40 protein-coding genes, 1 tRNA gene, 1 other RNA gene and 2 pseudogenes are annotated in these 41,132 nt (G+C 40.5%); 29 read left to right on the top strand and 15 right to left on the bottom strand.

Annotation, left to right across the window (positions count from 1 at the left end; all coding sequences use genetic code 11):
- Window positions 1-2,084 precede the first annotated feature (2,084 nt).
- Window positions 2,085-2,654: a hypothetical protein gene (locus U736_RS0106590; protein ID WP_026500509.1), complete on the bottom strand. Its 570-nt coding sequence runs from the start codon at window positions 2,652-2,654 to the stop codon at window positions 2,085-2,087.
- Window positions 2,655-2,739: 85 nt separating this feature from the next.
- Between U736_RS0106590 and U736_RS0106585 the strand changes: the two genes are divergently transcribed.
- The 4 genes from U736_RS0106585 (at window position 2,740) to U736_RS12240 (ending at window position 4,888) form a co-directional block, all read left to right on the top strand.
- The gene (locus U736_RS0106585; protein WP_244596092.1) at window positions 2,740-3,246 is read left to right on the top strand and encodes a hypothetical protein; all 507 of its coding nucleotides are present in this window, start codon (window positions 2,740-2,742) and stop codon (window positions 3,244-3,246) included.
- 82 nt (window positions 3,247-3,328) lie between these two features.
- Window positions 3,329-3,556 carry a hypothetical protein gene (locus U736_RS0106580; RefSeq protein ID WP_147269644.1) on the top strand — a complete coding sequence of 76 codons (228 nt, stop codon included), beginning with the start codon at window positions 3,329-3,331 and terminating at the stop codon, window positions 3,554-3,556.
- A gap of 24 nt (window positions 3,557-3,580) precedes the next feature.
- On the top strand, window positions 3,581-4,264 hold the full coding sequence (locus U736_RS12400) for a hypothetical protein (RefSeq protein WP_015856876.1): 684 nt from the start codon (window positions 3,581-3,583) through the stop codon (window positions 4,262-4,264).
- A 240-nt stretch (window positions 4,265-4,504) separates the two neighbouring features.
- On the top strand, window positions 4,505-4,888 hold the full coding sequence (locus tag U736_RS12240) for a hypothetical protein (RefSeq protein ID WP_155914989.1): 384 nt from the start codon (window positions 4,505-4,507) through the stop codon (window positions 4,886-4,888).
- On the opposite strand, the gene U736_RS0106565 is transcribed toward U736_RS12240, so the two are convergent.
- From U736_RS0106565 to U736_RS0106550, 3 genes and pseudogenes are all read right to left on the bottom strand, one after another.
- The gene (locus tag U736_RS0106565; protein WP_026500505.1) at window positions 4,865-6,826 is read right to left on the bottom strand and encodes a bifunctional DNA primase/helicase; all 1,962 of its coding nucleotides are present in this window, start codon (window positions 6,824-6,826) and stop codon (window positions 4,865-4,867) included. The two genes, U736_RS12240 and U736_RS0106565, sit on opposite strands and share 24 nt — an antisense overlap.
- Window positions 6,827-6,985: 159 nt before the next feature.
- Window positions 6,986-7,114, bottom strand: a pseudogene (locus tag U736_RS13180) (YdaU family protein); the annotation flags it as partial.
- Window positions 7,115-7,531: 417 nt separating this feature from the next.
- Window positions 7,532-8,602, bottom strand: coding sequence for a YdaU family protein (locus U736_RS0106550; protein ID WP_015856873.1), 1,071 nt, complete (start codon window positions 8,600-8,602; stop codon window positions 7,532-7,534).
- Window positions 8,603-9,018: 416 nt separating this feature from the next.
- On the opposite strand from U736_RS0106550, the gene U736_RS0106540 reads away from it, so the two are divergent.
- The 6 genes from U736_RS0106540 to U736_RS11060 all read left to right on the top strand — a co-directional run bounded on the left by U736_RS0106540 (window position 9,019) and on the right by U736_RS11060 (window position 12,465).
- Window positions 9,019-9,336, top strand: a complete 318-nt coding sequence (locus tag U736_RS0106540) for a helix-turn-helix domain-containing protein (RefSeq protein WP_015857134.1) — start codon at window positions 9,019-9,021, stop codon at window positions 9,334-9,336.
- A gap of 312 nt (window positions 9,337-9,648) precedes the next feature.
- On the top strand, window positions 9,649-10,038 hold the full coding sequence (locus U736_RS0106535) for a hypothetical protein (RefSeq protein WP_015856872.1): 390 nt from the start codon (window positions 9,649-9,651) through the stop codon (window positions 10,036-10,038).
- 2 nt (window positions 10,039-10,040) lie between these two features.
- On the top strand, window positions 10,041-10,229 hold the full coding sequence (locus U736_RS0106530) for a hypothetical protein (protein WP_015856871.1): 189 nt from the start codon (window positions 10,041-10,043) through the stop codon (window positions 10,227-10,229).
- Window positions 10,230-10,286: 57 nt separating this feature from the next.
- Window positions 10,287-10,445, top strand: a complete 159-nt coding sequence (locus U736_RS12235; protein WP_155914987.1) for a hypothetical protein — start codon at window positions 10,287-10,289, stop codon at window positions 10,443-10,445.
- 508 nt (window positions 10,446-10,953) lie between these two features.
- Entirely contained in the window at window positions 10,954-11,697 is a 744-nt protein-coding gene (locus U736_RS0106515; protein ID WP_015856870.1) for a lambda exonuclease family protein, read from the top strand.
- 558 nt (window positions 11,698-12,255) lie between these two features.
- Entirely contained in the window at window positions 12,256-12,465 is a 210-nt protein-coding gene (locus U736_RS11060; protein WP_034451856.1) for a hypothetical protein, read from the top strand.
- A gap of 161 nt (window positions 12,466-12,626) precedes the next feature.
- Here U736_RS11060 and U736_RS0106490 read toward each other — a convergent pair.
- Window positions 12,627-12,701: transfer RNA gene (locus U736_RS0106490), tRNA-Thr, on the bottom strand.
- A gap of 177 nt (window positions 12,702-12,878) precedes the next feature.
- Here U736_RS0106490 and U736_RS12560 point away from each other — a divergent pair.
- From U736_RS12560 to U736_RS11040, 7 genes and pseudogenes are all read left to right on the top strand, one after another.
- On the top strand, window positions 12,879-13,031 hold the full coding sequence (locus U736_RS12560) for a hypothetical protein (protein WP_015856869.1): 153 nt from the start codon (window positions 12,879-12,881) through the stop codon (window positions 13,029-13,031).
- A 161-nt stretch (window positions 13,032-13,192) separates the two neighbouring features.
- Window positions 13,193-14,488: a UDP-N-acetylglucosamine 1-carboxyvinyltransferase gene (gene murA / locus U736_RS0106480; protein WP_015856868.1), complete on the top strand. Its 1,296-nt coding sequence runs from the start codon at window positions 13,193-13,195 to the stop codon at window positions 14,486-14,488.
- Between the two features lie 389 nt (window positions 14,489-14,877).
- Window positions 14,878-15,281, top strand: a pseudogene (locus U736_RS11055) (helix-turn-helix domain-containing protein).
- A 533-nt stretch (window positions 15,282-15,814) separates the two neighbouring features.
- Entirely contained in the window at window positions 15,815-17,725 is a 1,911-nt protein-coding gene (traG, locus tag U736_RS0106465; RefSeq protein ID WP_026500503.1) for a Ti-type conjugative transfer system protein TraG, read from the top strand.
- Window positions 17,726-18,547: 822 nt separating this feature from the next.
- Entirely contained in the window at window positions 18,548-18,940 is a 393-nt protein-coding gene (locus tag U736_RS11045; protein WP_015856866.1) for a helix-turn-helix domain-containing protein, read from the top strand.
- Window positions 18,941-19,035: 95 nt separating this feature from the next.
- Window positions 19,036-19,575 (top strand): helix-turn-helix domain-containing protein, encoded by a 540-nt coding sequence (locus tag U736_RS0106450; protein ID WP_245256882.1) that lies wholly within the window; start codon window positions 19,036-19,038, stop codon window positions 19,573-19,575.
- 95 nt (window positions 19,576-19,670) lie between these two features.
- Window positions 19,671-20,207, top strand: coding sequence for a helix-turn-helix domain-containing protein (locus tag U736_RS11040; protein ID WP_245256881.1), 537 nt, complete (start codon window positions 19,671-19,673; stop codon window positions 20,205-20,207).
- 358 nt (window positions 20,208-20,565) lie between these two features.
- Here U736_RS11040 and U736_RS0106440 read toward each other — a convergent pair whose 3' ends face one another.
- From U736_RS0106440 to ssrS, 3 genes are all read right to left on the bottom strand, one after another.
- Window positions 20,566-21,387, bottom strand: coding sequence for a TIGR00282 family metallophosphoesterase (locus tag U736_RS0106440; RefSeq protein ID WP_026500501.1), 822 nt, complete (start codon window positions 21,385-21,387; stop codon window positions 20,566-20,568).
- 18 nt (window positions 21,388-21,405) lie between these two features.
- The gene (locus tag U736_RS0106435; protein ID WP_026500500.1) at window positions 21,406-22,011 is read right to left on the bottom strand and encodes a 5-formyltetrahydrofolate cyclo-ligase; all 606 of its coding nucleotides are present in this window, start codon (window positions 22,009-22,011) and stop codon (window positions 21,406-21,408) included.
- A 511-nt stretch (window positions 22,012-22,522) separates the two neighbouring features.
- A non-coding RNA gene (gene ssrS, locus U736_RS11880) (6S RNA) lies at window positions 22,523-22,683 on the bottom strand.
- Between the two features lie 185 nt (window positions 22,684-22,868).
- Between ssrS and U736_RS0106415 the strand changes: the two genes are divergently transcribed.
- Window positions 22,869-23,114, top strand: coding sequence for a hypothetical protein (locus U736_RS0106415; protein WP_026500498.1), 246 nt, complete (start codon window positions 22,869-22,871; stop codon window positions 23,112-23,114).
- 386 nt (window positions 23,115-23,500) lie between these two features.
- Here U736_RS0106415 and U736_RS0106405 read toward each other — a convergent pair whose 3' ends face one another.
- Together U736_RS0106405 and ykgO are read right to left on the bottom strand one after the other, a co-directional pair.
- Window positions 23,501-24,286: a tetratricopeptide repeat protein gene (locus U736_RS0106405; protein ID WP_015856861.1), complete on the bottom strand. Its 786-nt coding sequence runs from the start codon at window positions 24,284-24,286 to the stop codon at window positions 23,501-23,503.
- A gap of 141 nt (window positions 24,287-24,427) precedes the next feature.
- Window positions 24,428-24,553, bottom strand: coding sequence for a type B 50S ribosomal protein L36 (ykgO, locus tag U736_RS11875; protein WP_013545486.1), 126 nt, complete (start codon window positions 24,551-24,553; stop codon window positions 24,428-24,430).
- 2,591 nt (window positions 24,554-27,144) lie between these two features.
- On the opposite strand from ykgO, the gene U736_RS12230 reads away from it, so the two are divergent.
- The gene (locus U736_RS12230) at window positions 27,145-27,312 is read left to right on the top strand and encodes a hypothetical protein (protein WP_172607509.1); all 168 of its coding nucleotides are present in this window, start codon (window positions 27,145-27,147) and stop codon (window positions 27,310-27,312) included.
- A gap of 182 nt (window positions 27,313-27,494) precedes the next feature.
- On the opposite strand, the gene U736_RS0106380 is transcribed toward U736_RS12230, so the two are convergent.
- Both U736_RS0106380 and purE read right to left on the bottom strand, forming a co-directional pair.
- A complete protein-coding gene (locus tag U736_RS0106380) occupies window positions 27,495-28,646 on the bottom strand; it encodes a 5-(carboxyamino)imidazole ribonucleotide synthase (RefSeq protein ID WP_026500495.1) in 1,152 nt (383 codons plus the stop codon).
- A gap of 1 nt (window position 28,647) precedes the next feature.
- Entirely contained in the window at window positions 28,648-29,145 is a 498-nt protein-coding gene (gene purE, locus U736_RS0106375; protein WP_026500494.1) for a 5-(carboxyamino)imidazole ribonucleotide mutase, read from the bottom strand.
- 813 nt (window positions 29,146-29,958) lie between these two features.
- On the opposite strand from purE, the gene U736_RS12810 reads away from it, so the two are divergent.
- From U736_RS12810 to U736_RS0106355, 4 genes are all read left to right on the top strand, one after another.
- On the top strand, window positions 29,959-30,111 hold the full coding sequence (locus tag U736_RS12810; protein ID WP_015856857.1) for a DUF5993 family protein: 153 nt from the start codon (window positions 29,959-29,961) through the stop codon (window positions 30,109-30,111).
- A gap of 10 nt (window positions 30,112-30,121) precedes the next feature.
- Window positions 30,122-30,697: a disulfide bond formation protein B gene (locus tag U736_RS0106365; RefSeq protein WP_015856856.1), complete on the top strand. Its 576-nt coding sequence runs from the start codon at window positions 30,122-30,124 to the stop codon at window positions 30,695-30,697.
- Between the two features lie 701 nt (window positions 30,698-31,398).
- Complete coding sequence (locus U736_RS12225; protein ID WP_155914983.1) at window positions 31,399-31,542, top strand: hypothetical protein; 144 nt, start codon at window positions 31,399-31,401, stop codon at window positions 31,540-31,542.
- Window positions 31,543-32,076: 534 nt separating this feature from the next.
- Entirely contained in the window at window positions 32,077-32,286 is a 210-nt protein-coding gene (locus U736_RS0106355; RefSeq protein WP_026500493.1) for a hypothetical protein, read from the top strand.
- Window positions 32,287-32,592: 306 nt separating this feature from the next.
- Here the strand turns inward: U736_RS0106355 and U736_RS0106350 are convergent, their stop codons facing one another.
- Both U736_RS0106350 and U736_RS0106340 read right to left on the bottom strand, forming a co-directional pair.
- Window positions 32,593-32,964: a helix-turn-helix domain-containing protein gene (locus U736_RS0106350; protein ID WP_026500492.1), complete on the bottom strand. Its 372-nt coding sequence runs from the start codon at window positions 32,962-32,964 to the stop codon at window positions 32,593-32,595.
- 1,828 nt (window positions 32,965-34,792) lie between these two features.
- Window positions 34,793-35,158: a helix-turn-helix domain-containing protein gene (locus tag U736_RS0106340; RefSeq protein WP_026500491.1), complete on the bottom strand. Its 366-nt coding sequence runs from the start codon at window positions 35,156-35,158 to the stop codon at window positions 34,793-34,795.
- Window positions 35,159-36,020: 862 nt separating this feature from the next.
- Between U736_RS0106340 and U736_RS12220 the strand changes: the two genes are divergently transcribed.
- From U736_RS12220 to U736_RS0106285, 6 genes are all read left to right on the top strand, one after another.
- Window positions 36,021-36,164, top strand: a complete 144-nt coding sequence (locus U736_RS12220; protein WP_155914981.1) for a hypothetical protein — start codon at window positions 36,021-36,023, stop codon at window positions 36,162-36,164.
- A 967-nt stretch (window positions 36,165-37,131) separates the two neighbouring features.
- Window positions 37,132-37,350, top strand: a complete 219-nt coding sequence (infA, locus tag U736_RS0106310) for a translation initiation factor IF-1 (protein WP_004857577.1) — start codon at window positions 37,132-37,134, stop codon at window positions 37,348-37,350.
- Window positions 37,351-37,584: 234 nt separating this feature from the next.
- Complete coding sequence (locus U736_RS0106300; RefSeq protein WP_015856852.1) at window positions 37,585-38,298, top strand: Maf family nucleotide pyrophosphatase; 714 nt, start codon at window positions 37,585-37,587, stop codon at window positions 38,296-38,298.
- A 21-nt stretch (window positions 38,299-38,319) separates the two neighbouring features.
- Complete coding sequence (gene yacG, locus U736_RS0106295; protein WP_015856851.1) at window positions 38,320-38,604, top strand: DNA gyrase inhibitor YacG; 285 nt, start codon at window positions 38,320-38,322, stop codon at window positions 38,602-38,604.
- A gap of 232 nt (window positions 38,605-38,836) precedes the next feature.
- Entirely contained in the window at window positions 38,837-38,986 is a 150-nt protein-coding gene (locus tag U736_RS12215) for a hypothetical protein (protein ID WP_155914980.1), read from the top strand.
- A gap of 67 nt (window positions 38,987-39,053) precedes the next feature.
- On the top strand, window positions 39,054-40,259 hold the full coding sequence (locus tag U736_RS0106285) for an MFS transporter (protein ID WP_244596091.1): 1,206 nt from the start codon (window positions 39,054-39,056) through the stop codon (window positions 40,257-40,259).
- A gap of 431 nt (window positions 40,260-40,690) precedes the next feature.
- Here the strand turns inward: U736_RS0106285 and U736_RS0106280 are convergent, their stop codons facing one another.
- Window positions 40,691-41,062, bottom strand: coding sequence for a helix-turn-helix domain-containing protein (locus U736_RS0106280; RefSeq protein WP_026500489.1), 372 nt, complete (start codon window positions 41,060-41,062; stop codon window positions 40,691-40,693).
- Window positions 41,063-41,132 lie beyond the last annotated feature (70 nt).

The following is a 41,132-nucleotide window of genomic DNA, read 5'->3' as shown; positions in this document are numbered from 1 at the left end:
CATGGATTGAATGCACTCTTTGGAGGCTAGAATGCATCCATAGGGAAAGGCATATTCCACAAGAAACAGAGATAACCAAAAGATTTGTTTTTATATTTTTATTGATAGGTTGTTGTATTTGCTAGGGCTATTCATTCTTTATTCTCAATATTTAAGATGATTATGCGATCAGGGTTGTTCGTCAATACAATTGTAAAAGACACTGGATATTTTCATAAAAATTAAGATATTTTTGTGCCTTTTTCTTGTTTTTTTTGTGTTTACACAAGATTTGCACGGCTTTTCAACAGTTTGTTTTTTTGCTTCGCTAATGGCGTTGGCTAAACACTTCAATTATTTTAACTGTTTCAACACCGCCTTAAAATAACAGTGCTTTATAATATGAAAAAATGAGCTGTATAACGTTTGATTCTTGAGGGATGTTGGAAAATGGGGATGTTAGGAGAGATGTTGTATATATTTTTAGTTTATCTCTTAAGGTAGGAAGATGAACATATTTGAGAAGAATATGAAGTGCTATAGATAAAACTCCCCTCCGTCTTTCCGAGATCTATGTTTTATGCGGTTTGACGGTTAAAGAGCAATAGCTGAATGGAATCACGCTTGCTTCATGTTTTTATCCTCACGCTTTAGATTTTTTCTCATGGGGATGCCAGTTTTTTAATGGGGTTTTACGCGCCTTACGTAAAACAGAATGTTCCAAACAGAATATACTTGTGTTGCACATTTACGTCCTTGTTTAAAAAACATCATATTGTCTTATCTCACAATAATGTTGGTGAATGGGGATGTTGCTGAATAGGATAATGGGGAAATCTCTTGTGAAGTGGAGAAGCCCTTCTTTAAAATCTCATAAGGGGAAAGCTAGCACTATCATACTATTCTAGTGCCTAATGTGATGACAGGCTTTGGCTCTTGAGCGTGTTCATAAGAGGCATTTTGATTCTTTAATCTTTGAAGTGTTTTATTTCATATGTCTCTCATGTTGTAACGTGTAAAAGACACGGCGTTGATTGTTGCAATATGAAATAAATTTAAAATGAGAGAATCCCTATGATATTCGGGTCTCTCATTTTAATATGAAGAACGGGTGATTATAATTATAAATCAATATGTTGTCGTGATGTATCAACCTGTTGGTGGGCTACAGAATAAAGAAAGTCATTAAATATAAGTCATTCTGTTATGTCGTAAAACACTGTCATTTGCGGTTTGGTGATATGAGAGCCAGCCGCCTTGGATATATTGAAGTGTTTTTTAAGGGCGTGGTGGATCTTTAGGGCAGAGCTTGTTTTGTCGTGGCTTGAGTTGAGCTGAAAATTCTGAATAGAAGCCAAGAGTGAATGGAAAACCAAGAAGGACGTGTATACAAGCTGTTTGTAGATCTGACTTAGGTTAAATCTTTGTTTTTTGAGGATGGAACGCAAGTCAATTTGATAAAAAAATGATCTATTTTGTGGGGATATCTTATGGAGGAATATAACAAAGCTCTTAAGAGAGCGATTGAAGATAATATAGTCATAAAAAAAGTCCTCTGTTGTAATCAGAGGACTAGAAGCAGGAGAATTTTAACATCGACTAGTAGGACATATTAAAAAAATGAATTTAAAAGACCGTATTCAATCCACAAATTCATACTTACAAAACTATTACATCATGATTAGCAGAGAATTCAAAAGATATCAATATAAAAAATACTTTTTACAAAAAAGAAAATTGTGTCATTTTGCATTCAAAATTAATGAATATTTATTTTGAGACTCGACATTAATTAAACAATTAAATTGTATTTAAAGCTGTTATGATGCATGCAAGCATCTTGAACAAGACTTATTCTTCAATAAAAAACGAATAAACGTAAAAGCATCTCATGATTACAGGACTGGTGTGGGGGAAGGATTTTTGTTTTTAAGGGTGCGGAGTGTATTTTGAGTATGTGTGGGGGTGAAGTATTGTCCTTTGGGGTGTTGTGGGGGTGAGGTGATGGAAGAGGTGGGGGGGAAGCTGCTGGATGATTAAGCGGTGTGGGGGGCTTTAGAAGGCGCAGCAACATGGGGGGCAGATTTGAATGGCGAGGAGGGGGATTATTCAGAATGTTTATGGTTTGCGTATCCCCAATGAAATGCTAACAAGTCTAAACAATCTCGTAAATGATCGGCAAGGGAATTTTGTTTGCGTTTTGAAGAACTTAATTCTTTGATTGCTTGTCCATGGCCGATAACGCGTTCAAGCAGTGAATAGCCAAGAATACCCAGTTGTACTTTGATTGTTCTTAAATGATTGGAGGCTTCTATTTGACGTTCAATGGGGTGTGTGTACCCTTGGCTACAGGAAACCTTTTCACGGGTATAGTCAAGGCTCATGTGGAGATCGGCTTGGCTTTGACGCCAGTAAAAATAAAAACGTTCTGCCGCTTTATATTGGGCTTTGCTGAGATGTCCTTTCGCATATAAAAGTGCAATGGGATGGCTTTGTGCATTGGCAATGGCATTGATGGTACGTGGATTGCTGGAGTTTTCTGGATGATTGGGTTGAAAATAAGGATTGCTCGTTTCAACAGGGATTTCTTGCGCCTTTAAATGACCAATGTGCCTTCCTTTATCTTGATGGTCAAGCGGGCAGGTTTGCGTATTTTTTCTCTCTTGATGGGTCATATCATCTCCTTAAAAATTATCGTTTGCTTCTCGTTTTTAAAAAATGTTGCTTGCTCTAGGCAAAACAGGGGGATGAGAGGAAGACATGTGTTGGAGTGTGCGTGGGGGTTGTGCGCTCTTGGGGGTGACTTGGACTGTTGGGCTTGTGTGGGGGAGCCCCATGGACTTGGCTCTTGAAAAGAGGGGTGTTTTGTCTTTGAAAAGACTGGTATTTTTCTGCATTGTGGTTGTTGTCTTTGTGTCTGTTTATATGGAAATGAAGGCGTTGGGGATGACGTGGGGAGTATTTTTACGGGCTGTGGTATTTTATGGCACTCTCGGCATTTTTCTTATGTTGGGTTATGAAGTAATGCAGCGGCGTGGTGTAAAAAAGGGTTTGTTCTTCAAGATGGTGGTGTTGAGCTTCATTTTGGCTGCTGTCACTGATTTTATTTATAAGAAAGCCGAGCATCTTGGTTTGGCTGAGGTGTGGTTCTCAAACAGGTGGGTGTTTCACATGCTTTTTGGCGTTGTCTTTGGTCTTGTCCTTGGGCTTATTTATCGTGGGGCGAAGCGTCTTGGGTTTAGGCTTTCATTCTTTGAAAAGGATTGATCTTTTGCTGCATTTTTGGCATGGTCCCTGATCTTTGCTTATGAGGATGCGGGGTAAGGGGATATCGCGTGGGGTGTCTTTTTTGAAGTTAGTGGTTTTTTCCTGTGTTGTTGGAGCTGTTGTTGGATTGGCGTATAATGGCGCTAAGCATATGGGGGTTCGCTGGTTTGTGATCTCGAATAATGGAGTGTTTGCAGGCACTATTGGACTTGTTCCTTTTTTTGCTCTGGAGGGGATACGGTGTATGCGTGTACTGTTGGGGGGCTTAAAAAGAATGAGCATTTCTCTTCCCCACGGGCGTGGTCTTTGATGTTCTTTCTGAGAGGGGTATTTGATGTCGAACGATGTGATGTTTTGGCTGTTTTTTGGGTTTTTCTGCATTTTTGCTCTTGCCTTGATTTTTATTTATGAGGGAGCAAAGCGTCGCTCTGTTACAGGGTGGATGTTTTGGAGGTGGGTGGTGCTTTATGGCATTGTTGCCACCTATTTGGGTTTTGTTTATGTGGGCGTGGGCAGGCGCGCTGTTGACGGGGAGCTGCTCTTGAAGGGGGCGGTGTTTTCTTGCATTTTTGCAACTGTCCTTGGTTTGGTGCATCTGGGCGTCAAGAGCATGCCTGTGGCGGGGCAAGTGTTCGTAAAGGCGGTTATGTTTTGTTGCATGATGGGCTTTATCCTGTGGTTTGCTGCTGTGGGTGTCAGGGATATGGATAGCATAAGGGCGGTATTCTTAAAGGGATTGCTCTTGACTGTATTGTTGAAAGTGCTCTTGGGGTTCTTTATACGCGAGCAAAGTGATACGGTGTTACAGAGGTTGTTGCGTTCTTTGAATTTTGTGCTGTTTTGCTGCATTTTGGCACTAATCCTTTTTTTTACTCGTGTGGGAGCAGAGAATCTAGGGTTGAGCTGGCTTTGGTTCTCGAATGAGAGGGTGTTTCTCTTTATTTTTGGATTTCTTTTTCCTTTGATTTATCAGGGTGTAAGGCGTGCGCGTGTTCTAGGGGCTTGGTTCTTGAGGTAGGTGGTGTTTTTTTCTCCATGGGTGTGACCTTTGATGTGCTTGCTGGTATGTGATGTCGAACGATTTGTTTTTTTTGTTGTTGGTGTTTTCCTACCTTTTTATTGTTGTCGTTATTGGTACTTATAGGCTTTCTAAGCGCTTCGATATTCCTTGGTGGCGGGTGGCGTTTTATTGTATTTTTGGTATTTCCCTCTTTTTGAAGGAAGTACTGTTTTACTGCATTTTAGGAGTCGTCTTTTTTTGGCTCTTTTAGGGAATGGAGAGTATGGATATACCGTGGGGACTCCTGTCCTTGATAGGGATCGTGTTTGCTGTAGTGTTGGAGTGGTTCTTGATTTTGCATATGAGGGGGCGGCAAGATGGGGTGCTGACGCGTTGTTTGTGGCTATTGAAGGGGCTGGTGTTTTGCGCCGTTGTTGGAGCGATCTTTTTTTGTTTGCTTTTGGGAGCAGAGAATCTAGGGTTGGGCTGGCTTTGGTTCTCGAAGGATTGGGTGTTTTTTATCATTTGTGGATTTATCCTTCCTGTTGTTTATGTGGGAGCAAGGCGTGCGCGTGTGAAGGCGGAGGCGTTTTTAAAGAGAGTGGGGTTTATGGAGCATTACAGATAACGTCGAGGGAATGATTGTTCAAAAGAACAGCGATAGCGGTAGGTTTGAGGATCAAACCAGAGCCCTATTTTGCCTTCAAAATCACCAGAACGTTGTTTGGCAATATTCATAATGACGCCAGGGCGTTTGGCTAAATCTGCTTTTTCTTGTGCGAGAGAGGCGGCAAAGATTTTGTCTTCTAAGGATCGATTGCGCCAAATGGTGATGATATTAAAGGCATTGGCACCAATCTCTGAGGCGCCTTTAATGTCTTCTGTGCTGGGGATATCTTTATCCAGACCGCCTTTGCGGGCATGGGCTACAAGGTGAATATGCACACTGTTTAAAACAGCCCAATCAACCATTTTATAAACCGCTTGTTCTTGTTTTGCATAATCATCAGAGGCAATGCCAAGCCGCATGAGACTGTCGATGATAAATTGATCGCAGCCATAGCGCGCACGACAATAGTCAAAGACATCAAGCAAGGTGTCAACGCTTGATTTGCCAACATGTTCATAAAGAATAAGCCCATCGTCTAAAAAATGAAGAATCCGTTCAATCGTCTCTTTTGTAGGCTTTTCTAAGCCGCCTGTTTGTTTGGTTAAACGCCGTAAAGATTGTTCTCCTTTCATTTCTAGAGACGCTAAGCAAAGGCGACTTTTTTGCGCAATCCAATGGGGAATACAGTCTGATAACAATTGGCTTTTACCTGCACCACTGGCACCACTCCAAAGCGTTAATTCTGCTGGGCGGAAATGCAATTTGTCTTTCAGTTTAGGATAGGGAACCGTATAACCAAGATGTTTTTCAGGCTCTGGCCAAAAAAGCCCTATTACTTGATCTTTATAGTCTGAGGCGCGCCGTAAACCTTCTGGTGCAAAGCTTTGTGCTGAGGAAAAGGCGGCTTTTATGGTGGCTCTATCAATTCCTGCGGTTAAACAGTCATTGGCATCTTTGTGGGGTAAACGTACACGGTAGCAACGGTGACGCCCAAGCCTGCTGGCAATTTCACGGGCTGCTTCTTCTCCGGGCTGGTCCATATCGGTGGCTAAAAAAATCGTTTCAAAAGATTCTAAATGATCAAATTCATTTTCAATCCAGTTGTGTTTGCCTCCACTTCCTCCTCCAAAGGGAACAGAAACCGCCGGATATCCATAGGCAGCTAAGGATAGCGCATCAATTTCTCCTTCAGTGATAACAATTGTACGGTTTGTTGAAGAAAGTGTGGGAAATGGCGCGCACTCCATTAAGGGCACATGCTGGGATGCGTGTGTAGAGGCGGGGTTGGTTGAGGGTGTATTTTGGGATGCCTGTGTAGAGGCGGGGTTGGTTGAGGGTGTATTTTGGGATGCGTGTGTGGAGGCGGGGTTGGTTGAGGGGGTGTTTTGGGGAGAGCAAAGGGCTTGCCAACCAAACAAAATCGGTTCACATTGGGAAGCGGTTGGTTTGGTTTTTGCTCCCGCTTGCGCGAGCCGTTCTTTGACTAGAGCAAGCGTGCCATTGGGTTTATAAAAGGGGAAAATGATTTTGTCACCATTTTCTCCTATGCGGTAACGCTTTATAACCTCTAGAGGAATGTGGCGTTCTTTGTGGAGATAGTTTTTTACCAGATTCTGCGGGGGCTGCCCTTTAGGAACCGGTGGACGGCGATAGGAACGATGAGGGACCATAAAGGGTTTGGGGCGTGTCAGATTGAGAGTCGCGCGTGCTTCTTCTAATGCTTGAGAGAGGCTAATGCCTTTGACTTCACACCAAAGGTCTAAAAGATCTCCTCCAGTGCCTTCTGCAAAGTCATACCAGAGTCCTGCTTTACTCCCACTCAAGCAAATTGATAAACTTTGACCCGCTTCACCACGTGTGTTGCCTACAATCCAATTGTTGCCTCGTTTGTGCCCTTTGGGAAGAAGCATTTCTGCTATTCTATCTGCTTGTGAGATAAGTTTTTGTTTGATTTCAAAAATTGTGCTCATGGTCATTCGTGATATTATTGCTGTTTTTCTCAAGATGTGGAGGGCTCTATTCTTGCTGTTCTAGCCGTTCGATCTGATAGTAAAATTCCGTAAGTGCTATTTGGGGGGCTTGTTTTGGGGCTATGTAGGGCTTATGGAGCATTGGGGGGGCTTTATGGGGCTTTGCCAGTTTACTTTGAGAGCTTCTTTGTCGCTCTTTGCTTGCCAATGGGCTTGGCTTTCACTCAAACCTTTTGAAACTGCTGCCTTGATGTCTGCTTGCTAATGCTCAGGAAGACGGTACCCTTTTTGGCAAGGGCGGTAATTGGAAGAAGGGTGTTGCTCGAGAAAGAGGAGGTGGATGCTGAAAGGCTGGAGAGCGTTGTTTGAAGGGTATGATCTTTGCTGAAAGTTTCTGAAACTGCTGCGTTGATAACTATTTGCTAAGGGCATGGAAGACGGTACCCTTTGGCAACTGAGGCAGTGGGTTTTTTGTTGGAAGAAGGCGGGATGGATACACAGAGGCTGGAGAGCGTTTGTGTTCCTTTGCGTGCAAGAGATGAGGCGTGTAGGGCGAGCACTTTTGTGATGAGAGGAGTAGGGGTGATGTTGACTTGTTTTGCTGTATGAATAGCTTATTTCATTGCTGTTTTTGTTGTTATTTTTATGGTTTTGAAACATTTTTTGTCCCCGCGCGTGCTTGAAAAATACGTTGTTCGTGTGATGTCAAAAATTGTCGCTATAGTTGATCAAACTGCGGTAAAGCATGTCGTTGTTCTCAGAAATGAAAGATGAGGAGCTTCCCTGTTTTTGCTGTTCTAGCCGTTCGATCTCACGGCGAAACCAGTTGCGCCATGTGGCTTGCCAGTCTACTTTGAGAGCTTCTTTTCCGCTCTTGGCTTGCCAATAGTCGCGAAACTTCTTTGCTTGCCAATGGGCTTGGCTTTCACTCAAACCTTCTGAAACTGCCGCTTTGATGTCTGCTTGCCAATGTTCAGGAAGACGGTGCCCTTTGGCAACTGAGGCAGTGGTTTTTTCGTTGGAAGAAGGCGGGATGGATACAGGAAGATTGCTGGGTGGGAGATTGGTGGCGGATTTTGTTTTTTCCCCCATGACAATTTGCGCAATAGGGGCCGGGGCAAAATCGGCTTGGGGAGCGTTTAAAGAGGGGGCGTTTTTTTGCTCCGCTTCTTCTTGTGGAGGGGAAGGGAGAGCAGAATCAAGAGCCGATGAGGGTGATGGGTGATCACTTTGTTCAAAGTTCTCTTCGCAGGAAAAACAAGGTTCTGTCTCATCAAACAAAATTTTCTTTTCAAAAACACCGTAAGGTGTTTTCTTTTCTTCTGTCTTTTGAGCTTCTAAGCTTTGTGCAGCATCTTTTGTACTCTCGTTAAGCAGTTGTTGAATCTCAGCATTGATTTTTTTACGCTTTTTTGCTGAAGAACGACCCGCAAAGGATTTTTGTTCAAGCAATTTTTCACGTTCTTGAAAAACATTTTCGCAACGCTTGTTCCATAATCCATTGGCTAAATTTAAAATCTTACCCTCTTGGATGAGCATTTCTAAAACATTAACAAAAGTTCGCTTGTCACAACCACAAAGACGCGCTAAACGTTCTTCCGATATTTCTAGAGGACGACCGCGTGCATACATTTCATTGAGAAGAATCGTATAGATTCCAATCTCGTGTGCGCGCATTCCACGAACACCTCCTAGAAAGTCATTTTGATACCAACAAACATACGGAAGCCTGGACGATTCATAATGAGGAGTTTCTTGTTGATTAGCGTGTTTCATACTGCAGTCTACTTTCTTTTTTTTATACATTCTTATTGACGATAAAAGCGCAAATAGGGATTCAGCTTGTGTTTTGTTTGGCTCTGTTTGATGATGACGAGAGGCTTTTTTACGACGTTTATAAATGATTGGGTATGCTTGAAGCGCATGCAAACTTACGATTTAAGATTGCGGTGATGGAAAAAATAAAGAGTACCACACATTTTCAATATATCTGCTTTGGAGCAGCAACTTTTGGAGGTGGCCTTTTATATCCTTTGGGGTGATTAAAGTGTTTTTATGATCCAAAAATAAAAAATTTTCCCCCCTAAAAAGTAAAATTTGTTTCCTTAATTTTATCCTTTTTAGAGGATAATGCAAGCCCGTTTTATAAAAAGGACGTGTTTTTTGTAAAAGACGCGCTATATGGTGGAATTATGAATATCGATGGTTGGCGTCAAAGATTAAGGATCGCTTTGGAAAAAAGTGGGCGGTCAAAAAGATCTATCTCCCTCTCTGCCGGTAAAGGTGCGGGGTACCTTCATTCTATTCTTTCTGAAGGAAAAGAACCAACAATCGAATCTCTTTCGCGAATTTGTCACGAAATTAATATCAGTATGAATTATATTCTTTACGGTAAAGGGGCTAGCCCTGAGGATAAAGAATTTATAGAGCTTATTTCAAAACTCTCTCCGCAAGAGAGACAGGCGATTTTGACTCTTTTGCGGCGACCCGTTGACGAAGCTCCAAAATAAGTTCCTTCTGTGCTTTTGAATCAAGGCGACTCCAGTATTTTATTAATATTATATCACTCATTTTATCTCTCCAGTGTGTTTATAATTGCAATCGAGTAAGAACAAATAGAGAACAACAAAGGGACATGAGAGGAACAAAGAATAATAGATTTTTATTTACATATGTCATTTGAACCCCGCAGAGATTTAAAATATATCTTTTATGAAGGATAAAATGGTTGACATCTCTCCTATAGAGGATATAAGACTAACGCTATATTTAGTCTTGTCAAGACAAGGCTATGCTTTATCAACTATCTAAAGGGGGAAATCATGAAAAATATTCCATTCGTTAAAGAGGATGAAATCATTATCGTTTTATGCGAAGAGGAAAATCCTAATACTTATGAAGGACCAATCGACGAAATCGAAGAAGTGCTCGAACTGATTGAAGAATGTGAAACTGTTTATAGAGTTTTACGACTCGATCTGACAACTTCTCATGCTGAAGATGTTACGGAACAAATCGCTGATTTTTATGTCGAAAATCATGAAATGAATGAAGAAAATACGCCATTGCAGCCATTCGTTTTGAATAGTGAAGCTTATCATGTTTGTTTAAATGAAAGAGCCGCTTGCGATTATGAAGATAATCTCTATGGCTCTTATGAAAAACAGCATCGTTTACGCCCATGTGATGTCTTGACAGATTATTGGTGGTAAACATGCCAAGTTATCTCAAGACTTCTTATCAAGGGGTTCCACTTTATTATGCTGGAAATACGCGAAATTTAATCAGACTCGAACCACAAAAACACAACGCTATTCTTTTCATATCGCAAGAGGTGGCTCAGTTTATGGCAAAAAAATTGGAGGAAGAATATTGCCGCCATGATTTTTCCGTCGTGCAATAGCTAGATTGAAAAAGGGAGCCGCAATGATGGGCAAAATGCTTTTTTATTGCGGTGACCATGTTTTATTGCGGTGACCATGATGCGCGTTATGTTTTCCTTCTTGGGGGAGCTTGGGGGGGGGAGCTTGGGGGGATTGAGGAAATTGGGGAGAGAGGTAACTATCAGTGGCTTGGAGTGATACGTAAAGCATGTTGGAAAATGGAAGGAGATGTTTGAAGGGGGAATTAAGACCGTTAAAGTTTGTTTAGACGTATTGGGACACGTGTGTTCTGAGAGCTTTTGTGTTGAGTATTAAGGGGGGGCATTATTTTACTCATGAAAGGGGCAAGTGCTTTTTTATTGCGGTGACCATAATGCGCGTTATGTTTTCCTTCTTGGGGGGAAACTTGGGGGAAATTTTTTAGCCGATATGAGAAGCCGATATGAGACAGGGGGGGGCATGAAGAAAAGAGCCTATGGATGAGAAATTGCGGGGGATGAGAAATTGCGGGCGCTTCGCGAGGAGAAAAGCTGTCGGCTGAGTTTTTCATTGGGGGGATTGAGAAACTGGCGGGGGGATGTTGAGGGGGCAGTTTTTGTGTTTTCAGTGGCACAATACTTGAGGGATGCATTGAAGGATGCTGTCGCCTTTAGTTCGTGTGATGGGCACAGGCTTAAATAATGTGAATGTTTTAAAGAGGATATATTGCAAAAAAACACTTTAAAGATGAAGGGGAGAAATACTATGCCAATCATTATCGATTGTATTCAGGGAACGGAAGAATGGCAGAAAGTGCGTAATGGTTTGATTACGGCTTCCTTGTTTGAGATGGTTATGGCACAAAAAAAACAGGGGCAAAAAACTTCACGATATCATAGTGTGATGATGAAATTGGCGGGAGAAAGAATTACAGGAAAAACCGTTGAGGAAGGAACAACGGTTTCTCAGCGACGCGGAACAGAGTTAGAACCAATCGCACGACAACTCTATGCAAAACTTACGCATACAGAACCTGAATGTATTGGCTTTGTTTTGGCAGATGATCGCGGACAAGGATTTTCTCCCGATGCTTTTGTGGGAGAAAATGGCTTATTAGAAATTAAAACAAAAAAACCTGAAATTTTGATCCCTCATTTCATGCAAAAGACTTTTCCAGCAGAACATAAAGCACAATGTCAAGGAGGGTTATGGATTTCTCAACGCGAATGGGTGGATTTAATGCTCTATTGGCCTGATATGCCCCCTTTGATTAAACGTGCTTATCGTGATGAAGCGTATATTTGCAAGCTTGAAAATGAAATTAGCCGTTTTAATGAGGCTTTGGAGAAGATGGTACAGCAAATTAAGAGTGTTGAGACAGGTTTTAGTGTAAGGACAGAAATTGCTTTGAAGGAAAGGAAAAACAGAGAGCGGGGAGCGAATGCAAAGCGTCTGCTGGTGGGCAAAACAAGAATGAGGCGGGCAAGAAAGGGATCTGTACAGCGTTGAACAGGTGCCAACCTATAAAAAGGAAAGAGTAAAGGGGGAAAAACAAGTGGAATGTTTGAGGAAAGTGCAAGTAGGGGGCACAGGAGGCGCAGGGGATTTGGAGTGAATATGAAAGCATGTTGGAAAATGGAAGAAGATGTTTGAAGGGGGAATTAAGACCGTTAAAGTTTGTTTAGACGTATTGGGACACGTGTGTTCTGGGAGCTTTTTTTATTGTGGTGACAATGATGCGCGTTATGTTTTCCTTCTTGGGGGGGGGGGGGGGCTTGGGGGGAAATTTTTTAGCTGATATGAGACAGGGGGGAAGAAAAGAGCCTATGAATGAGAAATTACGGGGGATGAGAAATTGCGGGCGCTTTTCGAGGGGAAAAGCTGTCGGCTGGGTTTCATTGGGGGGGGGATTTGAGGAAAGTGCAAGTAGGGGGCACAGGAGGCGCAGGGGATTTGGAGTGAATGTGAAAACTTGTTGGGAAATGGAAGGAGATGTTTGAAGGCGAAGTGGGAGCGTTAAAGTTTGTTTAGACGTATTGGGACACGTGTGTTCTGGGAGCTTTTATATTGAGTGTTAGGGGGGGGCATTATTTTACTCATGAAGGGCAAATGCTTTTTTATTGCGGTGACCATGATGCGCGTTATGCTTTTGTTTTTTGGGGGCTATCTGTTTTAGTCGGTATAGGGAAAGAGAGGTATGAAGAGCCTATGCATGAGGAACTGTGGGAGGCGTGTTGGGGAAGTGAGACAGGAGACGTATTGGTCCGTGGGTTTTAGCTGCTTTGATGTTGAGTGTTAGGGAGGCACTCATAAATAAGGCAAGAGCCTTTCTCACTGGGGAGAGAATGCTGCGCATGATACTTTCGTTGATGGAGGTGATTGATGCTTGTAGAAAAGAGGAGAGGGGTAGGAGAAGAATAAACAAAAGAAGAATAAAATGGTGCTGCGAGAGAGGATTGAACTCTCGACCTCTCCCTTACCAAGGGAGTGCTCTACCACTGAGCTACCGCAGCCCCTTTTCAATCTTTGCGCTGTCTTGTGCCATATTGTCAGAAAATAGGCAAGAGAACATTTGTATATTCTTGCAAGAAAACGTATCTTATGTCATGACATATGTTTCTTATATGCTTAAATATTTAAGGTTATGAGTTGCTTGGATAGAAGCTCAACACTGTTTAAAAGGTTGCGCAATGACACAAATGCATCAAAAACAAAAACAAAATGAAATGAATCATCAAGATGAAAAAGCAAAACGGCGTCAAGAAAGATTGGCGCAACAATTGCGTCAAAACCTGAAACGTCGAAAAGAGCAAAGCCGACAAAGAGCGCAAACAGAGCTCTAAAATGCAAAAAAAAATGTTTTTTAGTGAAGCTTTGCAACTAAACTTCTCAATAATTTGTTCTCATATTTAGAATGCGTTCTAAAACGATTAATAAAGCATAACTTCCCGAAGGGGGAAAAACCTTTGGAAGGGCAGGCACAAAGGAAAAGAGGGAAAACACTATGGATTCTATTCAAATTGTTGGGGGAGAAAAACTTAAAGGAACAATTCCTATCTCAGGGGCAAAAAACGCTGCATTGCCTCTTATGATTGCGGCGCTTTTGACAGAAGAAACGCTTACTTTAGAAAATATTCCTCATCTGGCCGATGTCGAATTGCTTATTCGTATTCTCAATAATCATGGTGTTGGATATGCCGTTGATGGACAAGAGTTTAACGATGAGTGTGTGAATTCAAGAACAATTCATTTTACTGCGCAAAAAATAGCGACAACACGTGCGCCGTACGAACTGGTGAAAAAAATGCGCGCAAGCTTTTGGGTTATCGGACCTCTCCTTGCACGATGCTTAGAGGCTTATGTGTCGCTTCCTGGAGGATGTGCTATTGGAACAAGACCTGTCGATTTTATCCTTGAGGGACTCAAAACTTTAGGCGCACAGATTACGATTGAAAATGGATATGTTCATGCAAAAGCACCAAGGGGGTTAAAAGGTGCTCACTATTGTTTCCCTAAGGTCACTGTTGGTGGAACCCATGTAATGCTTATGGCGGCGACACTGGCAAAGGGAACAACCTTTCTTGAGAATGCGGCTTGTGAACCAGAAGTGGCAAACCTTATTCGAACTCTGAATGCTATGGGGGCTCAAATAACTGGTGAAGGAACAACAACGCTTACAATTGAAGGGGTTAAAAAACTTAAAGGGACAAAAATACGCGTTATTGCTGATCGAATCGAAGCGGGGACATATGCAATGGCTGTTGCTATGACAGGAGGCGATGTCTTTCTTAAAAATGCAAATCCTAATCATCTTACAAAAGTGCTTAAGGTGCTCCAAAAAACAGGACTCGAGATTCAAATAGAACCTCAAGGAATTCACGTTAAGCGAAATCCAAAGAACACAAAAATTATGCCCGTTGATATTAAAACAGGACCTTATCCTGCTTTTCCAACCGATCTCCAAGCGCAATTCATGGCGCTCATGACACGGGCTGAAGGAATCGCGCATATTACAGAGACGATTTTCGAAAATCGTTTTATGCATGTTCAAGAACTCAATCGTTTAGGGGCCTCGATAAAGCTTGATGGGCAGACAGCAACCGTCTATGGAACAGAGAATTTGCAAGGGGCTCCTGTCATGGCGACGGATTTGCGCGCTTCTGTTTCTCTTGTAATTGCAGCATTGGCAGCAAAGGGAGAAACAATCGTCAATCGTGTCTATCATCTTGATCGCGGATTTGAGAGATTGGAGGAAAAATTAGTCCGTTGTGGCGCAAAAATTCAACGCATCACAGTTTAATTTCCTTTGAGGGTATTCTTTAATCTCTCTCTTCGGGGGGCTTAATCTCAGACAACAAGGTTTGTTAATCCTCTCAATAAACGCGGGGCTTATCTCATGGTTTTTACGAGCGGGCATAAGTGTTTGAGAGGCGGGTGGGGTTCATAAAATAAACACTGTTTTAAATTTTATTGCCAATTTCCTGAAATTACCTTATAAATAACACTGTAATTTTGGTCGTCTACGCAACGGCCAAGAGGGATTCAAAACCCCTAAAGTTCAGTACATAAGATTAGCTTACTTTTGTGGGTTTCCCGGGATTCCGGGAGTTTTTGCCATGTCCAGGTGCTTATCAGCACTAAAAGCAAAAAAGCTGACTGAACTCAGTGTTTTTGACTCCCGGAATACCAATGCGAGGGCGCTCGCAACCGGCAGGGGAGCTTGAAGTGAAAGCTAAAAATCCACACTTTAACGACATTTCGATAGGTAGAAAAATTTGCTTTAAAAGAACAATGCTCGGAATGTCGCAAAAGCAATTAGGCAGCCAGTTAGGTGGACTTTTCAACAAATCCAAAAATATGAAAAAGGCTCTAATCGTATAGGAGCGGGGCGTTTACAAGAAATTGCTGATATTCTCAATGTTCCCATTTCCTTTTTTTACGCTGATCTCTCAACAAAAGAAAACGTCTTGTATCCTTATGATGAAAGGATCTCGAGCAAAGAAGAGCACATCCTTTTGAAAAGTTTTAGAGAGCTCAAACCTAAAAAGCAGAAAGCAATTTTGTGTTTGATTTCCTCCCGCTCTACGCTCTAAAGGATGCATATTCCTGACTTAAGGGCTGTTTTGTAAACAGTTTGGCTTTCTGTCGACGGGGGGGTTTGACCTACTCCTAACCAACTCATGTGGTTCACTTTAAAAAGGCTCTACGGGGCAAGCCATGCCCATTTATTACACACTCTAAAAACACTTAATGTGTAAAGTTTTACATGCCTTATATCACTGCTCTAAACAACAATGTTTTACGGCAAAATATGATAAACCGCGCTTTTTTCAGTGAACCCTAATGCGTATTGTTATTGGGTTTTTTCTGTTAAGAAGCGTATACAGTTTAGTAAAAGAGTTAAGTAAGAAATTTAAATAGCGCGTGAAGCATCAAAGAAACTTTGGAAAAATTCTTGAAAAAATTAGTTTAGGGGAGCTTTTTATAAAAGCCCGTCTTAGAGAGGCAGATAAGTCTTTTATCTGAAGAGGCTTGCTTTACGTTTCAAAACTTGATAAAAATTCAAAAAATACAAAGATTGCGAAAAAATAGGAAGAGAAGACTTTTCTGATATGTCGGGGGGAAAATGGTCAATAAATTAGACAAAAAACAGATTATATTTTTAGCATTACCACTCATCTTTTCAATCATTGTAGCTTTTTTGGTCAATATAACCATCAATAACATTACAGAAAATGGCACGACGCCTGATGCTTATTGGTTTGTAAGATCAAAGCCACTGGATATTTTAATCCTTATTGCACTTTCATGTTCTTCATTCATCTTATTACAAAAAAGGCATACCAGAAAAAATATCACTATTTCGTCCATGATCATCTTTGGTTTGTTTGCAACTTATTATAGTGCAAATGAATATATCAGACTTAGTCCCTATATAGGTCAAGATAATATGACATGGGCGGATGTTCTTCCTTTCTTTGATAGGATGGTTTTATGGGGTGTTGTTATTGGCGTTATTATCCTTGGTTACACTATGAATCTTTCTTTGGCAAAAGTATCGCCTTTGAAAAATTCAAAAAATACAATCTTTGGTGGTGTTCAATGGATGAGTATGAAACGCCTTGAAAAGATTTTTCCAAGTGATGGCGAAGTCGTCATAGGAGAGCGCTATAGAGTTGACGAAGATATTGTTAAAGATGTCAAATTTGATCCTAAAGACAAAACAACATGGGGAAAAGGTGGTCGCCAGCCATTGTTGACATATAAACTGGATTTTGATTCAATCCATATGTTATTTTTTGCTGGTTCTGGTGGTTATAAAACAACCAGTAATGTTATTCCAACTTGTCTCAAATATTCCGGTCCACTGGTCGTTTTTGATCCTTCAACTGAAATCGCTCCAATGGTAAAAAAAACAAGGGAGCTGTCAAAAAGAGAAGTATACGTTCTTGACCCTCATGGTTCTTCAACAAAAACTTTTAACCCTTTAGATTGGCTATTAGATGAAAATCTCTCCCTTTATGAAAGAGAAGCGGGTTTGGTTGAAGTTGCTAGACTCCTTCTTTCTGAAAACGACAAATTAACTTCAACAGATCAATTTTCTACATCACACGCACATAATTTGTTAACAGGGCTTCTTGCGCATATTGTCTTTTCTGATGAATACACAGTAAAGGAAAAAAACTTAAAAACCCTTCACACGATCATGTCAATGCCAGAACCCTCTGTGATTGGAAAATTGCAATCTATACGATCAAATTCTTCATCGCAATTTATTCGTGAAACCCTTGGCGTTTTTACAAACATGGTTGAACAAACTTTCTCAGGTGTCTATGCTACTGCTGCAAAAGATATACAATGGCTTTCACTCTCTAACTATGCAGATCTTATTAGTGGTCATGATTTTAAAACTACCGATATAACAAAGGGAAATATTGATATTTTTCTAAATATCCCCTCAAAAATTTTAAAATCTTATCCAGCTGTTGGGCGTATCCTTGTTGGCTCTTTTCTCAAAGCTATGGAAGCCGCTAATGGTAATTATGCAAAAAGAGCGCTCTTTATTTTAGATAATGCTGATCTTTTAGGATATATGAACATTTTAGAAGAAGCACGTGATCATGGACACAAATATGGTATATCTCTCATGCTTTTTTACAAGTCTGTAGATCAAATAGAACGCTATTTCGGTTCGTCAGGCGTTATGACATGGTTTGAAAATTGTGCTTTTGTAAGCTATGCTGCAATAAAAGATATTAAAACTGCTGAAAATATATCTAAGGCATGTGGTCAAATGACCATTGAAGTGAAAGATTCAAGCAAACCTCTAGGAGGATTCCATACAAGAGGGTCAGAAAATATAAGCACCCAGCATAGACCTTTAATATATCCACATGAAATAACACAAGAAATGCGAAAAGACGAACAGATTATTCTTATACAAGGGCAACCACCTATCCGTTGTGGACGCTCTATCTATTTTAGACGTAAGGATTTAAGGGCTCTTGTTAATGAAAATAGCTTTTCTTCTCAATAAAGCACCTGTTTTTTAGTTCAAATGAATAAAATATTGTTGTATTTTTCGATGATATAATTAGAGATAAATTATTTTTATAGTACATTTTTATAGTACAGTGGCTTGAAAATGGGGGAGTCATGAGCAATCTTTCTACTAAGAAGACAAATACCAAAAAAATCAAGACATAAAAAGAGTATCTTATCAATTATAATGCGTGGGGTGTTCAAGATAATACGTAGAATATTGGCTGCGATATTTAAAAAGTTGCTTTACGCAATCTTCCTTATTTTATTATTCATTCGTAAACCAGTTTTTGCCTTCTTAAACTTCTTTGCTGGTGGAATAGCTTTATTCCTATTTTTTCTTTTTTTTTTGGATACACGGCAGGAGCAGCACCCTATGAACACCAAACAGCAATGGTTATTGGTGGTATCATCATGATATTTCTTTGCTTGTTTGCTCATGATGTCTATGAAAGGCTTTTACTACCAGCTAATACGTCTAGCATCTCTTGATTATGATCTTATAATTTTTAAGTAAATAGCGCTCACTTCGTTCACACATAATTTAATCAAAAATGAGAGGTGGGGTTCATAAAACAAATACTATTTTTAAATTTTATTGCCAATTTCCTGAAATTACTTTATACTTTAAAGGGTAACTTTGGTCGTCTACGCAACGATCAGTAGGGTCTGAAAGCCCTAAAGTTCAGTACATAAGATTAGCCTACTTTTGTGGGTATCCCGGAATTCCGGGAGTTTTTGCTATGTCCAGGTGCGATGAGCACTAAAAGCAAAAAAAGCTGACTGAACTCAGTACTTTCAGACTCCCGGAATACCAATGCGAGGGCGCTCGCAACCGGCAGGGGAGCTGGAAGTGAAAGCTAAAAATCCACACTTTAACGACATTTCGATAGGCAGAAAAATTCGCTTTAAAAGAACAATGATCGGAATGTCGCAAAAGCAATTAGGCAGCCAGTTAGGTGTGACTTTTCAACAAATCCAAAAATATGAAAAAGGCTCTAATCGTATAGGGGCAGGGCGTTTACAAGAAATTGCTGATATACTGGAGGTTCCTAGTTCCTTTTTTTACGCTGATCTCTCAACAAAAGAAAACGCCTTGGATCCTTGTGATGAAAGGATCTCGAGCAAAGAAGAGCACATCCTTTTGAAAAGTTTTAGAGAGCTCAAACCTAAAAAGCAGAAAGCAATTTTGTGTTTGATTGTCTCATGAGATAAAAACACTATTTTAAATTTTATTGCTAATTTCCTGAAATTGCTTTATTGGTAAGAGAATGTTTTGGTCGTCTACGCAGCGATCGACAGGGAATGAAAGACCCGAAACTTGAGACACGTATTTATCCAGCTTTATGGATATCCCGGATTTCCGGGAGCTTTTGTTATGTCCAGGTGCTCTTTAGCACTAAAAGCAAAAGGCTGAGTCAAGTTTCAGCTCTTTCAACTCCCGGAATACCAATGCGAGGGCGCTCGCAACCGGCAGGGGAGCTTGAAGTGAAAGCTAAAAATCCACACTTTAACGATATTTCGATAGGCAGAAAAATTCGCTTTAAAAGAACAATGATCGGAATGTCGCAAAAGCAATTAGGCAGCCAGTTAGGTGTAACTTTTCAACAAATCCAAAAATATGAAAAAGGCTCTAATCGTATAGGGGCAGGGCGTTTACAAGAAATTGCTGATATACTGGAGGTTCCTAGTTCCTTTTTTTACGCTGATCTCTCAACAAAAGAAAACGCCTTGGATCCTTGTGATGAAAGGATCTCGAGCAAAGAAGAGCACATCCTTTTGAAAAGTTTTAGAGAGCTCAAACCTAAAAAGCAGAAAGCAATTTTGTGTTTGATTGTCTCATGAGATAAAAACACTATTTTAAATTTTATTGCTAATTTCCTGAAATTGCTTTATTGGTAAGAGAATGTTTTGGTCGTCTACGCAGCGATCGACAGGGAATGAAAGACCCGAAACTTGAGACACGTATTTATCCAGCTTTATGGATATCCCGGATTTCCGGGAGCTTTTGTTATGTCCAGGTGCTCTTTAGCACTAAAAGCAAAAGGCTGAGTCAAGTTTCAGCTCTTTCAACTCCCGGAATACCAATGCGAGGGCGCTCGCAACCGGCAGGGGAGCTTGAAGTGAAAGCTAAAAATCCACACTTTAACGATATTTCGATAGGCAGAAAAATTCGCTTTAAAAGAACAATGATCGGAATGTCGCAAAAGCAATTAGGCAGCCAGTTAGGTGTAACTTTTCAACAAATCCAAAAATATGAAAAAGGCTCTAATCGTATAGGAGCGGGGCGTTTACAAGAAATTGCTGATATACTGGAGGTTCCTAGTTCCTTTTTCTATACGGATCTCTCAACAAAAGAAAACGCCTCAACCTGTGATGAAAGGATCTCGAGTAAAGAAGAGCAAATCCTTTTGAAAAGTTTTAGAGAGCTCAAACCTAAAAAGCAGAAAGCAATTTTAAGATTAAATTTTCGTTAGAATTAAAAAAAAATTAAAGATGCTCTTGCTAAATAGTAAATTATTATATAAACCCTTTTTTAGAGAAGGGGGTTAGCATTTCTCTCCCCCCCCCGCAGAAATGTCCCAATGAAACCACCTTCTCGTCATTTTAAAAATCATGAAAAATTTTATCCTTTATCCTTTTTTAAAGGGTGACTTATTTGTGTTAGAAAAGTTGCTGTGTTAGGCAAATTGAGGGGTGCGGTGTTTTTAGGGATTTGGGAAGGGCTTGAAAAATCGTCTTGCCAAAAGAGTTCTCAAAAGGAAATATTGGAAAGCGATCATCCAAAGGGCGCACAGTGGAGAGCAATCATCAAAGGGGGTGGATTAAAAGAAGCTACCAAAAATCTGGAACTTCAGGCTTTAAATGAGGACCAATCCGTACCGCCGAGACCTTTTCTGCTAAACCTGTGCGATCTGAAATCTCAACTGCTAAACCACAAAGGGTGGCGGGACCACACGCCGGTTCAAAACGATCTTGCTTCGTCTTATAAAGAAAACGGTGTAAGGGTTCTTCTTTATCCATTCCAAGAGATGAATTATAATCTCCACACATGCCTGCATCCGTTAAATAGGCGCTCCCACCTTCTAAGATCTGCGCATCAGCCGTGGGAATATGCGTATGTGTGCCAACGATAACACTCACACGACCATCAAGAAAATGGCCAAAACATTGCTTCTCGCTTGTCGTTTCTGCGTGAAAGTCAAAAATAACCGTATCGGCTTGCTCCATCAATGAACAGGCAAGCAGAATATTTTCCGCTGTTTCAAATGGATCTTCTACTTTGCACGGCATAAAAACGTTGCCTAATAGATTGGCGACAAGAACACGGGCGCCATTTTTTGCCGTAAAAATACCAACACCTCTTCCGGGAGTTTCTTTCGAAAAATTGGCAGGGCGTAAAAAACGATCACTCTCATGGGCATATTGCAATGCTTCTTTGTGAGAAAAAGCATGATTGCCCGTGGTGACAACATCAACACCGGCTATCAAAAGATCTTGATATGTTTCTTGTGTGAGACCAAAACCACCAGAGGCATTCTCACCATTTACCACAACAAAATCAAGCTGCCATTTCTCAATCAGTTGAGGAAGGTATTCAAAAACAGCTTTACAGCCTGTGTTACCAACAATGTCACCTAAAAATAAAAAGCGCATAGGCGCTTTAATCACATTTTAACATTTTAAGAAACCTTTTTCTGTAAAAATTCCCTGTACCTGTAGATCATGTTCTGCTGCGGGAATAGAGGAAACCTCCTGACATGAAAATCCTATGCCCCATAATGTCATTTGATGTCCTTGTTTTTCAAGAGCTTCAATCGCACGGTCATAATATCCACCTCCATAGCCAAGACGGTGACATTGACGATCAAACGCAGAAAGCGGAACAATAATATTATTGGGGACAACAACGCTACTGTCTGCACCTGGACCAAAGGTGCCAAAGCGCATGGGCTCTAAAATCGTGCTGGACGAAAATGCACGGAAAATCATGGTGGTGGAATCAAGCACTGCTGGTAAGGCTAAATGCCCACCGCGTAACGCTACAGCATCCAGTAAAGGACGCGGATCAATTTCCGATTTAATGGGCCAATAGCCTGCTAAAATGAGGCGTGAAAAATCTGTTCCCTTTTTTTCAAGGTATTCAATAAAGTGGCAACAAGCACGCTGCGAAAAGAGTGCGCGCTCTTCTATTAAAAGAGCATCACGACGCGATAAACCGCTTTTGCGCTGCTGTGTACGAAGGGATGAAGCAGATTCACAGGGGGGATTATGTGTCATTGTCTCGCCAATTGTTTTATAAGATGCTGGCATTTTATCTATTGTTGACGTTTTGTAAATCTCTGTGTGGACAAGAGCTGTGCTCATGAAAAAATGTGCGTGCTTGTGTTAGGGCATCTTGGTGCGATAAACTGCTTTTGCGCTGCTTGCGTGCGAAGGGATGAAGCAGATTCACAGGGGGATTATGTGTCATTGTCTCGCCAGTTGTTTTATAAGATGCTGGCATTTTATCCATTGTTGGCGTTTTGTAAATCTCTGTCTGGACAAGAGCTGTGCTCATGAAAAAATGTGCGTGCTTGTGTTAGGGCATCTTGATGCAACAAATCGCTTTTGCGTTGCTTGCGTGCCAAGGGATGAAGCAGATTCACAGAGGGGATTTTTTTGTAAGTGCTGTCTTTTTTATAAAATAAAGCTCAACGTAATTTTTATTTCTTGAAAAGAGAGTATCGTCATTGGTCTTATGTAAAAGGATGCTCTCAATTTTTATCTGGAAAAATTTTGATGTAAAAAAGGGTGATCCACAACAGCCGATGGAAAAAGCTGATCCCGGGAACCTATACAAATAGGTGGGCGCCATATGAAAAAGCCCACGGGCTTGATCAGGGACAGCTCCCTTGGAGATCACTAAGGTCTCAGGAATACGTTATTTCCTGTCGAGAAGCGCAGAACACCCTCCTTAATATAAAACAATTTCAGAGTTTCTGCTAGAGATAAAATAACCGCAATCTCTTATTTTTCATAAAGTTTTTTCAAGATGGTTTTACAATCTTGCTGGTGGCTGCTGGAAATGGCTGTATGATATATAGAATGCTTTATTCAAAGTAAAAAAAGCAAAAAATATGAGTAGGGGTGGGTGATTGAGTGACGCAGAACGGTTTATTGGCAATCGCTTGATTTTTATGTTTCGCGAGAATGCTTGGAGGAGCTTTGAAGGGGAATATTTCTTATTCAAGGATGTTTGTTTAACTGACGTTGCGTCTTTGAAGTTTTTGTCTCATGGGGAATATTTCAGTGCTATTTTACCAACTTTGAGGGGTGGGGTAGAGCCGATACGGCTATGTGCTGCTATGGTTGAAGCTCATAAAAATAAAAACAGACGATGATAGTTTATCAGAGGTGCTCAGCGATGTTTTAAGCTTTTTTCAAAAAATATTTTTTGAGGATCGTGTTTTGTCATCTTTTTATCCATAATGGAGGGATGTGAAAAAAGAGGTGGGAGGACTCAAGCGTGTAGCGTTTGTTTGCTATGAGAAGAAATTCTTTAAGGGGGTATATTGGAAGTGTTTGGAAACTGCCTTTAATACAAAAAAGGTTAAAATTCAAAAAAGACATTGTCAATTGCTTGGAGTGGGGTCAATTGTGGTGGAGTGGCGGGTGATGGCGTGGTTATAAGCAGGGGGCTTTTAGTTTATTGAGTGGAATGTAAAGCTGGCTTGCGTTTTATCTAAGTTTGAAAGGATGTCGTAAAGCGTCTCGTTCTTGAATGGTTTCAAAGAGATTGCGGTGATTGTTCGTCTAACAGAGCTTGCACGCGCTTTTGAATCCTCCGCATTTGGGGGTAATACTCTAATGCTGTTTCATAAGCTTTAATGGCAAGTTTTGGACGCTCTGTTGCTTCCATGGTGACGCCAAGTTCAAAAAAAGCTATATAGTTGCGCGGCTCAAGTTTAAGAGCATGGTTGAGATCAAGCATGGCAAGCTTGAAATCGTTTAGTTGAATGTGAATCCAAGCACGTCTTACCCAAGCTTCAGCGTGAGTAGGTAAAAGTGCAATAGCATTATCAATATAATCAAGTGCAAGTCCATAATCGTCGCTACTGATTGCATTTTCAGCCCATGACATTAAAAGATCAATCGTCTCGCTCCCCGATTGGGACCATAAATGTTGAAGTTGTTGACTGATCTTTTTCGCTTGAGAAACATCAGCACAATATTTCAACTCTTTCAGTAAACGTAAAATTTCGGCTTCTTTGCGTTGCTTAACTCTGTCAACATGGGAAAGCTGCTCTTTGTCAAAATCTTCAAGAGTAATCGCAGACAAATCAGAATCAGAGGGCATTGAGGAAGGGGCTGGAGAATTGGGAATAAGATCATCTAATGGTAAAAGCGATTGTGGAGAAGGACGATCTTCAGGAAGCGAAGGAGGATTTTGCCCATAGCTCGAGGGAACAAAACAAAAAATGCCAACAAAGAAAAGAAAAAAAATGCGCTGGAAAATACAGAAAAAACGCAGCTGAAAAAATCGAAAAGCTTTTAGAAAAATAGAAGAATCCATAAAAACAAGCCCCCAAAAGATAAATCACCAAATATTATCAAACAATGGACTCGTAACCAACGGACTTATAACCAAAAAAACTTTAAGAAAAAATTTTTAAGCCTACAAAAAGTAGGCATAAAAACATTAATCCTAAAAGAATTAGCCCTGACGCGCTCTAAAACGTGGGTTCGTTTTATTAAGAATATAAATACGACCCTTACGACGCACCAAACGATTGTTACGGTGGCGCTCCTTTAGTGCTTTAAGCGAATTTTTAATTTTCATCATATTCACCGTTAAACAGTTTATGTAACACAACACTATAATACAACATTAAAACACGAAAATACAATACCAAAACCCCAATACACTGTTCACTCTGTGAACATTGCACTGCGATATCGTATCTGCATCATAATATCACACGACACACTTTTTCACTGTGATCACAAAAAGAAAAGCGCACTCTTAAGGCACGCATTGACACACTTCATTAGCACAACGAATAAGTGAAAATTGCAAAAAAAGTAAGAAAGATCTAACAAGAAGTCTTATTCTTGTCAAGGGTGTATTATACATTTCCTATAGTGTGTTAATGGTTGCCTTGAAGGTAAAAATATTCTCGCAAAAAAGAAGAATAAAAAGTGGAAACAAGTAAAAGCTTCTCATTTGTGAGAAGAGAAACCTGTTTTTCCGTAAAATATCATCGTTTAGGCGGTGTAGAAGGCTTATGTAAAATTTATACCATGAGGTGTTTTTTGTTAGTGTGTGAGGTCTTAAAGTTTGCTCTTAAAACCTAGAAAATAAATTGCATGATGAAGACATAAAGGGATGAATTGATAAGGATCAAGTTCTACTGTTCATAGTAAACATAGCAAACTTAAGAGTCTCGCATAGTGTTAAGGTTTTTTCATTGCCAATCTGTGCATCTTTAACCATAGCATTTGCTGCTTGCGTATCACAAGCGGGATTGGTGTATGGGTAAAAACACTTGAAGAGTACGGTTTTTTTATAAATGCTTTCAAGTGCAAGAGAGTGTTGCAACATTGGGGACTGGCAAAACGGTGTGATGAGGCTGGCGTTTACGCTTTATAAGCTTGAAGAGGGTGGTTGCACTATGAATGTTTAAGCTATTTTACCCGAGAGCTTTTATACTCTATGATAGGGGGTTGTTGTGAAGTGGTGGCAATGTGCATTGGCCAAATGTTTCTTTAAAATAAGCGCGTGTTAAAATAAGCGCGTAAATTGGTAATACAAGTATCTTCTGTTTGAGGTTTTTATTTTACGTGAGGGGTGAAGAGGATGTTTGGGAATGGATAGGCTTAGTGCTGTAATCATATCCTGTGATTATATCTTTGACGTAGAGATCAGGAACGGAGCGGCGCGCTTGGCACTTTTAATGAGGGATCAAATCTGTGCTGTTAGAGTGAAAGATTATGCATAAATTTCTCTTTGAAGGCAATAGCTTATGATTTTTTGCACCCCAATGATTTCTACGTGTATTTCTACGTGGGGTGGATTGCTGGATATTGTCAAGCGGATGGGGAATTCAAATTATCCGGTGAGGGAGCCAGTATACTGAGAATACACTTTGGCTCTTGAATGTGGATAGTTTGAATTCCTTTTAATATCCATGCTGTAGAAAAATGTGACCTTCCCAAGGGTGTCTATGATGATGTTTATTGAAAGAGTGAAAGGTTCACATTGTCTGGGGAGAGACGTAATAAAAGTATGTCATAATACCAATTTATATACATGTTGCCAATGCCAAAGAGAGCTGATGTAATGATCATTGGTATCCCGACCGATAGGGGCAGGGACTCTCTTCCTCCCGCGAGGTATACTAGACAAAGAATTCCTGTCATTAATAAAAAGCCTATTGCGAAGACTTTCGTTACGAGAACAATGGGTTTACGAAAGGTTAAAAGAAAGAGGAATAGCATGTGTCTGAATGGACCCCCTCTCCGTTTTTTTGGGGAGGAACAGGCTGTGCCTCATTTAAAGTTGCTTCATTATTTTTAGAAATGAAGTATTTTTTCGCTAAATGAGCGTTTTAAAGGCAATGATAGTATTAAAACGATAGTATAAACAAGTATAATTTAGCTTTATCAGGATAATAAAACAAACATTTATACTTAGTCAATTAAGGGTGCTATTAGGTGCTCTTCAAAGAAGCTTGCAGCGCGAAAATTGAGGGAACTTCGTGAAGTGTTTGCGGGTCTGATGGTCTTGACGAATGTCATTGTTGAGCAGGATAGAGAGTTACAGAGAGTCTTTTGTGGGTGAGAGTATGCGTAAACAAAGTACGCTTACGATAAGGGAGTTCATAAAGAACTGTGCGGGATGCAATAAAGATATGCCATAAAACCAGTGAGCATTATACGGTGGTAATGCGCCTTATAATTTAAAGAAAAGGTGGGAAAATTGATGCGCTGAAAAGAGGGGGAGCGTGAGAGAAGAAAAATTGATCTGTAAAGAAGAAATTTAAGCTGTTGAGGGACGTTGAGGAAAACTTTTTCGAGAAAGATGTGGAGCGGATGAACAAAAGGAGAAAGCCCTCTATCCGTTAAGGAAAAAAGAGAAAGAGAGAGAGGAAAGTTGCTATGCTGGAGGGGCTATCTTCTGATCAATATTGGGCTGCGTTTGCGAGAGTTGTTTGGGGAGAGTAATAGGTTTTACCTCTCAGCGATTTTATGAGAAAACAAAACTCATGCTTTTGTGAAAATGCTTTTGTGTAAGAATAAACATAAGAAGATAAGCTAGAGGCAATAAAAGCGCATCGTGGATTGGTATCTATGGGCGCAATAGATCAGTTTATTTCCTAAAGATTGGGATTAAAAGAAAAATGAAGGGGCTGCCGTTATCATGGGAGAATAATGATGCCTAGAGGTAACATGTTGGATGAGGGGGGGGTGTTGGATGAAGAGGGGGACAGAGTTTTGGGTGGGAAAGAAGGGTTGAAAGGGGGGGAGCGTTTGTTGAGCCGCATGGATAGTCAATCGGTGTGGAATGAAGATTTGTTTTTGAGGGTGGATGAGATGTGAAGCAGTTTGTGGGCGAGAAGAGGTGATGTTTTTAAAAGAGCAGGACTTGTAGGGCGCGCGCGCTATGTCAGGGGAAAGTTAAAAGGTTAGGGGTGCGCGCGATTTGAACCGCTGGATATCGGTGTGAGGGGAGAGGTTGTTTTTCAGTTCATTGGGGGCAAAAGCGTTTTTATGTGTGAGCGTTAAGATTTGCTCACTGGTCCCATTAATTGGATGACATGCCCCATTTTGCGGTAGGGTTGAACAGTGCTTTTGCCATATAAATGGATTGAGGTGCGCTCTTGCGTGAGAAAATATTTTAACGTGCTTAAATTGTTCCCAAGAAGATTTGTCATTTGGCAATCGCTATGACGGTATGTGCTGCCTAAGGGAAGTCCGCAAATAGCACGGATATGCTGTTCAAATTGTGAAGTTATGCATGCTTTTTGTGTCCAATGACCAGAATTATGGACACGCGGCGCGAGTTCATTTACTAAAAGATGACCATCCGTTAAGACAAAAAACTCAATACAAAGAACACCAACATAATCGAGCGCATTCATTACTGTTAGGCTGATTTCTTGGGCTGATTTTTGCACGTCAAGTGGAATATGTGATGGAACAAAGGATTTATGAAGAATTCCGTTTTTATGTTGGTTTTCAGGGCAATCATAAAAAATATGTTCCCCTTGTTTTGTGCGAGCCGAGAGAACCGAAATTTCTGATAAAAAAGGAACTATTTCTTCCAAAATACAAGGCTGCTCCTGAAAAGTCCTTAAGGCTTCGTTACGGGTTTGTTCATTGGGGCGGTCAAGTTTGATCTGGTTTTTTCCGTCATAACCAAAACGACGCGTCTTTAAAAGACCACGTTCGCCTAAGGCATCGAGACCAGAAAGAAGAGAAGAAGAATTGTCAACAGCATACCATGAGGCGGTGCCAATCCCTTGATCGCGCAAAAATTGCTTCTCAAAAAGTCGATCTTGCGTGATCTCTAATGCTTTGGAAGAAGGATAAACAGGCTTACTCTTCTCTACATATTGAACCGTTTGAAGCGAAAGATTTTCAAATTCATAGCTGACAACATCACACTGAGAAATAAAATGATCTAAAGCTGATGTATCGTCATAGGAGGCAATAATATGGCTGTTTGCTGTTTGAGCGGCTGGGCAATCGGCTTCAGGGCAAAAAATAACTGTTCGAAATCCTAATTCTGCGGCCGCTATGGCGAGCATCCGTGCTAACTGTCCGCCGCCGATTAAACCAATGACGCTGCCTGGAGGTAACATGTTAGGTGAGGGGGTGTTAGATGAGGGTGGCGTGTTGGATGAGGGGGGCGTGTTGGAAAACGGTGCCATTTTAAACCTCCGTTACAGGCGTTTTGGCGACATTGGCTGTTTGTTGTTGACGCCAATCTTGTAATCGCTGGGCGAGATCATGATCATAAATGGCCATAACGGCAGCGGCTAAAAGTGCTGCATTAATTGCACCTGCTTTGCCAATTGCTAATGTGCCAACGGGTATCCCTGCTGGCATTTGCACAATTGAAAGCAAAGAATCTTGACCAGAAAGAGAATGAGAGTGCACTGGAACGCCAAAAACAGGAAGAGGCGTAAGGGCTGCTAGCATACCAGGAAGATGCGCTGCACCCCCTGCACCGGCAATTAAAACTTTAAATCCTGCGTCTTTTGCTTCTTTTGCAAATTGATAAAGGCGTTCAGGAGTTCGGTGTGCTGAGACAATATGCGAACTATGAGAAATACCAAGATTTGTCAAAACATCTGCACTATGGCACATCGTTTGCCAATCCGATTGGCTCCCCATTAAAATCGCGACATCACATGATTTTTTCATCATTCACCATCCTTTTCAAAGGTTCAATGCGATTCTTTATCATTATTTTTTTTAAAGTTTTATATTCTCTTTGCAAAGCCAATTGATGACAGAGAAACAGTTATTTTTCAAATAAGATGGAAAGCTAAAAATTTAAAGGGGGATTTTGAGAGATGAAAAATTAAAGTATTGAAGGTTATGAAGCACTTCTTTTGAGGGGGAGGGATGAATTTTGAGGGGAGGTGTTAAGGGGTGGTATTGGACCTATGAGGCTGTTGAGCTGCGGGATTGTCGTTTATTTAAGGTAAGAGGAAAAAATATATTAGGGGAAAGCCATTGATTGTACGTTTTTTTAAAAATGTCTCATTTTTATTTGCCAAAATAAACATGGTCACCATATATTATGAAATCTGCTGCAATTTGAAAAATTGCTCATGAGAAAAAGAGATTTTTATGGCGAAAATGCGTTGCAAAGTGAGGATATTTTTTTGAGAAAAAAGAGATATCGATCTCTTAATTTCAAAGGCTATTTATTTTGCTGTTCAAGTGATTCTTTTAATTGAGTGGGGGAATATGCTCTTTGTAATCGTTGATATATCTTTAATAATAGCTGATATAAAGGGAAGCGAATAATCAGCGCTTTTGTGCTTTTGTTGAGATGTGTTTCTTAGCGATTATATGGTTCTTTGTTTTTTCACTTAGATAGTATGACAAGAAAAGTGAATGACGAATTGTGAATAATAAATCCATGGTCTCTTTTTTGCCCAATTTTGTAATAATGGTGGAAGCTGAAATAAATTAAGAGTTAAACACCAGATGTAAAGGAGATTTAAAGCTATGTTTTTTCCATTTTTAATCGCTTTAGGTACTGCAATAACGACTATGTATGGCAAAAAAAATATAAGTTATGCTTTGTGGGCAATTTTATTCGTTGTCATTCTTCTCACTTTCAATCATCACGCAACTTCTACTTTAAATTTATCTTTTTGAGAGAATAGCCATGGAACAAGTTGAACAAAAAAATCCTCACTTCGTCATCTTTATGAATACGCTAGGACTCATTGGGTTATCCATTGTTTTGGTGGTGGCTTTTTATTATCAATTGGTAAAGTTTGAGTTACCTTGTCCCCTTTGTTTGCTACAGCGCGTTGGATTGATGCTGGCAGGTTGTGGGTTCTTGCTCAATATTCACCATAAGGTGAAAAATACCCATTATGGTATGGTTATTCTCGGTTGTATGGTAACGAGTGCCGTTGCAGCACGGCAAGTGTTTTTGCACATAACACCTGATGATTTGGGATATGGTTCAACGTTCTTTGGATTGCATTTTTATACTTGGGCCTTCATTATTTCTGTCCTTTGTATCTTTGCTGTCTCATTTGTCATGATTTTAGGCGAATTGGCACACAAGTTCAAAGAATTTTCTCCTTTTCCATTCTTGAGTAAAACGGCAAGTTTTTTATTTGTGTTTTTGATTGCGGCAAATTTGATTTCTACCATACTGGAATGTGGTGGTGGACAATGTGCCGATGATCCTGTAAGGTATGAATTGTTATCAAATTGGTTCCCTTCATAGTCTTGAAATTTTTAAATAATCCCTCATCATGGTTTTATTGTTAAAGAGGCGGAAATATTTAAAAGTCCGCTTCTTTTTTATTGATTGGGAAGACATTTCAGCAAGATTATTCGATAATCTGATCTTTTATGCCAACACTGGCTTTTATGAGCGCTTGCGATTGGTATTTTTTAGCGAAGACTTGCTCTGTGAACCTTTTATACGGTCTTTTGAGGGAGATGAAGGGTTTGGTCGGAGGCGTTTATAGGGCAGCCCCAAATTGTTGAGCTGCGTGGGTTAAGAAGCCTCGTTTTTTAAAGGTGCATTAACGATAAAATTTTTTTCTTCTTGATTTTTCTTAACGTTGTGTTAAATAAGTTCTTGTATTCATTTTGATGCTTCTGAAGTATCTTTGCTGCTTTTAGAGGGATTAATTTAAAATTTTGAAAATTATCTGAATAATTTTCTACAGGGGTTTGTTTATTAGAGGCAAACCTTTTTTTTTATCTAATTTTTAGATGTTTTTTTCAGTGTGAAGCCTTTTTTAGAAAAAATAAAGCGTCTGGATGACTCTCTTTTTTGTTAATATGTTGATTTATAATGATAAATCATCATTTTCAACTTGAATCACAACGCTGAATATAATAAGATTTTCTCATCACCCGTTTTCTCATATTGAATCAATTAAAATGACTTGCTTGCACATCATAAGTGAGTGGGTCATGTGGGTCAAAACTGTACAAGAAAGCCATGCCTTTAATGAATTGTCTCTTGAACTGAAGGTTGTCCGCAACATTGGGAGCTGGCAGAGTTTTTGTGATGCTGCCGGTGTGTTCCTCCATAAACGTAAAGATAGGGAGGGTTGAATGGATTTTATTCCCTTCATGGGGGTTTTTCCATGCCTTTATGGATAGCGTTTGCGAAATGGGTGTGATGAGCGTTGAGAGATTTTTCTTTAAAACAAGCGTGTGAATATGCAACGCAAGTATATTGTGTTTTGTGCGTTTTGTCTTACGAAAAAATACGGTGATTTATAAGGATAAGTTATCGTTGCGGATGTTGAATGAGAAAAACGAAAAGGTTCTCTCATTTCAAATTTTCTTATAGTCAATCAATTAAATGTATTCTCGTACGTTACAAGAAAGCACTGGATGTAAATAAAAAATCTTTTAAAAGTCGTAAAATGCTTCTTATGAACCCTTTTGATAGCTAGAATTTGTCGAAAAATTTTATGCTGGTCAATGCAAATAATAGGGCGGTTTATACCTATGATTTAAGTGAAAATAGGGGGATTTAAATGAAAAGGGAGGTGAGATTTTAAAGACAGTTGTTGAAAGCGTTATTGTGTAATGCATTTTTTACAGATTTTCTGCTTTCTGTAATAACGTAAAAGCGTAAAAATGTATATCTGTAAAAGTGATGCGGAGGATTTGTGCTGTGTGTATGCTTTTGGCATGGCATGGAATGTGGTCAGAGAACTAGGGGGATGCATTTGTGAAGGGAGGGGTTTGGATGAAGGGGCGGGTGCGTTGATGAGAGAGAAGAGAGGGTGTGAGGATGAAGGGTCTGTGAAGGGAGGGGAAGTTTGGATGAAGAGACGGGTGCATTGACGAGAGAGAAGAGAGGATGTGAGGGATGAAGAGTCTATGAAGAGAGGGGTTGGGATGAAGAGGCGAGGGTGCGTTGATGAGAGAGAAGAGAGGGTGTGAGGGAATAGAGGGGGAAAGTTGCTTTTTGAAGAGGGATTGATCGGTGCTTTCAGTGATCTTACTTTAGGGTGGTGAAGGGGCAAGAATATTTTAGAATAGGACGTATCTGTCGCGTTTGATGAAACATCATCTTTTGAGGGGTGGGTGATCTGAAGTTTATAGGGGGAGTTGGATATTGGCAAATAATGTCAATTGTTACTCTTTTGCTTAATCAGACATCAGCCACAAGATTGCTTTTTGTTTTTTCGCTTTGAGTTCTCTAAAGTTTTTCAAAAGGGTGTGTTCTTTTTCGCTATAGGTGTATTGATCGTGGTGTAAGAGAGTTTCTTTTGTTGAGATATCTTCTTTTGTAGCAATGTCTGCATAAAAAAAGCTTATGGGAACATCCAGTTTTTGGGCGATTTCGAGTAAACACCCTGCGCTTACACGATTTAAGCCTTTTTCGTATTTTTGGATTTGTTGAAAACTGACACCTAAATAGCTTCCTAATTCTTTTTGGGAAAGTCCCATTGAAATGCGTCTGTGACGAATTCTTTTACCTATAGAAATATCAATAAAATTTGGATTTTTGGTTCGCACTTCAAGCCCCCTCCGGTTGCGAGCGCCCTCGCATTGGTATTCCGGGAGTAACAAGTACTGAGTCCGAGTCAGCATTTTGCTTTTAGTGCTCATCGCACCTGGACATAGCAAAATCTCCCGGAATCCCGGGACACCCACAAAAGTGGGTTCAATTGTACGCTCGGACTTAGGGCTTGTCTTCCCTATTGATCGTTGCGTAGACGATCAAAATTACAGTATTCTTTCATAAGGCAATTTCAGAAGATTGGCAAGAAAAATCAAAATAATCTCAAAGACTATAAGATTGGGTACTTTTTAAAAAAGTGTGAAATATGGATTATAAATCGTGTTTTTGCTTAATCAGAAATGTCGATAAAATGTGGGTTTTTGGTTTGCACTTCAAGCCCCCCGCTGGGGGCGAGCGCCCTCGCATTGGTATTCCGGGAGTCTAAAAGTACTGAGCTTAATCAGCTTTTTGCTTTTAGTGCTCATCGCACCTGGACATAGCAAAATCTCCCGGAATTCCGGGATACCCGCAAGAGTGGGTTCATTTTTACGCTAGAGCTTAGGGCTTTCAGTTCCCTCTTGATCGCTGCGTAGACGACCAAAATTACACTTTAAGTGATAAAGTAATTTCAGAAAATTGGCAAGAAAAACCAAAATAATCTCAAAGACTATAAGATTGGGTACTTTTTAAAAAAGTGCGAAATATGGATTATAAATCGCGTTTTTTTCCTATAGAAATGTCGAAAAATATGGATTTTTAGTTGGCACTTCAAGCCCCCTCCGGTTGCGAGCGCCCTCGCATTGGTATTCCGGGAGTCACAAGTACTGAACCCTAGTCAGTTTTTTTGCTTTTAGTGCTTAAAGCACTTGGACATAGCAAAAACTCCCGGAATCCCGGGCCCCCCACGAAAGTGGGTTCAATTGTACGCTAGGGTTTAGGGCTTGTTTTCCCTCTTGATCGTTGCGTGGACGATCAAAATATCTTTTAAGTGATAAAGTAATTTCAGGAGATTGGCAAGAGAAATTAATATGTCATAAAACGGCGTTATTTGGGGTGGTGGTGATATCAGGCATATCAATTTATCAAGGTGTTTTTTTGGAGTGTGATGAATATTTTAGGATGGATTTCTTTGTCTGGTCTGATGAAACAGTCTCGTTTGAGGGGGGGATGAGCTGAAGTTTAAGGGGGTGTTGGGTAAAAAGCTGAGATGTCGAGCATTGTTTTCAGAGCAGTGCGGGGTTGGTGGTGTGGGAATTTTATTTGGCTTTATTCTGTGAATGTGTAAAAGCGTAAAAACGGAAATGTGTAAAAAAGGAAGCTGCGACTTTATGCGTGGTGTGTGATTTTATCATGGCATGGAATGTAGAGAGAAGATTGGGGTTTGGGGAATGAAGAGTCTATGAAGGGAGGGGAAGTTTGGATGAAGAGGCGGGTGCATTGACGAGAGAGAAGAGAGGGTGTGAGGGATGAAGAGTCTGTGAAGAGAGGGGTTTGGATGAAGAGGCGGGGGTGCGTTGATGAGAGAGAAGAGAGGGTTTGAGGATGAAGGGGTCTGTGAAGGGAGGGGAAGTTTGGATGAAGAGGCGGGTGCATTGACGAGAGAGGAGAAGGTGTGAGGGAATGAAGAGGGTGTGAGGAAATAGAGGGGGAAAGTTGCCTTTTGAAGAGGGATTGATCGGTGCTTTCAGTGATCTTACTTTAGGGTGGTGAAGGGGCAAGAATATTTTAGAATAGGACGTATCTGTCGCGTTTGATGAAACATCATCTTTTGAGGGGTGGGTGATCTGAAGTTTATAGGGGGAGTTGGATATTGGCAAATAATGTCAATTGTTACTCTTTTGCTTAATCAGACATCAGCCACAAAATTGCTTTTTGTTTTTTCGCTTTGAGTTCTCTAAAGTTTTTTAAAAGGGTGTGTTCTTTTTCGCTGTATGTTTCTTGATCATAGTGTGAGGCATGTGTTGAAAGATTTTCTTTTGTGGCAATGTCTGCATAAAAAAAGCTCATGGGAACTTCTAGTTTTTGAGCGATTTCCAGCAAACACCCTGCGCTTACACGATTTAAGCCTTTTTCATATTTTTGGATTTGTTGGAAACTGACGCCTAAATGGCTTCCTAATTCTTTTTGGGAAAGTCCCATTGCAATGCGTCTATGACGAATTCTTTTCCCTATCAAAATATCGATAAAATTTGGATTTTTGGTTTGCACTTAAAGCCCCCCTCCGGTTGCGAGCACCCTCGCATTGGTATTCCGGGAGTCTGAAAACACTGACTTGACTCAGCTTTTTGCTTTTAGTGCTCATCACACCTGGACATAGCAAAAACTCCCGGAATCCCGGGGCCCCCACGAAAGTGGGTTCAATTGTACGCTAGGGTTTAGGGCTTGTTTTCCCTCTTGATCGCTGCGTAGACGATCAAAATATCTTTTAAGTGATAAAGTAATTTCAGGAGATTGGCAAATAAAAATAGTTTTTATTTATAAACTTTATTTTTTAATGAGAGGCTTTCCGCCTCTCAAACTCTCCGGAACGCTCACCAAAATCATGAGATCAGACCGCGTTTAATGAGGAGACTAACAAGTCTTGGTTCTTAAGGTCAAGGAAACCCTTACAAGGGCGCCTAACGCGTCCTTGACAAAAGAACCTAACGGCTTTGTTTTGTCCGTTCTATCAAACTTATGTAAATATAATCATTTCTGATTAAATATACTGTTGATTTCCTGCTTCTTCGAGGCTGGTTTCACCAAAGTCACAGGATATTGGCCAGAGCCTTCCTCTCCACAGGCTGACACGGTGGAACTCACCCTCTCACGCGGCTCCGAAATCATAATTAGAAGAGGAGCTTATAGGGGTGGTGATATCAGGCATATCAATTTATCAAGGTTTTTTTAGAGTGCGATGAATATTTAGGCTGGATTTCCTTGTCTGGTCTGATGAAACAGTCTCGTTTGAGGGGGGGTGGTTTGAAGTTTATAGGGGGTGTTGGGTAAGAAGCTGGGATGCCGAGCATTGTTTTCAGAGCAGCGCGGGGTGGAAGTTTCATTTGGCTTCTTTCTGTAAATGTGTAAAGGCGTGAAAACGTATATTCGTGAAAAAGAAATGGAGGATTTGTGCATTGTGTATGCTTTTGGCATGGCATGGAATGTGATGAGAGGAGTGGAGGGAAGAGTCTCTGTGAATGGAGTGGTAAGCTGGGATGAAGCGGAGGCAGATTGACGGGAGAGGAGAGGGTGTGGGGAATGGGAACGAACAGATTAGAGGGGGTGGATAAGAGACGGTGGTGCGAAGGGGATGCGTGAAGGATGGCGTGAGGAGATAGGCTTGGCTTTTATGGTACTTAATGAAGTGGTGTCATTTGAGGGGGGGGATCTGAAGTGCGTGGGGGATCTGAAGTTTATAGGGGGTGTTGGGTAAGAAGCTGGGTTGTCTGGTATTGTTTATAGAGTGGTGTGGGGTTGGTGGTGTGGAAGTTTCATTTGGTTGCTTTCTGTAAATGTGTAAAAGCGTGAAAACGTAAATGTGTAAAAAAGGAAAAGGTTTTATGTCGTTAGGGGCGTTGTGGTTAATGAGACGGAATGTATAGGGATCGTGTTTTTAAGGTGGGAGAGCAACATAAATAGAGGATAGCTTAGATGAAATGTTTGGAGAGAGGAAAAATGGGTCAAGGCTTGTACGGGAAATGCATAGAGAGTGGAGAGAGGCTGTGGAGCATGTCGTGGATAGATGTGTGAAAGGATGTTTTTGAAAAAAGGAGAGGGCTTCTGGATGGGGGGAGAGGTGTTTGCATTTATCCAAATGGCGCGTGTTTAGGGTGTGGAAGGCGGAAGGTGAGGGAAAGTTGGAGGGATGAGGATTGTTTGTAAGTCGTGGGGGGATAGTCAGAGGCATTGGAAAAACGCTTGAGGGGGAGAAATTTTAGCGTAATTTCTCGTCACTCTGAAATCAAGATCATCATAAAAATTGGAGGAAATGGGTGGGTAAAATTGATGGAGAGAAAGTTTTGAGCCTCAATATCTGTGGTGATATGTGTGGTGATGCTTTTTGAGCGCATGAGAGAGTAAACTTGAAAAACCTTTCTCTTTTTGTTGAATTTTTATTCACAAACTCAAGAAAATAGGATATGAACGCTGGAAATAACGCACAGCTTAACAAAATATGTGCACTGTAAAGGAAATGTTTGTTTATGTCAAAAGAAGAAGTTTTAGAATTTTCTGGTATTGTTACTGAACTCTTACCGAACGCAATGTTTCGTGTGAAACTGGAAAATGATCATGAAATTATTGCGCATACTGCTGGTAGAATGCGGAAAAATCGTATTCGCGTGTTGGCAGGTGATAAAATCATGGTGGAAATGACACCTTATGATTTGACAAAAGGGCGCATTACATATCGCTATAAGTAGCCTAAGGGGTGGCTTGCGCTTTTTTGTAAAAGCCATCATGTTATTTCTATTATTTTTTAACAGTTTTAAAGCTTGCTTTTCATGAGTGAAAAAAGGGGAGTGTGTGAATGGCATTGAAAAACTGTAAAATCAATGCGGAAAAAGATCAAGGAGATTAATGGCGTTTAAAAAGGGGGCGCGTAAAAGAGGGCGTTTAAAAGGGGCGAGAGGGAAGTCGATTGTGAAGGGGTGGAAATGAAAAATATAAGAGAGTGGGGGAAAAAACGTTTGGCAGATGCTCTTACAGAAGGAATTCATTTGGTGCTTGCTTCTGCTTCGCCAAGACGTTTAGCGCTCTTAGCACAAATAGGGATTGATCCTCAGCAGGTTTGTGCAAGCGATATTGATGAAACGCCAAAATTAAAAGAACATCCTGCAAATCTTGCCAAACGTTTGGCAAAAGAAAAAGCGCTGAAAGCCCAAGAAATTTTGCGCTGGTACAATCAGAATGGTCAAGAAGAGTTGCAGAATGGTCAAGAAGAATTACCTCAACAGAAAACGATTATCTTGGCTGCTGATACGGTGGTGGCTGTGGGGCGTACCATTCTCCCTAAACCAGAGGGTGAAGATGAGGCTTATGAATGTTTGCGATACCTTTCTGGGCGTTCGCACAAGGTTTATGGCGCCGTTTGTGCACTCAATGAACATGGAAAAATAACCGTAAAATTGGTTGAAAGTCGTGTCCGTTTTAGACGCTTAACTTCTTCCATGATGAAGGCTTACCTTGCTTCTGGTGAATGGCAAGGGAAAGCTGGTGGCTACGCTATCCAAGGAAAAGCCGGTGCTTTTGTTGTCTATATCACGGGTTCTTATTCTAATGTTGTGGGATTGCCTTTGGCTGAAACAGTCGATCTCTTGACCGCTTATCACTATCCACTTTTCACTCATTGGGTTGAAGAAACGCATTAGAAAAACTTTAAGGCAAGATCAATGCAAGGTGAAAAGCAACAAAAAGAAAAAAGCAAAAATGAAAAAAAAGGAACAGAAGAAAAGTTAATGAAGGAGCAGATGACAAAGGTGCGCCAAGAAAAAAAAGAGCTCAATTTGCAAAAAGAGACTCGTCCTCCGCATCCTTGTCCTATTTGTGGTCAAATGTCACAACAAAACGCCTATCCTTTTTGTTCCACACGGTGCCGAGCCATTGATCTTAATCGTTGGCTTTCAGGCGCTTATATTTTACCGCCCCCGCCGCAGAAAAGTGATGAAGAAGAATAAAGAGTCCTCTTGAGGAGAGAACGCTTAGAGCGTTTTTTGTGTTGGAGCTTAAGGGGAGGCGCGCGGGATTACTTGTAAATGGATTCAAGAGCTGGATTAACGGCTTGGTTATTGTCGTCATTCGCAAAGACGCAGATTAAGTTCAATCAATGATGAAAGTTTTAATATATATCTAAGACTTAGCACTAGTGGTTTTGTAATTATAAATTTCTTTATTGCAGGAAGGTCGTTGATGCCTTTAGGGTGTGGGGGAAGGATTGATAATTCAATCAGTATTGCTAAGGAAAAAGATGGGGCGTGTTTTGGTGCAAATAGATGGGGCAACAAAAAATCGCTTGTTGGTGCTTTGTTGCGGAAGGTTGTTGATGTCTTTAGGGTGTGAGGGAAGATTGATTATCTCATCAGTATTGCTAAAGTATTGCTAAGGAAAAAGAGGGGCGCGCGTTTTGGTGCAAATAGACGGGGCAACAAAAAATCGCTTGTTGGTGCTTTTGCTGGGTAATGGCATGGTGTCATTTGGGGGCTGGATTGATTATATCGTGATTTTGACCGTATCTGTGTTCATCTGGAAAGCTGATCAATATGATGTCGCTTTTATTGGAGCGGCAACATTATTACCGGGTATCGTTCTGTCGAAGCTAATTGGAATGTTGGTCGGTAGCCGTTATATGATCCATTGGTTGCGTGCATCGTTGTTGTTACGGGCGTTATGCACTGTTGGTTTATTGATGGCGACGAGTCTGCAAGGATTTATTATACTGGCAGTTGTTCGAGCGACATTCAATAGTGTTGCTATGCCTGCAATTTCCGTTCTCAGTGCAAATTCAGTGCCTAAACACGAACGGACTCGTTACTATTCTGTGCTTAATATGATCAATAGCATGGCAAAGATGATAGGACCTGCTTTGGGGAGTGCTCTCTCTGCATTTTTGTCAGATACATATACTTTATTGTTTTCTGGATTTCTGACATTGCTAGGCTTTATCGTGTTTTGTTTTATTGGTGCACAACCTGTCTCGTCACTTATGGTAAAAACAGCGAACACCATGAAATCACAACAGAGGCTTTATGGAACAACTTGGTATACTTATGTGGCGGTGATGTTTGTGTATTTTGCCATGATCTTTATGGCGAATAATCAGTTGCCTGTTATCCTTAATGCACTGAAAATGAATAAACAGGCTCTTGGGATGCTGGTATCCGCTTCGGCGATTGGTAATTTCCTCTATGGGTTTTGGAGTGTGAAACAATCAAAGCATAAACCCCTTACAGGTAAAATATCAGAGTTGTTAATGCCTGCAATGTCAACAATGGTTTGTTTTGTCTTGATTTCTGTGTGCTTTTTTTACTTGGATTTGCTCCATATTGAGACTTTATTGTTCTGTTTTTTCCTTATTGGAATGGTGAGTGCTTACTTTTCTATATCTTCTAATGTTTATCTGGTCACCAATTTCAATGAACAGATTGGGTTGGCTTCTGGATGGGTTCAGTCTATACAAAATTTAGCTATGTTGGTGGCTCCCTTTGTTGGAGCGTTTGTTTTAGGTCACACTTCGGCTGGGCAGTTGTTCCTTTTTTCTGGATTGAGTGGATTATTCTGTTTATTAGGTATCAGGATATTGGTGAACCGTTCTTTGTCTATTGTTCGTTCTTAATGATTGGTTCATCAATAAAACATGTGCTTTAAATCATTTTTCTGAGATTTAGAGGACGTGGAGATAATCCAACATAGAGCAGCTTTTTCAACGTTATAGATTCAATTTTTGATTTTTACTTAACCGCTCATATGTTTTTTTTCGGGGCTTTGCCTTCTCGATATTGTTCCACCGTCTCGTAAACTCAAGTGGAGACATGGTTTTGAGTAACGATGTCATTTTTGTGTGATTCCGCTTTGCTATGAATAGTCAAACTTTAAACCCCAGCCACTGATCCTCAATCAGCTTGACTTAAAGCGATAACAGAAACAGAAAACGAACTATCGCGTGAATTATCCTATCATGCTGTAAAACATCACTCTTTGGGGGGGATGATGTCAGGTATGGGAAATTTTACGCAGGGGGGGATATATTGATCGTTGCGTTTTTGCTTAATCAGAAATCAACCATAAGATTGCTTTTTGTTTTTTCGATTTGAGTTCTCTAAAGTTTTTTAAAAGTGCCTGTTCTTTTTCGCTGTAGGTTTCTTGATCGTGGTGTGAGAGAGTTTCTTTTGTTGAGATATCTTCTTTTGTGACAATGTCTGCATAAAAAAAGTTCATGGGAACTTCTAGTTTTTGAGCGATTTTGAGTAAACACCCTACGCTTACACGATTGAAGCCTTTTTCGTATTTCTGGATTTGTTGGAAACTGACGCCTAAATGGCTTCCTAATGCTTTTTGGGAAAGCTCTATTGAAATGCGTCTGTGACGGATTCTTTTGCCTATCAAAATGTCGATAAAATGTGGATTTTTAGTTGGCACTTCAAGCCCCCCTCCGGTTGCGAGCGCCCTCGCATTGGTATTCCGGGAGTCTGAAAGTACTGAGCTCTAG

This window comes from Bartonella grahamii ATCC 700132, assembly GCF_000518085.1.
Lineage (GTDB): Bacteria > Pseudomonadota > Alphaproteobacteria > Rhizobiales > Rhizobiaceae > Bartonella > Bartonella grahamii.
Note: the sequence above shows the minus strand (reverse complement) of the source record. Positions and strands in the feature narration are given on the sequence as shown.

Excerpts from the sequence above, each read along its gene's own strand:
- U736_RS12230 (WP_172607509.1), top strand. The coding sequence starts at position 27,145 with ATGATGCCTAGAGGTAACATGTTGGATGAGGGGGGGGTGTTGGATGAA.
- U736_RS0106515 (WP_015856870.1), top strand. The coding sequence starts at position 10,954 with ATGCCAATCATTATCGATTGTATTCAGGGAACGGAAGAATGGCAGAAA.
- U736_RS12215 (WP_155914980.1), top strand. The coding sequence starts at position 38,837 with ATGCCTTTAGGGTGTGGGGGAAGGATTGATAATTCAATCAGTATTGCT.
- U736_RS12810 (WP_015856857.1), top strand. The coding sequence starts at position 29,959 with ATGTTTTTTCCATTTTTAATCGCTTTAGGTACTGCAATAACGACTATG.
- U736_RS0106530 (WP_015856871.1), top strand. The coding sequence starts at position 10,041 with ATGCCAAGTTATCTCAAGACTTCTTATCAAGGGGTTCCACTTTATTAT.
- yacG (WP_015856851.1), top strand. The coding sequence starts at position 38,320 with ATGCAAGGTGAAAAGCAACAAAAAGAAAAAAGCAAAAATGAAAAAAAA.
- U736_RS0106535 (WP_015856872.1), top strand. The coding sequence starts at position 9,649 with ATGAAAAATATTCCATTCGTTAAAGAGGATGAAATCATTATCGTTTTA.
- U736_RS12235 (WP_155914987.1), top strand. The coding sequence starts at position 10,287 with ATGTTTTATTGCGGTGACCATGATGCGCGTTATGTTTTCCTTCTTGGG.
- U736_RS0106405 (WP_015856861.1), bottom strand. The coding sequence starts at position 24,286 with ATGGATTCTTCTATTTTTCTAAAAGCTTTTCGATTTTTTCAGCTGCGT.
- U736_RS0106565 (WP_026500505.1), bottom strand. The coding sequence starts at position 6,826 with ATGAGCACAATTTTTGAAATCAAACAAAAACTTATCTCACAAGCAGAT.
- U736_RS0106590 (WP_026500509.1), bottom strand. The coding sequence starts at position 2,654 with ATGACCCATCAAGAGAGAAAAAATACGCAAACCTGCCCGCTTGACCAT.
- infA (WP_004857577.1), top strand. The coding sequence starts at position 37,132 with ATGTCAAAAGAAGAAGTTTTAGAATTTTCTGGTATTGTTACTGAACTC.
- U736_RS0106435 (WP_026500500.1), bottom strand. The coding sequence starts at position 22,011 with ATGACACATAATCCCCCCTGTGAATCTGCTTCATCCCTTCGTACACAG.
- U736_RS0106550 (WP_015856873.1), bottom strand. The coding sequence starts at position 8,602 with ATGAAACACGCTAATCAACAAGAAACTCCTCATTATGAATCGTCCAGG.
- U736_RS0106440 (WP_026500501.1), bottom strand. The coding sequence starts at position 21,387 with ATGCGCTTTTTATTTTTAGGTGACATTGTTGGTAACACAGGCTGTAAA.
- U736_RS12400 (WP_015856876.1), top strand. The coding sequence starts at position 3,581 with ATGTCGAACGATGTGATGTTTTGGCTGTTTTTTGGGTTTTTCTGCATT.
- U736_RS0106380 (WP_026500495.1), bottom strand. The coding sequence starts at position 28,646 with ATGGCACCGTTTTCCAACACGCCCCCCTCATCCAACACGCCACCCTCA.
- U736_RS12560 (WP_015856869.1), top strand. The coding sequence starts at position 12,879 with ATGACACAAATGCATCAAAAACAAAAACAAAATGAAATGAATCATCAA.
- U736_RS11040 (WP_245256881.1), top strand. The coding sequence starts at position 19,671 with ATGAAAGACCCGAAACTTGAGACACGTATTTATCCAGCTTTATGGATA.
- U736_RS0106540 (WP_015857134.1), top strand. The coding sequence starts at position 9,019 with ATGAATATCGATGGTTGGCGTCAAAGATTAAGGATCGCTTTGGAAAAA.
- ykgO (WP_013545486.1), bottom strand. The coding sequence starts at position 24,553 with ATGAAAATTAAAAATTCGCTTAAAGCACTAAAGGAGCGCCACCGTAAC.
- U736_RS0106585 (WP_244596092.1), top strand. The coding sequence starts at position 2,740 with ATGTGTTGGAGTGTGCGTGGGGGTTGTGCGCTCTTGGGGGTGACTTGG.
- U736_RS0106355 (WP_026500493.1), top strand. The coding sequence starts at position 32,077 with ATGTATATCTGTAAAAGTGATGCGGAGGATTTGTGCTGTGTGTATGCT.
- murA (WP_015856868.1), top strand. The coding sequence starts at position 13,193 with ATGGATTCTATTCAAATTGTTGGGGGAGAAAAACTTAAAGGAACAATT.
- purE (WP_026500494.1), bottom strand. The coding sequence starts at position 29,145 with ATGATGAAAAAATCATGTGATGTCGCGATTTTAATGGGGAGCCAATCG.
- U736_RS0106300 (WP_015856852.1), top strand. The coding sequence starts at position 37,585 with ATGAAAAATATAAGAGAGTGGGGGAAAAAACGTTTGGCAGATGCTCTT.
- U736_RS0106365 (WP_015856856.1), top strand. The coding sequence starts at position 30,122 with ATGGAACAAGTTGAACAAAAAAATCCTCACTTCGTCATCTTTATGAAT.
- U736_RS11045 (WP_015856866.1), top strand. The coding sequence starts at position 18,548 with ATGCGAGGGCGCTCGCAACCGGCAGGGGAGCTGGAAGTGAAAGCTAAA.
- U736_RS0106450 (WP_245256882.1), top strand. The coding sequence starts at position 19,036 with ATGAAAGACCCGAAACTTGAGACACGTATTTATCCAGCTTTATGGATA.
- traG (WP_026500503.1), top strand. The coding sequence starts at position 15,815 with ATGGTCAATAAATTAGACAAAAAACAGATTATATTTTTAGCATTACCA.
- U736_RS12225 (WP_155914983.1), top strand. The coding sequence starts at position 31,399 with ATGTGGGTCAAAACTGTACAAGAAAGCCATGCCTTTAATGAATTGTCT.